The organism is Bradyrhizobium sp. 138, assembly GCF_023074075.1.
Lineage (GTDB): Bacteria > Pseudomonadota > Alphaproteobacteria > Rhizobiales > Xanthobacteraceae > Bradyrhizobium.
Genome location: NZ_JADPKT010000070.1, coordinates 227,145 through 275,804 on the forward strand (window position 1 = coordinate 227,145; position 48,660 = coordinate 275,804).

Annotated in this window: 48 protein-coding genes (1 of these 48 cut by a window edge); 18 read left to right on the forward strand and 30 right to left on the reverse strand. The window is 62.8% G+C overall.

Translation table 11 applies throughout. The features are described from left to right. The 3 genes in view from IVA79_RS23245 to IVA79_RS23255 are tightly spaced (at most 9 nt apart) and all read right to left on the reverse strand, a layout consistent with a single transcriptional unit that may run on beyond the window. Positions 1-241 carry the beginning of an ABC transporter permease gene (locus tag IVA79_RS23245; protein WP_247557072.1) on the reverse strand. 704 nt of this gene lie to the left of the window's left edge, so the window shows 241 of its 945 coding nt (coding positions 1-241); its start codon is at positions 239-241; the stop codon falls past the left edge of the window. A 9-nt stretch (positions 242-250) separates the two neighbouring features. Then, positions 251-1,816, reverse strand: a complete 1,566-nt coding sequence (locus IVA79_RS23250) for an ABC transporter substrate-binding protein (RefSeq protein ID WP_247557074.1) — start codon at positions 1,814-1,816, stop codon at positions 251-253. Next, a complete protein-coding gene (locus IVA79_RS23255; protein WP_247557075.1) occupies positions 1,816-2,976 on the reverse strand; it encodes a C45 family peptidase in 1,161 nt (386 codons plus the stop codon). Before IVA79_RS23255 ends, IVA79_RS23250 begins: the two co-directional genes overlap by 1 nt. A 67-nt stretch (positions 2,977-3,043) precedes the next feature. Between IVA79_RS23255 and IVA79_RS23260 the strand changes: the two genes are divergently transcribed. Both IVA79_RS23260 and IVA79_RS23265 read left to right on the forward strand, forming a co-directional pair. Then, a complete protein-coding gene (locus IVA79_RS23260) occupies positions 3,044-3,991 on the forward strand; it encodes a GntR family transcriptional regulator (RefSeq protein WP_256465646.1) in 948 nt (315 codons plus the stop codon). Positions 3,992-4,008: 17 nt separating this feature from the next. Next, positions 4,009-5,352, forward strand: coding sequence for an aspartate aminotransferase family protein (locus tag IVA79_RS23265; protein ID WP_247557079.1), 1,344 nt, complete (start codon positions 4,009-4,011; stop codon positions 5,350-5,352). 110 nt (positions 5,353-5,462) lie between these two features. Here the strand turns inward: IVA79_RS23265 and IVA79_RS23270 are convergent, their stop codons facing one another. The 11 genes from IVA79_RS23270 to IVA79_RS23320 all read right to left on the reverse strand — a co-directional run bounded on the left by IVA79_RS23270 (position 5,463) and on the right by IVA79_RS23320 (position 14,295). Beyond that, on the reverse strand, positions 5,463-6,392 hold the full coding sequence (locus IVA79_RS23270; protein ID WP_247557081.1) for a dihydrodipicolinate synthase family protein: 930 nt from the start codon (positions 6,390-6,392) through the stop codon (positions 5,463-5,465). A 9-nt stretch (positions 6,393-6,401) separates the two neighbouring features. After that, positions 6,402-7,193 carry an amino acid ABC transporter ATP-binding protein gene (locus IVA79_RS23275; RefSeq protein WP_276577517.1) on the reverse strand — a complete coding sequence of 264 codons (792 nt, stop codon included), beginning with the start codon at positions 7,191-7,193 and terminating at the stop codon, positions 6,402-6,404. Continuing rightward, entirely contained in the window at positions 7,190-7,921 is a 732-nt protein-coding gene (locus tag IVA79_RS23280; protein WP_247557083.1) for an amino acid ABC transporter permease, read from the reverse strand. The genes IVA79_RS23275 and IVA79_RS23280 overlap by 4 nt, the downstream gene beginning before the upstream one ends. 19 nt (positions 7,922-7,940) lie before the next feature. Beyond that, on the reverse strand, positions 7,941-8,777 hold the full coding sequence (locus IVA79_RS23285) for an ABC transporter substrate-binding protein (RefSeq protein ID WP_247557085.1): 837 nt from the start codon (positions 8,775-8,777) through the stop codon (positions 7,941-7,943). 122 nt (positions 8,778-8,899) lie between these two features. Beyond that, positions 8,900-9,202, reverse strand: coding sequence for a DUF4286 family protein (locus IVA79_RS23290; protein ID WP_247557087.1), 303 nt, complete (start codon positions 9,200-9,202; stop codon positions 8,900-8,902). Positions 9,203-9,218: 16 nt separating this feature from the next. Next, on the reverse strand, positions 9,219-10,169 hold the full coding sequence (locus IVA79_RS23295) for a dihydrodipicolinate synthase family protein (RefSeq protein WP_247557089.1): 951 nt from the start codon (positions 10,167-10,169) through the stop codon (positions 9,219-9,221). Further along, positions 10,166-10,597: a MaoC/PaaZ C-terminal domain-containing protein gene (locus IVA79_RS23300; RefSeq protein ID WP_247557090.1), complete on the reverse strand. Its 432-nt coding sequence runs from the start codon at positions 10,595-10,597 to the stop codon at positions 10,166-10,168. The genes IVA79_RS23295 and IVA79_RS23300 overlap by 4 nt, the downstream gene beginning before the upstream one ends. Before the next feature lie 3 nt (positions 10,598-10,600). Next, on the reverse strand, positions 10,601-11,008 hold the full coding sequence (locus tag IVA79_RS23305; protein ID WP_247557092.1) for a MaoC/PaaZ C-terminal domain-containing protein: 408 nt from the start codon (positions 11,006-11,008) through the stop codon (positions 10,601-10,603). An 11-nt stretch (positions 11,009-11,019) separates the two neighbouring features. Then, the gene (locus IVA79_RS23310) at positions 11,020-12,183 is read right to left on the reverse strand and encodes an acyl-CoA dehydrogenase family protein (protein WP_247557095.1); all 1,164 of its coding nucleotides are present in this window, start codon (positions 12,181-12,183) and stop codon (positions 11,020-11,022) included. Continuing rightward, the gene (locus IVA79_RS23315; RefSeq protein ID WP_247557097.1) at positions 12,180-13,370 is read right to left on the reverse strand and encodes a CoA transferase; all 1,191 of its coding nucleotides are present in this window, start codon (positions 13,368-13,370) and stop codon (positions 12,180-12,182) included. The genes IVA79_RS23310 and IVA79_RS23315 overlap by 4 nt, the downstream gene beginning before the upstream one ends. Before the next feature lie 16 nt (positions 13,371-13,386). After that, complete coding sequence (locus IVA79_RS23320; protein ID WP_247557202.1) at positions 13,387-14,295, reverse strand: dihydrodipicolinate synthase family protein; 909 nt, start codon at positions 14,293-14,295, stop codon at positions 13,387-13,389. Between the two features lie 184 nt (positions 14,296-14,479). On the opposite strand from IVA79_RS23320, the gene IVA79_RS23325 reads away from it, so the two are divergent. From IVA79_RS23325 to IVA79_RS23350, 6 genes are all read left to right on the forward strand, one after another. Further along, entirely contained in the window at positions 14,480-15,565 is a 1,086-nt protein-coding gene (locus tag IVA79_RS23325; protein ID WP_247557099.1) for a LacI family DNA-binding transcriptional regulator, read from the forward strand. Between the two features lie 3 nt (positions 15,566-15,568). Continuing rightward, positions 15,569-15,937 (forward strand): tautomerase family protein, encoded by a 369-nt coding sequence (locus IVA79_RS23330; RefSeq protein WP_247557100.1) that lies wholly within the window; start codon positions 15,569-15,571, stop codon positions 15,935-15,937. An 11-nt stretch (positions 15,938-15,948) separates the two neighbouring features. Further along, positions 15,949-17,091: an acyl-CoA dehydrogenase family protein gene (locus tag IVA79_RS23335; protein ID WP_247557103.1), complete on the forward strand. Its 1,143-nt coding sequence runs from the start codon at positions 15,949-15,951 to the stop codon at positions 17,089-17,091. Between the two features lie 4 nt (positions 17,092-17,095). Next, positions 17,096-18,679 carry a CoA-transferase gene (locus IVA79_RS23340; protein WP_247557106.1) on the forward strand — a complete coding sequence of 528 codons (1,584 nt, stop codon included), beginning with the start codon at positions 17,096-17,098 and terminating at the stop codon, positions 18,677-18,679. A 9-nt stretch (positions 18,680-18,688) separates the two neighbouring features. After that, the gene (locus tag IVA79_RS23345) at positions 18,689-19,171 is read left to right on the forward strand and encodes a MaoC family dehydratase (RefSeq protein WP_247557109.1); all 483 of its coding nucleotides are present in this window, start codon (positions 18,689-18,691) and stop codon (positions 19,169-19,171) included. 71 nt (positions 19,172-19,242) lie between these two features. Next, complete coding sequence (locus IVA79_RS23350) at positions 19,243-20,079, forward strand: ABC transporter substrate-binding protein (protein ID WP_247557111.1); 837 nt, start codon at positions 19,243-19,245, stop codon at positions 20,077-20,079. 55 nt (positions 20,080-20,134) lie between these two features. Here IVA79_RS23350 and IVA79_RS23355 read toward each other — a convergent pair whose 3' ends face one another. Next, positions 20,135-20,953, reverse strand: a complete 819-nt coding sequence (locus IVA79_RS23355) for an IclR family transcriptional regulator (RefSeq protein WP_247557114.1) — start codon at positions 20,951-20,953, stop codon at positions 20,135-20,137. A gap of 153 nt (positions 20,954-21,106) precedes the next feature. On the opposite strand from IVA79_RS23355, the gene IVA79_RS23360 reads away from it, so the two are divergent. The 10 genes from IVA79_RS23360 (at position 21,107) to IVA79_RS23405 (ending at position 31,346) form a co-directional block, all read left to right on the forward strand. After that, entirely contained in the window at positions 21,107-22,102 is a 996-nt protein-coding gene (locus IVA79_RS23360; protein WP_247557116.1) for an ABC transporter ATP-binding protein, read from the forward strand. Further along, entirely contained in the window at positions 22,095-22,790 is a 696-nt protein-coding gene (locus IVA79_RS23365) for an SDR family NAD(P)-dependent oxidoreductase (protein ID WP_247557118.1), read from the forward strand. Before IVA79_RS23360 ends, IVA79_RS23365 begins: the two co-directional genes overlap by 8 nt. After that, positions 22,787-23,074 carry a (2Fe-2S)-binding protein gene (locus tag IVA79_RS23370; protein WP_247557120.1) on the forward strand — a complete coding sequence of 96 codons (288 nt, stop codon included), beginning with the start codon at positions 22,787-22,789 and terminating at the stop codon, positions 23,072-23,074. The genes IVA79_RS23365 and IVA79_RS23370 overlap by 4 nt, the downstream gene beginning before the upstream one ends. Continuing rightward, entirely contained in the window at positions 23,071-24,441 is a 1,371-nt protein-coding gene (locus tag IVA79_RS23375; protein WP_247557122.1) for an FAD/NAD(P)-binding oxidoreductase, read from the forward strand. The genes IVA79_RS23370 and IVA79_RS23375 overlap by 4 nt, the downstream gene beginning before the upstream one ends. Beyond that, positions 24,438-25,598 (forward strand): FAD-binding oxidoreductase, encoded by a 1,161-nt coding sequence (locus IVA79_RS23380; RefSeq protein ID WP_247557124.1) that lies wholly within the window; start codon positions 24,438-24,440, stop codon positions 25,596-25,598. Before IVA79_RS23375 ends, IVA79_RS23380 begins: the two co-directional genes overlap by 4 nt. Next, a complete protein-coding gene (locus IVA79_RS23385) occupies positions 25,576-27,126 on the forward strand; it encodes an ABC transporter substrate-binding protein (RefSeq protein WP_247557125.1) in 1,551 nt (516 codons plus the stop codon). The genes IVA79_RS23380 and IVA79_RS23385 overlap by 23 nt, the downstream gene beginning before the upstream one ends. Before the next feature lie 31 nt (positions 27,127-27,157). Then, positions 27,158-28,096, forward strand: coding sequence for an ABC transporter permease (locus tag IVA79_RS23390; RefSeq protein ID WP_247557127.1), 939 nt, complete (start codon positions 27,158-27,160; stop codon positions 28,094-28,096). Beyond that, complete coding sequence (locus IVA79_RS23395) at positions 28,093-28,959, forward strand: ABC transporter permease (protein ID WP_247557130.1); 867 nt, start codon at positions 28,093-28,095, stop codon at positions 28,957-28,959. The genes IVA79_RS23390 and IVA79_RS23395 overlap by 4 nt, the downstream gene beginning before the upstream one ends. A 14-nt stretch (positions 28,960-28,973) precedes the next feature. After that, on the forward strand, positions 28,974-29,930 hold the full coding sequence (locus tag IVA79_RS23400) for an oligopeptide/dipeptide ABC transporter ATP-binding protein (protein WP_247557134.1): 957 nt from the start codon (positions 28,974-28,976) through the stop codon (positions 29,928-29,930). Positions 29,931-30,584: 654 nt separating this feature from the next. Next, entirely contained in the window at positions 30,585-31,346 is a 762-nt protein-coding gene (locus tag IVA79_RS23405; RefSeq protein WP_247557137.1) for a hypothetical protein, read from the forward strand. 34 nt (positions 31,347-31,380) lie between these two features. Here the strand turns inward: IVA79_RS23405 and IVA79_RS23410 are convergent, their stop codons facing one another. The 15 genes from IVA79_RS23410 to IVA79_RS23480 form a co-directional block, all read right to left on the reverse strand. Then, entirely contained in the window at positions 31,381-31,917 is a 537-nt protein-coding gene (locus tag IVA79_RS23410; protein WP_247557140.1) for a tetratricopeptide repeat protein, read from the reverse strand. 61 nt (positions 31,918-31,978) lie between these two features. Further along, entirely contained in the window at positions 31,979-32,359 is a 381-nt protein-coding gene (locus IVA79_RS23415) for a hypothetical protein (RefSeq protein WP_247557143.1), read from the reverse strand. Positions 32,360-32,371: 12 nt separating this feature from the next. Continuing rightward, positions 32,372-34,030, reverse strand: a complete 1,659-nt coding sequence (locus IVA79_RS23420) for a type II and III secretion system protein family protein (protein ID WP_247557147.1) — start codon at positions 34,028-34,030, stop codon at positions 32,372-32,374. Between the two features lie 455 nt (positions 34,031-34,485). Continuing rightward, positions 34,486-34,905 carry a TadE family protein gene (locus tag IVA79_RS23425; RefSeq protein WP_247557150.1) on the reverse strand — a complete coding sequence of 140 codons (420 nt, stop codon included), beginning with the start codon at positions 34,903-34,905 and terminating at the stop codon, positions 34,486-34,488. Next, on the reverse strand, positions 34,902-36,239 hold the full coding sequence (locus IVA79_RS23430; RefSeq protein ID WP_247557153.1) for a TadG family pilus assembly protein: 1,338 nt from the start codon (positions 36,237-36,239) through the stop codon (positions 34,902-34,904). The genes IVA79_RS23425 and IVA79_RS23430 overlap by 4 nt, the downstream gene beginning before the upstream one ends. 9 nt (positions 36,240-36,248) lie before the next feature. Further along, entirely contained in the window at positions 36,249-36,680 is a 432-nt protein-coding gene (locus IVA79_RS23435) for a hypothetical protein (RefSeq protein WP_247557157.1), read from the reverse strand. Between the two features lie 51 nt (positions 36,681-36,731). Next, positions 36,732-37,379, reverse strand: coding sequence for a methyltransferase (locus IVA79_RS23440; protein WP_247557160.1), 648 nt, complete (start codon positions 37,377-37,379; stop codon positions 36,732-36,734). Between the two features lie 2 nt (positions 37,380-37,381). Beyond that, positions 37,382-38,290 (reverse strand): type II secretion system F family protein, encoded by a 909-nt coding sequence (locus IVA79_RS23445; RefSeq protein WP_346658203.1) that lies wholly within the window; start codon positions 38,288-38,290, stop codon positions 37,382-37,384. Continuing rightward, positions 38,287-39,219 (reverse strand): type II secretion system F family protein, encoded by a 933-nt coding sequence (locus IVA79_RS23450; RefSeq protein ID WP_247557167.1) that lies wholly within the window; start codon positions 39,217-39,219, stop codon positions 38,287-38,289. The genes IVA79_RS23445 and IVA79_RS23450 overlap by 4 nt, the downstream gene beginning before the upstream one ends. Next, positions 39,216-40,640 carry a CpaF family protein gene (locus IVA79_RS23455; RefSeq protein WP_247557170.1) on the reverse strand — a complete coding sequence of 475 codons (1,425 nt, stop codon included), beginning with the start codon at positions 40,638-40,640 and terminating at the stop codon, positions 39,216-39,218. Before IVA79_RS23455 ends, IVA79_RS23450 begins: the two co-directional genes overlap by 4 nt. Beyond that, positions 40,637-41,842 carry a pilus assembly protein CpaE gene (locus IVA79_RS23460; RefSeq protein WP_247557173.1) on the reverse strand — a complete coding sequence of 402 codons (1,206 nt, stop codon included), beginning with the start codon at positions 41,840-41,842 and terminating at the stop codon, positions 40,637-40,639. Before IVA79_RS23460 ends, IVA79_RS23455 begins: the two co-directional genes overlap by 4 nt. Then, a complete protein-coding gene (gene cpaB, locus IVA79_RS23465) occupies positions 41,842-42,807 on the reverse strand; it encodes a Flp pilus assembly protein CpaB (RefSeq protein WP_247557175.1) in 966 nt (321 codons plus the stop codon). The genes IVA79_RS23460 and cpaB overlap by 1 nt, the downstream gene beginning before the upstream one ends. A 1-nt stretch (position 42,808) precedes the next feature. Continuing rightward, positions 42,809-43,315: a prepilin peptidase gene (locus IVA79_RS23470; protein WP_247557177.1), complete on the reverse strand. Its 507-nt coding sequence runs from the start codon at positions 43,313-43,315 to the stop codon at positions 42,809-42,811. A gap of 98 nt (positions 43,316-43,413) precedes the next feature. Further along, on the reverse strand, positions 43,414-43,629 hold the full coding sequence (locus tag IVA79_RS23475; RefSeq protein WP_247557178.1) for a hypothetical protein: 216 nt from the start codon (positions 43,627-43,629) through the stop codon (positions 43,414-43,416). Between the two features lie 833 nt (positions 43,630-44,462). Continuing rightward, on the reverse strand, positions 44,463-48,660 hold a 4,198-nt coding region (locus IVA79_RS23480; protein WP_249816129.1), incomplete at its 5' end, for a VCBS domain-containing protein.

The window sequence follows — 48,660 nt, forward strand, 5'->3', positions numbered from 1 at the left end:
TGGAGTGGCCGAAATCCCCGGCCGCGAGCCTGGCGATCCAGTGCATGAACTGGACCGGGATCGGCTGGTCGAGCCCTAGCTGGGCGCGGAGCTGCGCCGCCTGCGCGGGATCGGCGGCATCGCCGAGCATCACCTGAACGGGATCGCCCGGAATGAGCCGGACCAGCGCAAAGACAGCGAGGGCGACCAACAGCAGCGTCGGGATCGTCATGGCCAGCCGTCTTGCGAGGTAACTCAACATCCCGACGCCCTACTCGACCGTGACGCCCCAGAAGCGCGGTTGCGGATAGAGCCAGCCAGCGTAGCCCTTGATGCCCTTGCGCAGCGCCGTCAGCTCGGCGCCGTTGAACAGCACGATCATCGGCACATCAGTGATGAAGCGCCTGTGCATCTCGTCGAACAGCACCTGCCGCTTCACCGCGTCATCAATCATCATCGACTGGCGCAGCATGTCCTGCGCCTCTGGATTGTCCCAAACCTTGCGCGGCTGCGCCGCCTTCGGTCCGGTCAGCATCTCGAAGCTTAAGGAGGGATCGAGCCGCGCCGAATAGGTAAAGGCCATCGACTGGTAGTCGCCGCGATTGTAGCGGTCCAGCTGCGCCGCCCAGTCCATCACCTCGAGCTCGATATTGATGCCGACGGTCTGCGCCATCGCCTGCACCAGCACGGAGGAATCGAACACGAAGCTGTAGCGCTTGTTGGTGATCATCTTGATCGGCTGTCCGCGATAGCCGGCTTCCAGCAGCAGCTTCTTCGCCTCCGCAATGTTCTGCGTGTAGCCGTGCGACTGCGCCTCGCTGTAGAAGGGGCTGCCGAGCGGCAAAGCGGAATTGTTCGCCCGCGCCGTGCCCAACATCACGGCGTCGACGATCTGGACGGTATCGATGGAGAGCGCGATGGCGCGGCGGATCCGCACGTCCTTCAGCAGCGGGTCTTTGGTCTGGAACAGGATGCCGGTGAGGCCGAGCGCGGGCGTGATGCTGAGCTGCACGTCGGAGCGAGTCTTCAGCTCTTCGAGATCGGGGATCGACAGGCTCATGATGACGTCGAGCGAGCCGCTAAGCAGTCCCGCCTTCGCCGCAGAACTGTCCGGGATCACGTTGAAACGCACACGATCGACCTTCACGTCCTTGGCGCCGGTATAGCCGGTGCGCGGTTCGCCGCGCGAGACATAGCCGTCGAAGCGGACGACATCGACATATTGTCCCCGCTTCCACTCGGCGAGCTTGAACGGACCGGTGCCAACAGGGGCGATCCACTTGCCGTCCGCCCCGACGGAATCGCGGTGGATGATTGCGGTCTGGCCGCAATCGGGCCGTGCCAGGGTCGGGAGAAACAAGGCGGTCGGCTGATCGAGAGTGATGGCAACAGTCTGTGGATCCGGTGCCTCGATCTTCTCGATCCGTGCGATGCCAGTGGAGCTGAATTCAGACAGGCAGCGCCACTGCGTTGCCGGGTCGAGCCAGCGCTTGAGTGACCAGACCACGTCGTCCGCGGTCATGGCCGCACCGTTGTGGAATTTGACGCCCTGGCGCAGGCGGAACGTGTAGGTCTTGCCTTCGTTCGAAACGGTCCAGCTGTCGGCCAGCATCGGGCCGATCGCCGTGTCGTCACGGAAAGCGACAAGGCCCTCGACCACATGCGCGATCACGCCGTCGGTGTTGGCGTCGCGATTGGTGCCGGGATCGGTCGAGCGGATGTCGGCGTTCAGCCGCGTCCGCAACAATGTCTCGGCGCCGGCTCTTCCCAGCATGGCCAACAGGGCGAACGCGGCCAGACCGACCGCCCATGCCGGCGATGGCCGACGCCGCCGCATCACGCTGCCCCCGCCGCGGCCGACCGCTCGTACGCCGCGCGCCCGATTTCGTCGATCTCGAGCCGGTACTCGGCGAACTCGCGGTTGAGCGCCGGCAGCGGCGCCGCCTGCATCAATCCGCTCGCCGGCTCCATCAGGATCATCGCCACGGTGGCGCTGAGATTGTTGCTGAGGTTGCGACGCGGCGGACGGCAGACGGACCAGGGATAAGCGAACTCGTCGAACAGGGCGCTCTTGACGGTGTCGAAGGTGATGCTGCCGATGTGCGGCTGGAGCAGATCGCGGACGCGAATGTCGCGGTAGAGGCTGTCAGGCGTGTTGAAGATGCCCGTGTCCTTCAGCTTGCTGAGCGCGACGGGGCTGAGGAAGTTGTTGGCGTGGACCAAAAGGCCATTCTGCGGATGCACCTGGAAGGTCTCGTCGGGGGCGCATTCGAAGTCGATCGCGACGCCCTCGCGGTGGCTGACGATCATGTTGTTGGCCGCGGACTTCTGGGTGCAGTAGACGGTGCGCATGGCGAGCGCGAGATGCTCGTTCTCCAGCACCTTGCGGCGGATCAGAGCGAGCGGCACACCGACCCGGCGATAGTCGCGGTCGCTTTCGAGATAGTTTGCCGTGATCGCGATGCCGACGGCATTGAAGCCGCAGCGGCCGAGCGCGCCGGCCTCGGTGAAGGTCATGAGGTCAGGACCGTCGTCGCGCAGCACCTTCAGCACCACCGCCGTCTCGGCGCATTCGCGCTTCCAGTCCCAGTTCTGGGCGTGGATCAGGCGGCCGCTGGCGGCCGCCTGCGGCATCACGACGACGCCGGTGCAGCCATCGGGATCCTCCGGCGTCTTCAGGCGCGCGCGGATCGCCGGGTTTGCAAGCTTGATGATCTCGGTACGGGCGTTGAGCAGGACGACGTCCTCGAACGGAACGTCGGCGCCCTCGGCGATGCCGCGCATCTCCTCGATATAGCTCGGATCAAAATCCTCGATGACCGGCAGATATTCCCGCACCAGTTCGGCAACTCCCTTGGAGTCGAGCGAGAGCTCCTTCAGCTGCGCGAAGTAATGCGTCGTCCCCTTCTTGATGCGGCCTGCCGCCTTCTGCCCGTACTGACGGCCACGCTCGCGCGGAGGACCGGAGACTTCGATCAGCGGAAAGGGTTCGACCATGGGACGCCAAATTCCTTCTTGAAGTTCCTTTTGCTTTCCCACGAAGCTTAATGTATTTTGTGATGACATGAAACAAAAATTTTCGACCGCGAAATCCGCCGTGGAAAGAGCGTCGCCAAGCCGGCTGCAGCGGGAACTATCGGCCGGGATCATGGACCTGATCCGGAGCGAAGGGCTCGCGCCCGGCACGCGCCTTGCCGAAGTCGCGCTTGCCGAGCGCCTGCAGGTCTCGCGCACGCCTGTGCGCGCTGCGCTGAAGCTGCTGGCGCGGCGCAAGCTCGTGCATGCCGGCGCCAGCCGCGGCTATTTCGTCGCTGAGGCCGCCCCCGCCGCGCACAAGGCACCGCCAAAGCCAAGCCCCAACGATACCGACCGGCTGTTCCTCGCCATCGCGCGCGACCGCCGCGCCGGCCGGCTGCCGGAGGACGTTTCCGAGCGCGACCTCATGCAGCGCTATGACGCGACACGGCCGATCGTGCAGCGCGTACTCAGCAAGCTTGCGGAGGTCGCCGCGGTCCAGCGCAAGCCGGGCCATGGCTGGCGCTTCCAGCCGACGCTCGCCGATACGCAGGCGCGCGACGAGAGCTATCGCTATCGTCTCCTGATCGAGCCGGCCGGCCTGCTCGAGCCGGGCTTCAAACTCGATCCGGCCTGGGCTGCCGAGATGCGCCGCCGACACCAGGAGATGCTGGCGATGCCGTGGAGCGACACCGCCAGCATCGCGCTCTACGAGATGAACGCGGCCTTCCACGAAGGCCTCGCCGCCGCATCGGGCAACCGCTATCTGCTGGTCGCGGTTCAGCAGCAGAACCGGCTGCGGCGCTTCGGCAATTACGACTGGACCTTCGGCCATCAGCGCGTGATCGTGAACTGCCGCGAGCATCTCGCCATCCTCGACCAGCTCGAAGCGGGCCAGAACGAGGCCGCGGCCGCGCTATTGCGCCGGCATCTCGAAGGCGCAGCAAGGCTCAAGCGCACCCCGGCCAATTCCAACACGCCATCCAAAGCCTCCTGACGTTTGCAAGAGTTGCCATGACCATGAAGGCCTTTTCCTCCAACAGCCCCCTCACCCGCGAGGCCATGGAGCCGTTCTGGCTGCCGATGACGCCGAACCGCCAGTTCAAGTCGAAGCCGCGCATCTTCGTCGGCGCCGAGGGCATGCACTACATCACCGACGACAACAGGCGCATTCTCGACGGCATGGCGGGGCTGTGGTGCGTGAACGCAGGACATGCGCAAAGGCGCATCGTCGAGGCGATCCAGGCGCAAGCGGCGAAGCTCGACTTCGTCTCCTCGTTCCAGATGAGCCATCCGGCCGCATTCGAGCTCGCTCGCCGCATCACCGAGATCGCGCCAGAGGGCCTCGACCACGTCTTCTTCACCAATTCAGGCTCGGAGTCGGTCGACACCGCGCTGAAGATCGCACGTGGCTATCATCGCGCCCGTGGCGACGGCAGCCGCATCCGCTTCATCTCGCGCGCAAAGGCCTATCACGGCATGGGGTGGGGCGGCCTGTCGGTCAGCGGCATCGTCCGCCACCGCCGGGATTTTGGCCCGCTGCTCCCGGAGGTCGATCACCTCCCGCATACGCATAATCCGGAGCATGCGGCGTTCTCGCGCGGCCAGCCGCAATGGGGCGCGCATCTTGCCGACGAGCTATCGAAGCTGCTGCAAGTCCACGATCCCTCGACCATCGCCGCCGTCATCGTCGAGCCCGTCACCGGCTCCGGCGGCGTGCTGCCGCCGCCGGTCGGCTATCTCGAGCGGCTGCGGCAGATCTGCGATCAGCACGGCATTCTCCTGATCTTCGACGAGGTGATCACGGGCTTCGGCCGCCTGGGCGCGGCGTTCGGCGCCAACGCCTTCGGCGTGACGCCCGATATCATCACCTGCGCCAAGGGCATGACCAACGCCGCCGTGCCGATGGGGGGCGTCGTCGTCAGTGGCAAGGTCTATGATGCGTTGATGCAGGGGCCGGACAACGCGATCGAGCTGTTCCACGGCTATACCTATTCGGCGCATCCGCTCGCCTGCGCCGCCGGCCTTGCCGCGCTCGACGTGTATCAAGACCTCCGCCTGTTCGAGCGGGCGCGCCACCTCGCGCCGGTGTGGGAGAACCATGCGCATGGCTTGCGCGACCTCCCCCACGTCGTCGACATTCGCAACATCGGGCTGCTCGCTGCAATCGACTTGAAGCCACGCGAGGGCGCGCCGGGCGCGCGCGGCGCCGAGTGCGCCAACCGCTGCTACGAGGACGGCATCCTGATCCGCAGCAGCGGCGATACACTGCTGATCTCGCCGCCCCTGATCATTACCGAGGAACAGATCGCCGAAATCTTTGCTGCCATCGGCCGTGCATTGAACAGCATCAGCTGACGGCCGACCTCCTGCATGATGGCGCTCCAGTCACCGCCCGATAGCCTCCCGATCGTGGGCCGGCGAGGTTGAGTGGCTCCTCCACGACCGGCCAGTCCGTTCTTCGCGCCTTAGAGCGCGCCGGCGATCCGCAGTGCCTGGCCGAGCGCCTGCCGCTCGCCTTGTGTCGCCGGCGGCTGCGGTGGCCGTGCCACGTCGCATGACAGACGCCCGAGCAGTTTCAGGCAGGCCTTGAGCCGCACCGTCGCACGCCCGCCCGGCGCATCGCGGTAGATCGCGACCGCAAGCGGATACAGTTTCTCGTGCACCGTGCGCGCCCGCTCCCAATCGCCCCCCTCCGCCGCCATCCAGAGGCTGACCACGAGCTGCGGCACGACGCAGGCGAGGCTGACCTGGCTGCCGGCCGAGCCGACGAGGTAGCTCGTCAGCAGGTGCTCGTCGCCGGAGCCGAGCACGACGAAGTCCGGCCGTAGCTTGCGAATCAGCTTCAGATTCTGCTCGTAAGTCGCGACCTCCCAGCTCCCCTCCTTAATCGCGACGAAGCGAGGGTCGGCGATGAGCCGCTCCAGCAGCGGCGGCGCATAGGCCATGGCACCCGCACCGACAGGTGCGGCGTAGAGCATCAGCGGCACGCTTGTGGCATCGCGGATGCGGCGGTGATGCTCGATCACGCAATCATCGGCGTGGCCGAGCGCCCAGCTGTTGGGTGGAAACACCAGCAGCCCCTCCGCGCCAGCCTGCTCCAGCGCCGCCGCCTCGCGCGCCGCCTCCAGGCTCGATTCATGATTGACCCCGGAGACGATCAGGCAGTCCTTCGGCGCGTGCTGACGCGCCAGCTCCACCACGCGCCGCTTCTCGGCCAGCGACAGCACGAAGTTCTCGCCGGCGTGGCCGTTGACGAGGAGCCCATTGATTCCAGGTGTAGATGCCACCGAGGTGAGATGACTTGCGAGCTGCGCCTCATCGACCTCGAAATCGGGCGTCATCGGCACGATGGTGGCGGCGTGAATGCCCCGCAGGCGGTCGCTGAATGCACGCATCTTGGTCGATCAGTGAATGATCTGGTCGAGGAACGTTCGCGCCCGCTCCGACTTCGGATGCTTGAAGAACTCCTCCGGCGCAGCCTGCTCGACCACCTTGCCCTCGTTCATGAACACGATGCGGTCCGCGACCTCGCGGGCAAAACCCATCTCATGGGTCACGCACAGCATGGTCATGCCCTCTTCCGCAAGCTTCTTCATGGTCTCCAGCACCTCCTTGACCATCTCGGGGTCGAGCGCGGAGGTCGGCTCGTCGAACAGCATGATCTTGGGACGCATGCACAATGCGCGTGCGATGGCGACGCGCTGCTGCTGACCGCCGGAGAGCTGCCCGGGGAATTTCTCCGCCTGGTCCGGAATCCGGACCTTGGTCAGGAAATGCATGGCGAGATCCTTGGCTTCGGATTCACTCATGCCGTTCGCGGTCATCGGCGCCAGGGTGCAGTTCTCCAGCACCGTCATATGCGGGAACAGATTGAAGCTCTGGAACACCATGCCGGTGTCCCGCCTGACCGCATCAATGTTCTTTCGCTGATGATCGAGCTCGACGCCGTTGACGTAGATCAGCCCTTCATCGTGCTTCTCGATGTGGTTTATGCAGCGAATGAGCGTCGATTTGCCCGAGCCGGAGGGACCGCAGACCACGATCTTCTCGCCCTTGGCGACCTTGAGATCGACCTCGTTCAACGCGGTGAAGTCGCCATAGTGCTTGTAGACCGCCTCCATGCGGACCGCAGGCACCTCACGGAGCTGCGGCTGCACTGTCGCACCTTCGGTCCCAGCCATCGATGTCTCGCTCATGCCCGGGCCTCCACGCTCGCCTGCGCGACCGGCGCGCTCGCTGCGACCCGCCTGGTTTTCACGGCACTCGATCGACCGAAATGTTTCTCCAGCCGGCGCTGAACCGCATCCCAGACCGACGTGAGGATCAGGTAATACGCTGTTGCAGCCGCATAGACTTCGAGGATCTGGAAATGCTCCTGCATCAGCATATCGCTGCGACGCATCAGCTCCTCGACCGAGATCACGGAGGCCAGCGAGGTCGCCTTCAGGAGGGAGTTGATGGAGTTGCCGAGCGGCGGGATCATCAGCCGGAACGCCTGCGGCAGGGTCACGCGGCGGAACGTGACCCAGGGCGACAGACTAAGCGCCCAGGCGGCCTCGCGCTGCCCCGCCGATACCGCCATGAAGCCGCTGCGCACGATCTCGGCGAGATAGGCAGCCTCGTTGAGGATGAGGCCGACCAGCGCGCAGGTGATCACGCTGAACTTGATGCCCAGCTGCGGCAAGCCGCTGTAGATCACCACCAGCTGGATCAACAGCGGCGTGCCGCGAAAGAACCAAATGTAGAAGCGCGCGGCACCCGCGAGCACCGGATTGGACGACATGCGCAACAACGCGATGCCCATGCCGAGGACCAATCCGCCGACGACCGCCGCCACCGTCAAGCCGATGGTGACGAGCACTCCCTTCATCAGGAAGTAGTTGAAGAAGTAGCTGACGGCGGCCGTCGGACTGAAATGGCTCATCGGCTCGTCTCCGTAGGTATCAGGCCGGACCGGGGCCGGCGATCGCGAGCGGCTGGTCGGCCGGCATGGCGGTCAAGCCGAACTTGTCGAACAGTGCTTGGTAGCTGCCGTCGGCGCGCATCGCGTTGAGCGCCTTGACGACGGCATCGACCACCGTCTTGTTGCGGAAGCCCAGCGTGGTGCGCGCGGTGCCGAGGCCGCTCAGAACTTCCTTGACGCGGCCGCGGCCGGTGAGATCGCGCGCCACGCTATCGACGAGCAAAGCGTTGTCGACCTGCCCCGCCAGCAGCGCGCTGACGACGTTGGTCGCGGTGGGGAACGTCCGCATCTCGACGGCTGCGCCGCCTTTCGCCACGCTGGCATCGCTAAGCTTCTTGAGCCAGTTCATCTGGTAGCTGCTGACCTCGACGGCGGATGATTTTCCGATCAGATCATTTTCGGTAGCAATTTTTGTGCCGCTGTCGGGTGCGACCACGACCGAGATCGCCTGAATGGCATAAGGTACCATGTACATCAGCTTCGAGCGTTCCTCGGTCCAGAACATGCCAGTATTGACGCCGTCGATGCGCGCTGCGCCCAACGCAGGAATCATGGCCGGAAAATCCATCCGGACGAGTTCGACGGGAAGACACAACCGCTTGCCGAGCTCGGCGGCGAGCTCGACGTTGAGGCCTTGCAGCTGACCATCCTTGTCGACGAATTGCTGCGGCGGATTAGTCGGGTTGATGGAAAGCTGTAATTTCCCGGGCGCGATCAGATTGTCGTCGGTGATCGCGGGCGTACAGGCGGCGTGCACCGCATTGGATGCGAGAACGAGTGCTGCGGCCGCACTCAGGCGAAACAATGTCGAGACCATGGTTACCTCCAGTAAGACGCCAATGAACCGATGCAGTCCCTCTCTCGGGATTCCCCTCAACGTTTCTTGGATGCGACCTGCCTGATCTCGCGACACGGCAGGCGGCATCGTCTTCGACCTGCTCAAGCCGGTCCCGACATCGGCCTGAGCTGAATGCGCATGAAATTCTTGATCAGGGATTCGAACGGACCAAACCCCTTCACCTTCAGGAACTCCGGCGTCTCGAACGCCCATCGCCCCGCGACCTCGTACATCGCGGCATATTTCGGCCCGTCGCCCACCGAGACGAAGCGCTTTGCCGAGAGCCAGCCGGGACAGGCGAGCAGATCAGGAAAATGCTTCTGCTCGTACCAGGCGTTGAACGCAGCCTCGTGCTCGGGATCGATGTCGACCCGCACGATATGCATGAAGGCTTCGTCCGGCATCGGCTCGTCCCTCATGCTAAATGCTGATGTCGCCGGCCGCGCGCGCCGCGCCGACAGTGGCTGCTATGACATCGCAGAGCGCGGGCAGAACCGGGAGCAGCGGCGGCCGCGGATCGGCGTTGCGGATCAGGCCGAGCGACCTGAGCCCGACCTTCATGCGCGTGTGCATGTCCATGATCGGCGCAGGCCCGTAGATGGCGCGGACGATCGGATAGAGCCGCTCGTTGACGGCACGCATCGCCTTGAGATCGTCGGCGAGAGAAGCCTGCCACAGCGCGACGAACAGATCCGGCGCGAGGCTGACGAGGCCGGAGAGAATACCGTCGCCGCCGACGGCAAGCTGAGGCAGGAACCAGTTGAAGTTCGACGGCAGGACCGCGACGGAAGGATCGGCCTGCTTCACCGCTCGCCGGTTCTCGTCATAGGCCAGCATGGTGTCGCTGCCCTCCTTGATGGCGATGACGCTGTCGAGCGTGGCGATTTTGGCCAAAGTCTCCGGCGAGTAGCCGAAGCCCGACGCGAGCGGGTACTGGAAGATCGACACCGGAATTCCGATCGAGGAGCTGACTGCCTGCACGAAAGCCACCGGCGCGCGCGAGGTCGCCGAGGCGCCGCCGCCGAGCGGCGCGGGCGGGAACAAGACGGCGCAATCGGCGCCGGCAGCTTCCGCGAGCCGGGCCTGATGGATCGCTTCCGCCGTCGAATGCGCGATGATGCCTGAAAGCAGCGGCTTGGCGCCGATCTGCCGGCGCGTCCGCTCGATCACGGCCTGACGCTCGTCTTCCGAGAGCGAACCGCCCTCGCCCGCGTGGCCATTGACGAACACCGCCGCCACTTCGTCTGGGCACGCGCAATAGTCCAGCACGCGGGAATAGCCGTCCCAATCGATCGAGCTGTCGTCCCTGAAGGGCAGCACGGTCGCGACCGTGACGCCGCGCAAATCTGGCTTCCTCTTCGTCTTACTCATGACGGTTTCCGTCGCGGGAATCTCAAGCTCGCGCGCGCCTTCAGCACCTCGAGGCCGCCCTCGTTGCGCGCGCTCGCCTCCCAGATGATCGTGCGGGTCTCGTCGTGCTGCTCGGCGATCCAGACGTCGAAGGTGAGCGTGTCGCCGTAGAACACGGGACCTGTGAACCAGAACCGGTCCTCCACCGACACGCCGATGGTGCCGACCAGCTCAGAGGTGAGAATGCTGGTGCAGAGGCCGGCAACCATGATCCCCGGCGCCAGCCTGCGGCCAAAGCGCGTCGCCCCTGCGTAGACCTCGTCGACATGAACAGGGCCGAAATCGCCGGTCGCGGCGATGTAGAGCGCGCCATCGGCCTCGGTGATGGTCTTGCTCAGGCTGACCCTGTCATTCACCTTGAGATCGTCGAAGGATTTCGGCTCGTACATGGCTCAGCCCTCTGAGAAGGGAACCAGCGTTGCAGTGCCGTCAACCACGGTCGTGCCAGACGGTAACAGTGTGCAGGTGACCCGACAGACTGCGTCATCGCCAGCGACCGAGACGATCTCGGCCCGGGCTTCGACGGACTCGCCAACGATCACGGGCACAGCGAAATTCAGCGCGATGCTGCCGATCCGCCGCGTCGGTCCGCCGAGTTGGCTGAGGCACGTCGTGGCAAGACCGCCGACGGCGAGCTCGAAGGCGACCATGTTGGAGGCGCCCGCCTTCTTGGCACGGACGGCATCGACATAGAGACCGCCGAGATTGCCGCTGATGCCGGTGAACATCGCCTGCTCGGCGACCGTCATGGTCTTACGAAAGGCGAAGGCGGCGCCGGGCTCGAGAGGTGCGTGAGACATGGGTCGCTTCCCTACAGCTGCAAGCCGTTCTTGATGGTGCTGCGCGCGACCAGCATGCGGTGAATCTCGGAAGTGCCGTCATAGATGCGGGTGACCCGAGCGTCGCGGTACATACGCTCGAGCGGCAGGTCCTTGCTGAAACCCATGCCGCCGAACACCTGGATGGCGCGGTCGACCACGCGGCCCTGCATTTCCGACGCCGCGACCTTGATCATCGAGACCTTGTCGCGCGCATCCCTGCCCTGATCGATGTCCCAGGCTGCGTTCATCACCATCATCTTCACGCCGAAAATCTCGATGGCGGAATCGGCGATCAGCTTCTGCACCATCTGGAAATCGCCGATCAGCTGGCCGAATTGGCGCCGTTCGCCGGCGTGCCTGCGCATCATCTCGAGCGCGCGCTGCGCCATGCCGACGGCGCGCGCGCCGATATGGGCAAGCCGGATCTGGAGCACGCTCTGCATGATCAACTTGAAGCCGCCACCGATCTCGCCGAGCACGGCCGCCTTCGGGATGCGGCAGTCCTCGAAGCTCAGCTCGGCATGGCCATAGCCGCGATGACCCATCATCGGCTGGGTCCGCGCCACCTTGAAGCCGGGCGTGCCGCGGTCGACCAGGAACAAGGTGATGCCGCCGCGGGCGCGCTTGTCCTTGTCGGTCAGCGCCATCAGGATCACATAGTCGGCGATGTCGCCGTCACTGATGAAATGCTTGGTGCCGTTGAGCACCCACTGGTCGCCGTCAAGGTGTGCCGTCGTGCTGATCGACGCCGCGTCGGAGCCGGCGCCCGGCTCGGTGATCGCCATGGCGCAGATCTTGTCGCCCTTCACCGTGGGTAGCAGATAGCGTTCGACCTGATCGCGCTTGCAGGCCATCAGCATCGGATAGACCTGGCCGAACACGCGGCGGATCAGCGCATCCGAGGTCTTGCCGAACTCTTCCTCGACCAGACAATGCTCGACGCAAGTTAGTCCGCCGCCGCCGACGTCCGCCGGCATGTTCATGGCGTAGAGGCCGAGCTTCTGCGCCTTGGCCTTGGTAATGGCCAGCGCCTCCGGCGGTACCGCGGCCGTCTGCTCCACGACGTCCTCGAGCGGCTGCACCTCCGTTTCCACGAAACGGCGGACCGTATCGACCAGCAGGCGCGTCTCTTGCGGCACGGAAAAATCGATCATCGCGCCACCCCGACAGCCTTCCCGGCGACCATCGCGTCGATCTCCGCGGCGCCGTAGCCGATTTCGCCGAGCACTTCGCGGGTCTGCGCACCGAGCCGCTGCGGCACCAGCCGCACCTCGGGCGTCCGGCCGTCATAGCGCGCGGGATGCGCGACCATCCGGATCTCCGCGCCTCCCGCACTCTGGGCGCTCATGAACACGCCGAGATGATTGAGCTGGGGATCGGACTCAAGGTCGCGATAGTCTTGTACCGGCGCATGCCAGATCCGCGCGGCTTCAAGTGAGGGCAACCAATCGACGGTCGACTTCTCTTTCAGCCTGACAGCAACGATCCGCGTGATCTCCTCGCGCTTCGAAAAACTGTCGGGGTCGCCGAACTGCTTGAGCGCTTCGCTCTCGAGCGCGACCGCGAGCGCCTTGGGCGAGGCCATCGAGATCGCCATATGGCCGTCGGCCGTCGCATGAATGCCGTAAGGCCCCGGGCTGAACCAGGCCGCGATGCCGGCGGGAGCGCGTGACGTCGGCGACGGCGCGCCGTTCAGCCAGGCGGTCAGCGGCTCGACCTGGAGATCGAGCGCGGCCTGATAGAGGTTGACCTCGACGAGCTGCCCCTTCCCGGTCTTGGTCCGGGCAAACAGCGCCGCAAGGATGCTCATGGCATAGAGCGAGGCGGCGTGCTGATCGACGATGACAGCGCCGACCGCCGTCGGCTCGCCATCGGCGTGGCCGGTCCGCATCGCAAGACCCGACATCGCCTGGAGCAGAAGATCCTGGCCGGGCCGATCTTTGTAGGGCCCTTCCGATCCGAAGCCGGTCGCGACCGCATAGATCAGGCCGGGGTTGATCGCCTTGAGCGTGTCGTAGCCGAGACCGAGCTTGGCCATCGTGCCGGGACGGAAATTCTCCATCACGACATCGGCGGTCGCCACCAGCTTCTTCACCGCGGCAATGCCGTCGGGATGCTTGAGATCGACCGCGAGGCTGCGCTTGTTGCGCCCGGTCGCCAGATGATTGACGCTGTCGCCTGCGACGAAATGATTGGCGACAGCCCAGTTGCGCTGAAACGCCCCTTCGATCGGCTCGACTGCGACGACGTCGGCGCCGAGATCGGCAAGGGTCTGCGCGGCAAGCGGGCCCGCGAGGTAGTGATTGAAGCTGAGAATCTTGACGCCGTCGAGCAGGTTCATCCGTTCATACCTCAGTTCAGGCAGCCGCAACTGGCGCACCGCGCCACGCGAGATCGAACGTCTTGACCAGGGCACGTGCGGCCGCATCCTGCGCGACCGGCAGCGGCAGGCGCGGCGGGCGCGGGTTACCGGCTGCAAAACCCATATGACCGAGCAGCGCCTTGCTGCCGGCAACATAGGCCTGGCCGCCGACGAATTCGATCACCGGCAGGTATTTGAGATAAAGCTCACGCGCTTCCTTGATCGCGCCGTGATCGACGACAAGGCTGAAGATGCGCGCCATCTCGGACGGCACCACATTGGAGGCCACGGCCACCCAGCCCTGCGCCCCCTCGACGAAGGATTCGAAGCCGAGGATGCCGCCGAACACCGTCATCCTGTCGCCGCAGAGGCGGATGATGTCGCGCACGCGCGTCACCTCCAGCGTCGACTCCTTGATATAGAGACAGTTGTCGATTTCGGCGATGCGCGCCACGAGTTGCGGCTTGAGATCGACATTGGCGGTTGCCGGATTGTTGTAGACCATGATCGGCAGCGCGATTGCGTCGGCCACCATCTTGTAATGATGGACGAGCTCGTCGTCGGTCGGCGTCGAATAGAACGGCGGGATGATCATCACGCCGTCGGCGCCCAGATTTTCAGCACGGCGACTGAGGCGCACCACCTCGCGCGTGTCCTCCGCACCGGTGCCGATCAGCACGGGCACGCGCCCCGCGGCCTGGCGAATGACGACTTCGGCAACGAGCGCCTTCTCGTCATCGTCCATGGACAGGAACTCGCCGGTCGAGCCGAGCGGGATCAGCCCGTGAATACCTTCCGCGATCTGCCAGTCGACGAAGGCGCGCAAGGCCGCAACATCAACCTCGCCCGCCGCCGTGAACGGGGTGATCATGACGGTGTAGGTGCCGCGAAACGTCTTCATCAGGGAACTGCCGGGCACGCGGGTGGATTCAGACGATGGATGCCGTCTGCGGAATATCCGCATGCCTTATGCAATCGTTTGCATAAATGGCTCTGCATTGGGCAACACCATCCATTTTTTGAGCTTGATCAGCGCAGAATAAGCTCATAGCGTTTCTGCAATCGTTTGCAGTTTATCGGCAGGTTGGATGAGCGTCACGCTCAAAGATGTGGCACAGGCGGCCCGCGTTTCAGTCAGCACCGCGTCCCGGGCGCTGACGGGAACCGGCCTGACCAGCGAGCGTACGCAGCAGCGCCTGGTGCGCATCGCGCGCGAGCTCGGCTATCGGCCGAACCCGATCGCGCGGGGCCTCAAGACCGGGCAGTCGCGGCTCGTGGCCCTTCTCGTCCACAATCTCACCAACGCCTCGTTCCAGGTGATGGCCGAAGTGGTGCAGGCGCGCCTGAAGACGCTGGGTTATCAGATGCTTCTGTGCATCGGCGGCGACGATCCTCAGCAGGAGAGCGACACCCTCACCACGCTGGTCGACCACCGCATCGACGGGCTGATCGTGGTGCCGACCGGCAAGAACGGCGCTCAGCTCGAGACGCTCTCGAAGGACGTGCCCATCGTCTGCCTGGTGCGGCGCGATGACGCGACCGATCTCGAGACCGTGCTCGCCGACGACCCGCAAGGCGCTTATCTGGGCACGCGTCATTTGATCGAGCTCGGACACAAGCGCATCGGGCTGATCGTGGGCCGCCAGGACACCACGTCGGGCCGCGAACGGTTGTCCGGCTATGTCCGCGCCCTGCGCGAGGCCGGCATCACCAGGGACGACACATTGATTCATGCGGGTCATTTCGTGCCGGAGACCGGCGCGACCTGTGCCCGCAAGCTGCTCGATCTCCCCCGTCCTCCCAGCGCGATTTTCGTCGCCAATCACGAAGCAACGCTCGGCGTGCTGCGCGTCACGGCGGAACGGAACATCGTCATTCCCGACGATCTCTCGCTGCTCTGTTATGAAGACATGCCGTGGTTCGAATGGCATCGCCCGGCCATCAGCATCGTCGACAACGGCGCACGGGATCTTGCCAATCTTGCCGTCGACCGGCTGCTGCATCGCATGGACGCGAAGGGCAACGGCAATGATGGCGTCCGCGAATATCGCGTCGGCGCCAAGCTGATCAAGCGCGACTCCTGCCGCCAGATCGACGCCCCGCCTCCAGCGAGATCCGGCAAGTCCAAATCGTCCTCATCCAAATCATCTGCGGCCAAATCCGCGAAGGTCTGATCGATGCCCTATGTCGAAGTGCTCGCCCCGCAAGTCCCAAAGCAGCGCAAGGCCGCGCTGGCGCGCGCGGTGACCGACGGCCTGATGTCGGCCTTCGGCGTCACCGCAGATGCCGTTACGCTCTTTTTCCTTCCCATTGCGGCTGATGATTACGCCCATGCCGGCGCGATGGGAACTCAGGAGCTCGGCCAGCGCATCCTGCTCAAGGTCCACGCCTTCCGCCGCAGCGAGGCCGAGCGCCGCGCGGCCGCCATTGCACTGACCCGCGGCGTCTGCAGCGCCTATGGCGTGCCCGGCGACGACGTCGCGGTCTATTTCCTCGATCGCGACCGGAGCGAAGTCTCACACGATTCCAAGCTCGCCAGCGACTGACGGAGCACGCCATGGACCGCTTTTACACCCAGGACCAGAAGGCGCTCCGCGACACCGCCCGCCGCTTCGCGGAAGCGCAGATCCTGCCGCGTGCGGCCGCGATCGACCGCGAGGACCGCTTCGACCGCACACTTTATAAGGGCATGGCCGATCTCGGCCTGTTCGGCATCTGCCTGCGCGAAGGCGCGGGCGGCGCCGGGCTCGATGCGGTCGCGGCCTGCATCGCGATGGAGGAGCTGGCGCGCTGCTCCGGCGCGGTCGCCAATGCTTTTGCTATTCCCGTCGAGGCGGCGCTGTTCTTCGACCATCACGGCACCGACGCGCACAAGGAGCTGATCCCCGGGATTCTCAGCGGCGACATCATTCCCGCCACCGCTGTCTCGGAGCCCGACCACGGCTCCGACGTCGCGGGCATTCGCACCAATGCGGTGCGTGACGGCAATGGCTGGCGGCTCAACGGGACCAAGGCCTGGGTCACGCTCGGCGGCGTCGCCGACCGGATCATGGTGTTCGCTCGCACCGGCAGCGAGGCGGGCCACCGTTCCATCTCCTGCCTGCTGGTCGACGGCGCCCTCCCCGGCATCGCGCGCGGCAAGAACGAGGAGCTGCTCGGCATGCACGGCCTCGACGACTGCCAGATCATCTTCTCCGACGTGTGCCTGCCCTCGGACAGCGTGATGGGGCCGGAGAACCAGGCCTTCAAGATGGCGATGAGCAATTTCAACTTCAGCCGGCTGATGATGGCCTCGATGGCACTCGGCATGACGCAGGCCGCGTTCGAGGACGCGACGACCTACGCAAAGGACCGCAAGCAGTTCGGCCAGGCCATCATCGGCTTCCAGGCGGTGCAGTTCATGCTCGCGGACATGTCGACCGACATCGCCGCCGCGCGCCTTTTGATCCACCATGCCGCGCGCCTGCACGATTCCGGCGAGCCGATCGCCAAGGAAGCGGCTCAGGCAAAGCTGTTCACCACCGACATGGCGATGAAGCACGTCTCCAACGCGCTGCAGATCCACGGCGGCAACGGCTATTCGCGCGAGTACCGGATCGAGCGCATCTTCCGCGACGTCCGCCTCGCCCAGATCTACGAAGGCACCAACCAGATCCAGCGGCTGATCATCGCCCGCCAGGTCGAGAAGGAGGCCGCGTGAGGGCATGCTGAGCATCATCACTGCGGCAGAGGCCGCCGGCCTGATCCGCGATGCCAACACACTGATCGTCGGCGGCAATGGCGGCACGGGTGCAGCCGAAGCCATTCTCGACGCGCTGGAACGGCGCTTTCTCGGCGGCCAGGGCCCGCACAATCTGACGCTGATCAACATCACCGGCGTCGGCGCCGTGACCGAGAAGGGCCTCTGCCATCTCGCCCATGAGGGCCTGATCGCGCGGGTGATCGGCGGCAATTTTGGCCTGCAAGTGCCGTTCATGCGCCTCGTCCGCGACGAGCTGATCGACGCCTACAATTTCCCGCAAGGGGTGATGAGCCAGCTCTGCCGCGCCATGGCGGCGAAGCATCCCGGCGTGCTGACCCATGTCGGGCTCAACACCTACATGGACCCGCGCCAGGATGGCGGGCGCATGAACAAGCGCACCGCCGCGCCGCTGGTCGACCTGCTCGAGCTGCACGGCCAGTCGTGGCTGCTCTACCGCGTTCCCGCCCCGCCCGACGTCGCGATCATCCGCGGCACCTCGGCCGACGAGGACGGCTATATCAGCATGGAGCACGAGGGCACGACGCGCGAGGATCTCTCGATCGCGCAGGCTGTGCACAATGCCGGCGGCACCGTGATCTGCCAGGTCAAACGCATCGTGAAACGCGGCTCGATCCATCCGCAGATGGTGAAGATTCCGGGATTCCTGATCGACCACGTCGTGCTCGAGCCCGAGCAGATGCAGACCTACGGCACAGTCTACGACCCGGCGCGCTGCGGCGAGACGCGCGTGCCAGTCGCGATGATCACGCCCGATCCGCTCACCGAGCGGAGGGTGATCGCCCGCCGCGCCGCCTTCGAGCTGCGCCCGCGCGATGTCGTCAATCTCGGCGTCGGCATCTCCGCGATGATTCCCAATGTCGCGGCCGAGGAAGGCATCTCCGACCTGATCACGCTGACGGTGGAATCCGGCGTAGTCGGCGGGGTGCCCGGCCATGCCCGCGAGTTCGGCACCGCCATCAATCCGCGCGTCATTCTCGATCAGGCCTATCAGTTCGACTTCTACGACGGCGGCGGCCTCTCCTGCGCCTTCCTCTCCTTCGCGGAGGTGGACGAAGCCGGCAACGTCAACGTCACTCGCTTCGGCGAGCGCCGCGACGGCTCCGGCGGCTTCATCGACATCACCCAGAATGCCAAGCGGCTGATCTTCAGCGGCACGATGACCGGCGGCAAATTCGACATCGGCGTCGAGAACGGCCGCCTCGCGATCCGGCGCGACGGCGCCTTCCGCAAATTCGTGCCGCAGGTTGGCCAGATCAGCTTCAGCGCCTCGCTTGCCGCGCAGCGCGGCCAGCAGGTCAGCTACGTCACCGAACGCGCCGTGTTCGAGCTGGAGAACGGCGGCGTGACCCTGACAGAGATTGCGCCGGGCGTGCGGCTGAACGAGGACATCCTCGCCCACTTGGGTTTTAAGCCGCGCATCAGCCCGCAGTTGAAGGACATGGACCCGCGCATCTTCCGCTCCGGGCCAATGGGGATTGCGCAGAGTTTCAAGACGTTGCCGGCGCGGCCACGGAAGGTTGCCTGAGGGATCAGCATGAAAGCCAGCGGCCCGATCAATCTCTGTTACGAAGATATCGCGCTCGGCACGGAGTTCGAGACAGCCGTGCACACCGTGACGGAATCCGACATCGCCGCCTTCGCCGACATCACGCGCGACCATCATCCGCTACATCTCGATGATGCTTATGCGCGCTCCCGCGGCTTTCCTGCCGTGATCGGCCACGGTCTGTTCGGCCTGTCGCTGATGGAAGGGCTGAAGTCGGAATTGAAGCTGTACGAAGAGACCTCTGTCGCCTCACTCGGCTGGGACGAGGTGAAGTTCAGGGCGCCCATCGTCGCCGGCGATACTTTGCGCGTGCGCTTCCGCTTCGTCGAGAAGCGGCCGACCAAAGACCCCCGGCGCGGCATCGTCATCGAGACGCTCGACCTCCTCAACCAGCGCGACGAGATGGTGACTGCGGCCCGCCACATCTCGCTGATCCTGACCCGGCAAGCCAACGCGACGGCGGCCGATTGACGCGACAATGAAGAAGAATTCGGACCGGAGAACGGATCCTCTGCCACCCACGATTTGATCGGAGTATTCAGATGCGATTTCCCAAGACCTTCTCCGCCCTCGTTCTCCTGGCTGGCCTGACGCAGGCCGCCGGTGCCCAGACCTGCACACCGAAAGTGCCGGCCTCGAGCCTGATCGAATCGCCCAAATGGCAGATGTCGATCAACCCGACGCTGCCGCCGCAGCAATTCGTCGACGACAAGGGCGAGCTGCAGGGCCTCAATGTCGAGCTCGCCCGCGAGATCGCCAAGCGCGTCTGCGTCGAGGCGGTGTTCCTGCGCATGGACTTCCCGCCGATGATCCCGGCGCTGCGCTCCGGCCGCTTCGACGCCATCAACACCGGCCTGTTCTGGACCGAGGAGCGCTCGAAGATGCTCTACCTCGTGCCCTACGCACAGCAGGCGATCAGCATCTACACCGACCCCTCCTCCAGCCTGAAGCTCGAGAAATTCGAGGATCTCGCTGGCCGAGTGGTGGGCGTGGAATCGGCGACCTACACCGAGCGCAAGGCGCGTGAGTTCAGCACGGCAATGGAAGCCAAGGGCCTGAAGCCGGTCGAGCTGCGCACCTTCGCCACGGTGACCGCGACTTCGGCGGCGCTGCGCGCCGGCCAGCTCGAGGCCGCGCTCAACATCAACGAGACCGCAAACTCGCTCGAGCAGAAGGGCATCGCCAAGATCTGGGTTCGCGACATCGCCGGCACCGACATCACCTTCGCCTTCCGCGACAAGCAACTCGCCCAGGCCGTCGCGGATGCTCTCACCGCGATCCGCGCCGACGGGACTTATGACAAGCTGTTCGACAAGTTCGGCATGACTAAGCTGAAGGCGACGACGTTCGCCATTCGCGGCGACGGGCCGACGAATTGACAAGCTTGCGCTGCCTCATATGTGGCAGCGCGCATACGACGGACCCACTGCATTCTCAGAACGAGCCCGCATGTTGCGCCGGCCTGCGCAAGGCAACGTCAAACGGATTGATCTTGGTCGCCAGCGCCTCGGCCTCGCGCCTCAGCACCTGGACCACGGTCGGCAAACGCTCCGCGTTCAGCCGTTCGACGGTGGTGCCGATGCTGATCGCGGCGAGCGGCCGCCCTTCGCGGTCAAGGATCGCAACGGCGACACCAGCCATGCCGGGCAGGAGTCCCGTCCCGCGCGCAGCGTAGCCGCTCTCCCGCACCTGCTCGATTCCCTTGCGGAAGAACACTTCGTCGAACGGACCGAAATTGAGCAGACGCGGCAGGTTGAAGCGGATCACCTCCTCACGTTCCGCTTCCGGCAGGTGAGCAAGGATGGCCATGCTACCTTGCCCAACTCCGAGGATCACCTTGCCGCCGATATCGCCGGTAAAAGAGCGGATCGGCACTGGTCCCTCACAGCGATCGAGACAAACCGCATCATATCCGCTGCGCACCAGCAGGAAGACCGTGTCGCCTAACGAGGCGGATAGCCGCAACAGCGTGGGCCGGCAAACCTCGCGCAGATTGCCGGGGTTTCCGGCTCGCGCGGCAAGCGAAAAGAACTCGATGCCGAGTCGATAGTGCTTGTTGCGTGCATCCTGCTCCACCAGGCCCTCATCGACCAGCATGCGCAGCAATCTGTGCGCGGAAGCCGGCGTCACGCCGGCCGTCTCGGCCGCATTCGTCAGCCGCATCCCCCCGCCGCCGCTCGCGGCCAGCGCGCGCAGCAAGGCGACTGCGCGCGGCAGACTTCCAGACGGCCCGCCACCGGAAACATCATCCATCAGATGAAATACTCCCCCGAAGGACGGCACCATCATTACACATAGCGGAAAGACGGGACCTCATGTTTGCACATAGTGGAATATGGCATTGACACGACGCATAGCAAAGACCTGAATAGCAGGTGACGTCCCTCGCTCCGGCAGTCCAGCTCCATGCGCGAACCGGCCTTGCGTGTCGAAGATCTTCGAGTCGAGTTTCGCATTCGTGCGGAGTGGTACGCTGCGGTCGACGGCGTCTCCTTCACAATCGACCGCAACGAGACGCTGGCTCTGGTCGGCGAATCCGGCTGCGGAAAGTCGGTCACCGCCCTCTCCATAATGGGTCTCGTTCCGGAACCGCAAGGTCGCGTATCGGCAGGCCGCATCCTCCTCGACAATACCGATCTGCGAACGATCGATGAGACGAAGTTCGAGGCGCTGCGCGGCGACCGCATGGCGATGATCTTTCAGGAACCGATGACGAGCCTCAATCCGGTGATCAGCATCGGCGCACAGGTTGCCGAGGCGCTGCGCGTCCATCGCGGGATGTCGCGCGCGGATGCGGAAACGAAGGCGCTCGCCGTTCTCGAGGAAGTGAAGATTCCGTCCGCCAGGCACCGCTTCCATGAGTATCCGCATCAATTCTCGGGCGGCATGCGCCAGCGCGTGATGATCGCGATGGCGCTCGCCTGCGAGCCGACGCTGCTGCTGGCCGACGAGCCGACGACCGCTCTCGATGTGACCATCCAGGCGCAGGTTCTCGGGCTGCTCGCTGATCTGAAGGACCGCCACGGCATGGCCATGCTGTTCATCACGCATAATCTCGGCGTCGTCGCCCAGATCGCCGACCGCGTCGCGGTGATGTATGCGGGCCAGATCGTCGAAGAGGCGCCCGTGCAGGAGATATTCACAAAGCCCGCCCACCCCTATACGCGCGCGCTCTTCTCGGCGATCCCGCGCATGGATCGCGCGGAGCAGATGCTCGCTGCCATTCCAGGCCGCGTGCCACCCCTCGATTCCATGCCGAAGGGATGCCGCTTCGCCCCGCGCTGCCCGTTGCGCCGCGAAGGATGCGAGGCGCCGCAGGTTCTGGCAGCCGCCGCCCCACGGCATCTCGCCCGCTGTCACATCGCAACCAACACATTCGCCAAGGAGCTTGCCCGTGCTTGATGCATCCGGCCGGGTCGTGATGGTCTCAGGTGCCTCGCGCGGCATTGGCCGCGCCGTGGTGGAGCGCCTGGTCGCCGGCGGTTACCGCGTCTCTGCCGGTGTGCGCGATTCCCGTGGGTTGGTGGGATCCGACGGACTGATGCTGCATCGTTACGATGCGGAGTCCCTGCCTTCGGCGGAAGCATGGGTTGCGGCGACGATCGACCGCTTCGGCCGGCTCGACGGCCTCATCAACGCTGCCGCGATCAATCCGGAAGCCAATCTCACCGACCCGGACGAGACCGCGCTCGACGCCATGATGCTGATCAACGTCAAGGCGCCGATGCGGCTCATTCGGCTTGCGCTGCCGCACCTTGCCAAGAGCGGTGAAGGACGCGTGATCAACGTCGCCTCGATGTCCGGAAAACGCGTTCGCAATCCCAACGCCGGCTATGCAATGAGCAAGTTTGCGCTGATCGCACTCACCCATGCCGTGCGGCAATATGGCTGGGAGCACGGCATCCGCGCGACCGCGATTTGCCCGAGTTTCGTCGCCACCGACATGACCGCGCATGTCACCAAATGGCCGCGCGAGAAGATGAGCGATCCGCGCGACATCGCTGAACTGATCGCGACGGTCCTGCGACTGCCCAACACCGCGACCATCGCCGAACTGCTGGTCAATTGCCGGCTGGAGGACATGCTATGAGACTGCAACGCCTGGCGGAGACGGACCGGCCCGCCGTGTCATTCATGCTCGACGGTGCGCCGGTGGCCGCGCTCGAGGGCGACAGCCTGCTCACGGCTATCCTCGCCCAAGCCGGCGGCTATCTCCGGGCGAGCGAGTTCGGCGACGGGCTGCGGGCTGGATTCTGCCTGATGGGGGCATGCCAGGATTGCTGGGTGAGCGTCGAAGGCAACGGCCGCGTCCGCGCCTGCACCACCCCGATCGAAGAGGGCATGCGCGTGTCTCGCGGGATGGTGCGGCCATGAGCATCGTCATCGTCGGCGCCGGTCCGGCAGGCACCCGCGCGGCCCAGGTTCTCGTCGGCGCAGGCCTGCGTCCGATCGTGATCGACGAAGCGCCGGAGAACGGCGGACGCATCTATCAACGGCAGCCAAGCGGATTCCACCGTACCGCGCCTACGCTTTACGGCTTCGAAGCCAGGAAGGCACGCGCCATCCACGACGACTTCGACCGCCTGCGCACGTCGATCGACTTCCGCCCGCGAACGCTCGCATGGAACTTGCGGCCGGGCGTCATGGACACAATCTGCGACGGCAAGGCGCGCGCTGTTCCGTTCGCGCAGACAATCCTTTGCACCGGCGCGATGGATCGGGTGATCCCGCTGCCGGGCTGGACACTGCCCGGGGTCTTCACGCTCGGCGGATCCCAGATTTCGTTGAAGGCGCAGGGCTGCGCCATCGGTGCGCGCGTCGCCTTTCTCGGGACGGGCCCCCTGCTCTACCTCGTGGCGTATCAATATGCCCGAGCCGGCGCTCAAGTTACCGCCGTGCTGGACACGACCCCCTTCGCGACGAAGGCGGCGCAGGCGCTGGGGCTGATGCGCGGCGGCGCAACTTTCGCCAAGGGCCTCTATTACATCGGCTGGCTGCGCGCGTGCGGCATCCCCATCTTCGAGGGCGTGACGCCGCTCGCGATCGGAGGTGACGGCCAGGTCGAAAAGCTGAGCTGGCGCGATGCGCGCGGCAGCACGCACGAGGCGGCCGTCGATGCCGTCGCGCTCGGCTTTGGGCTGAAGCCAGAGGCGCAGCTCGCCGATCTCGCCGGCGTGCCCTTCGACTTCGATCCCGTGCAGAACAATTGGGTGCCGCGCAAGGAACAGAGCGGTCAGACATCCATCGACGGCGTATTCCTTGCCGGCGACGGTAGCGGCATTCGAGGGGCCGATCTCGCCGAGGCAGCCGGCGCCCGCGCCGCCTGGGCCGTGCTGGCCGCGCGCGGCCTGGCGGTTGACGCCGACGCCGTGGCGCGCCTCGATGCACGGCTTGCAGCCGGCGCCACCTTCCGCGCCGCATTGGAGCGCGCATTTCCATTTCCGGCCAGGCTCGCGGCCGACATGGCGGACGATACGATCCTTTGTCGCTGCGAGGCGATCACGGCGGGCGAATTGCGCGCCGCCGCGAATGAGGCGCTTGCGACGCTTCCGCCACCGGAGGTCAATCGCGCCAAAGCGCTTACCCGTGTCGGCATGGGACGTTGCCAGGGCCGCGTCTGCGGCGCAGCCGCGGCCGAGATATTGGCCACGACACTGTCCTGCCCGGTCGAGCAGGTCGGCCGCCTGCGCGGGCAGCCGCCGGTGAAGCCGATTCCCATCCTTCCCGCGGAGGCCGCATGAGCGCGATAGCGACCGACGTGTTGATCGTGGGCGGCGGCGGCGCAGGCTGCTCCACGGCCCTGCATCTCGCCAAGCGCAGCGCACGATGCATCCTGCTCGAGCGCGGCCAGATCGGCGGACAAGCGAGCGGCGTCAATTACGGAGGCGTGCGCCAGCAGGGCCGGCATCCGGCGGAATTGCCGCTCGCCCGACGCTCCCGCGACATCTGGACCAGACTGCCAGAGCTCATCGGCACCGACTGCGAATTCGAGGTGACCGGGCACCTGAAGCTGGCGCGCAACCAAGCCGAGGAGGCCGACCTCCTCGCCTATCTCGACCTCGCCAAGGCCAACGGCCTTCCGCTGATCATGATCGGCGGTAACGCCATCCATCAGCAATATCCCTGGCTCGGCCCTGACGTCGTGGCCGGCTCGTTCGCGCCCGATGATGGCGCCGCCAACCCGCGTCTGTTGAGCCCCGCTCTGGCGCGCGCCGCGCGCGATGCGGGCGCCGATATCCGCCAGTTCACGCCGGTCGACAAGCTCGCCCATGACGGCACTCAGTTCATCTTGACATCGGGCGAGCAGGAATTTCGCGCCCGAGTTCTCGTTAACACCGCCGGCTATTGGGGCGGCGCCGTCGCCAAGGCATTCGGCGAGCAGGTTCCAGTGTCGCCACTCAACCCCAACATGCTCGTGACCGAACCGTTGCCCTACTTCATCACGCCGAATCTGGGCGTCGTCGGCGGCGACGTCTACCTGCGTCAAATCAGGCGCGGCAATGTGATCTTCGGCGGGGGCCGCGGGGAGTCCGATCCGGATATTTCGCGTTCGCGGCCGTTGCCGGAACCAAGCTACGCAGTCATGGCGAAGGCGCTCCAGCTCGTGCCACAGCTCGCGGGCGTGCAGGTCATCCGCAGCTGGACCGGCATCGACGGCGAAACGCCGGACGATATTCCGGTCATCGGACCGAGCCGCACGACGCCCGGCCTGTTTCATGCATTCGGATTCTCCGGCCATGGCTTCCAGCTTGGCCCGGCCATCGGTGCCATCATGAGCGAGCTCGTCCTCGACGGCCGCACGGATGTCCCGCTCGAGCCATTCCGTATCGATCGTTTTGCAACGGATCAATCATCCAACCAGCAGGCACAGAGACATGACGCTTCGCATCACGCTTAGTACCGCACTCGCCGCTGCCACCCTCATTGCGACACCTGCTGCCGCAGCACCAAAGACCGATCTGAGGGTCGGCATGGCCGCCCAGGATGTCGGCCAGCTCGATCCTCATCGCGCTGTCAGCACGATCGACCGCACCGTGGTGGCCTGGATCTATAACGGCCTCGTGCGCTTCAAGCCGGGGACCATGGATCCGGCGCAGATCGAACCGGACCTCGCCGAGAAGTGGGAATCGAGCCCCGACAAGCTCGACTGGACCTTCCATCTCCGCAAGGGCGTCAAGTTCCACGGCGACTTCGGCGAGCTGACCGCCGATGACGTCGTCTTCAGCCTGAAGAGAGCCAGCGACGCCAAGACGTCGGCCTTCTCCGCCGACTTCGCCGCATTCAAGACGATCGAGGCAACGGATCCCGCTACGGTCCACATCGTGCTGGCCCGGCAGGTGCCGAGCCTGCTCGGATTGCTCACCAACTACTCCGGCGGCTACATCGTCAGCCGCAAGGCGGTCGAGAAACATGGCGCGGACTTCACCCGCAATCCGGTCGGAACGGGTCCCTTCGCCTTCGTGTCCGACACCCCGAACCAGTCGCTCGAGCTTGCCGCCTTCGGCGGCTATTTCCGCGGCAAGCCGAAGCTCGAGCATGTGAGCTATCGCTACATTCCCTCTGATTCCTCGCGCGACCTCGCCTTCCAGAATGGCGAGATCGATCTGGTTTATGGCAAGCAGGACCAGGCGTGGATCAACCGCATCCGCGCCTTGCCGAACTCGGTCGTCGACGTGTTCGAGCCCGGCGAGCTCGCCAATCTCAATCTCAACATCATGGCGAAGCCGCTCGACGACCTCCGCGTGCGGCAGGCGATCGCCTATGCCGTCAACCGGCCCGAGCTCGTGAAATGGCAGGGCGCCGACACCGCACGTCCCGGCCAGAGCGTGATTCCGGCGGGCTATCTCGGATCGGTGAAGGACGTCGGTCTCGTCAATACGGACATCGCCAAGGCCAAGGCACTGCTCAAGGAGGCCGGCTATCCCGACGGCGTGACGATCAAGATCATCCATACGCAGCTCCCGCAGATGCTGGGCAGCATGCAGGTCGTGCAGGCGCAGCTACGAAAGGCCGGCATCAATCTCGACATTCAGGTCGTCGATCACGCCACCTTCCATCAGCAGATCCGCAAGGATCTGAGCCCGATCGTCTACTACGCTGCGGCGCGCTTTCCCGTGGCGGACATCTACCTGACCCAGTTCTTCCACTCGGCAAGCATTGTCGGAAAGCCGACGGCCGTCACCAATTTCAGCCATTGCGACGTGGCCGACAAGGAGATCGACGCCGCCAAGACCGAGACCGACATCGAGAAGCAGGTCAGCCTCTGGGCCGATGCCCAGAAGAAGATCGTCGCGGCCGTCTGCGCCGTTCCTCTCGCCGAAGCCCTGCAGATCTGGGCGCATCGCACCGACCTCGACTACGGCTACGAGCTGAAGGCGTCGCTGTCGCTCGGCCCGCTCCTCACCGAAGCCACGCAATTCAAATGAGGCGGACGCGACCAGACCACAGGATCACCCGGTGATTGGCTTCATCATCCGAAGATTGCTGGCGTCGATACCGACGCTGCTCGCCGTCTTGACGCTTGTCTTCCTGCTGGTGCGTGTGGTTCCCGGCGATCCGGCAATCGCCATCCTGGGCGATCGCGCCACGCCCGAAACGCTTGCTGCCCTGCGCGCCGAACTCGGCCTCGATCGCTGGATCGGCGCGCAATATTTCGAATTCCTTGGTCATGCCCTGCGCGGCGATCTCGGCACCAGCATGGTAACGCATCGCGCGGTCTGGACCGAAATTGCCGAGGCTCTGCCGCACACAATCGTGCTGACGCTGGCAGCCATGGCGATCGGCTGCCTGATCGGTATTCCCGCCGGCGTCTGGGCTGCCCTTCATCGCAACGGACCGATCGACGTTCTGACGCGCCTGTTGTCATTGCTCGGGCTGTCCTTTCCCGTCTTTGTTTCCGGTATCTTTCTCCTGATCGTCTTCGCGCTGCAGCTGCACCTGTTTCCGGTAATCGGCAATCCGCGCCCTGGCGACTGGATCGACGGCCTGCACAAGCTCGTCCTGCCCGCACTCACCCTCGGCATCGTGATGGCCGCCTATGTCGTCCGCGTGACGCGGAGCTCGATGCTGCAAGTCCTCGGCGAGGATTACATCCGCACCGCGCGCGCCAAAGGCGTGCCACGGCGCAGCATCATCTGGCGTCATGGCTTATCCAACGCCCTGATTCCCGTGGTCACCGTGGTCGGTCTCTATGTCGGCATCCTCATCGGCAATTCGGTGCTCACCGAAATCGTGTTCAACCGCCCGGGCCTCGGCAAGGTGATCGTCAGCGCGCTGACCCAGCGCGACTACACCATGTTGCAGGGCATGATGGTGATCTATTGTTTCCTGATCGTCGTCGTGAACCTGATCACCGACATCAGCTACGGCCTCATCGATCCGAGGGTTAAGCAATGACCGATGTGGCCCTTTCCGCACCACCTTCGCCACGGCGTGCAATGATCGGCCGGCTCGTGAGCAATCCCACGACGGTCGCCGGCGTCGTCCTCTGCTCGATCATCCTAGCCGGCGCGCTGCTGGCGCCATGGCTTTCCCCTCACGATCCACTCGAACAGAACATCGTCGATCGCCTGGCAGGACCCGGGTCCGAGTATCTGCTCGGCACCGACCAGTTCGGCCGTGATGTGCTGTCACGGCTGCTTTGGGGCGCGCGCGTATCCCTGCTGGTGTCCTTTCTTTCCATCGCCACTGCCGTGGTCGTTGGCGGCGCGATCGGCATGATCAGCGGCTATATCGGCGGCCGCTTCGATCTCGTCACCATGCAGGTGATGGATGTCCTGCTGTCGTTTCCGAGCTTGATCCTCGGCATGATCATGGTGGCGCTGCTCGGTTCGAGTGTCACCAATCTCGTCATTGCCATTGCGCTCACGGCGATCGCCCCGTTCGCCCGCATCGCTCGCGCGCCGGTCCTGGTGCTCAAGGAGCGCGCCTTCATCGAGGCCGGCCGCGCGCTGGGTTTCTCGCATCTGCGCATCCTGCTCGTGCATGTGTTGCCCAACATCGTCACCGACCTCCTCGTCATGGGCACGCTCTGGATGGCGACCGCAGTCCGCACCGAGGCTTCGCTTTCCTTCATCGGGCTCGGCGTCAAACCGCCGACGCCGACCTGGGGCGGCATGATGCGGGATGGATTCGAGAACATTCTGGATTCAGCATCGCTGTGCATCTGGCCGGGCCTGGCCATTCTTGTCCTAGTCTTGGGACTGAACCTCGTCGGTGATGGCCTTTGCGACGTGACCGATCCGAAAGCAACCCAATGACTGCGTCAGAAGCTTTGCTCGAGGTCCGCGACCTCGCCAAGCATTTCACGGTGACCAAGGGCTTCCCTCGCCCGGTCACGACCACAGTCCGCGCGGTGGATGGCGTGAGCTTCGAAGTCGCGCGCGGCGAGGCGTTCGGCCTGGTCGGCGAATCGGGCTGCGGCAAGTCGACCGCGGCGCGTGCCGTGTTGCGCCTGATTCCGCCTGATGCCGGTCGCGTGCGCTTCGCTGGCATCGACGTGACCGACGCCCACGGGTCGACGTTGCAGCGGCTGCGCCGCCGCATGCAGGTCGTATTCCAGGATCCCTATTCGTCGCTCAACCCGCGACGCACCATCGGCCAGGCTTTGACGGAACCGCTTCGCGTGCACGGTCTTGCCCGTGGTCGTGCCGCGCGCGACCGCGCAATCTCGTTGCTCGAGGAGGTTGGCCTGCCGCCCTCCGCCTACGACCGCCACCCCCATGAGTTTTCCGGCGGGCAGCGTCAGCGAGTCGGAATTGCCCGCGCGCTGTCCGTCGAACCCGAGCTCATCGTTGCCGATGAGCCCGTTTCCGCGCTCGATGTCTCCGTGCAGGCGCAGGTGCTGCTGCTGCTGAAGGATCTGCAGACCCGGCGCGGCCTGACATTCGTGTTCGTCAGTCACGATCTCGGCGTTATCAGGTGGTTCTGTTCGCGCGTTGCGGTGATGTATCTCGGACGCATTGTCGAGACCGGCTCGGTCTCAGGCGTGTTCGGCGCACCGCGCCATCCCTATACGCGCATGCTGCGTGATGCTTCGCCCATCCCGGACCCGGCCATCCGAGGCCAGCTGCCGCGCATCGTCGGCGAAATTCCCTCCGCCGCCAATCCGCCGACGGGGTGTCATTTTCATCCTCGTTGCCCGCGCGCATCGGATTTGTGCCGCACAGCTTATCCGGAATGGCGCGCTGATGGTGACGGTGGTGTCGCCTGTCACCATCCAGTGGATTGATTGTTCACAGTGATCGTTCGCGCGTTCACGATACAGGCCTTTCCATCTACTTCCGGACAAGACATGCGCGTGCTGAGTTCACCTGTGAAGCTGGTTTTTAGGGAGCGCCCCTGTTGGATATTGTAATAAACGGGATGGTGGCTGGCACCTCCATCGTCCCAGACGGACTGAATCACGACGGGAGCGTTCTGCGCCTTTCGACAGTGATCACATTGGAGAGAGAGTGTGCTCTTCGGCCGACCGTCAAAAACACCGTTTGAAAAACCGTTCTAGTTCGGCCCTCTCAAACGGTTTCTCTCGCTAAGATCTTGATTTATATGGTGGGCGCACCAGGGCTCGAACCTGGGACCCGCTGATTAAGAGATAGCGACGGGCGTAGAACAACCAATAACTTACCGGTCGCACCCTGGGCTTAACCGGCTGAATTTGGGCATTTGTCGCACGATCATAGTGCCCCATTGCACTGTATACGGTCCGCGTGGTCGGAACGTGCTTGACAACTGTTGGTACCCTGTCTCCGGAAGCTATCCTTAGAACGGCTCACGCCGCGGACTGGCGCCTTTTCCGTTCCGATTGATCGAATCCTCGGGTACCCTATTCTATCCGCGTCGGCAGAACTGCTGAAGTTGATGGAAGGCTCCATGGAGAACGCAGATGGGCCGGCTCGATAAGCAGATGGATCCCTTCCACCCTGCCGCTCATCTGACTACGGAGGATCGCGTCCCCGAGGACCTAGAGCTTGAGCAGGTCGACACGGCGTCGTTAGTTGATCCGGCCCGAGATGAAGCCGCCTCGTCGCCCGCGCATTTTGGGTCGGGCCGGGCGGCCGGCGGAACGGGCTCTACAGACTGGATGGACCGAGCACGCCGCATCTGGCGGAGCCATCTCCAGCGCGATCAACTCCCCCGGACGGCCGGAGGGTCGATGGGGAACGTTGAGCGGTGGTTGATCGCATTGCTGAGCGTCGGCTTTGTCGTGAGCTGCGTTTGCGCAATCATTGTCTTCATGGAAGTCAACTCGCGCAAATTGGAGATCGCAACACTGCAACGTGACATCATCGCGCTCAAGCTACGCGTAGCCAGGCTCGATCAGATCGCAAGCACCAATGAGATAAAGACAAGCAGTGAAACATCCAAGCCGCCGTCGGAGACCCGTCCTGACCAGGCTCCGCTCATCCTGTTACGTGAAGAGATTCAGCTTATCCGGGACTATATCAAGCCTGCACCAATTGGAGGCTCCGCGACTGAGACGATCAAGGTCGGCGATCCCGTCGCAGGAGAAACCGTGCCCTTTCCTTTTCCAATCACGGAGAAGGTGCGGAAACTGCTCGGCGCGCGATTTACCGTTCGCAATGGCATCATTGTCATCATGCGCAGCGGCAGCCGTCACGCTGATGCTGTGATCGGACCAAATTGACGAGAACTGGCCGTGATCGCAGTCTCCGGACTACTTATGGCTGGTTGTTTGGTGGTCTTTCAATGAACCGGCGGCTGCCATTGAGAAGCTCGAGGTTATTGGCGATGACCGGATTACCTGGGTCGAGCGAATAGGCCTTCTCGAACTTCCGTCGCGCCGCACTCAGATTGCCGCGCAGCATGTACGAATATCCCTGGTCATTCAGAATCTGAACGGTTTCGCCTCCCAGCCGGATCGCTTGGGCATAGGCCTGATCGGCCAGGTCGAAACGACGCTGCTTGTCGTAGCTCGCTGCGAGACCAATCCAGGCCGTGACGTCCTTGGGTGATTTCTCGACGGCGTCCTTGAAATAGCGCTGTGACAGTCCGTAACTGCCGCGATTGTAATGCTCCAGGCCCAGCCGCACAGGCTCGTCCGACGGGTAGTACTTGACGTCAGTCGGCTCCTGAACCGGGTCCCCACCCGGTGGCTCGACGGGAGCCACGATGGCGGCCTCCCTCAGCGTCTGGTCGCAGGCCGCAAGGCCTGGCGCCAGCAAGCAACAGGTCAGCAGTAGAATGGCACGTCGCATAATTTTGTCCCCCGCCCGGCCCAGCGGACGCACTGCACCGCACTCAAACGCATCGCTAAATTTACTTGGGCGGCCCGTTGATAGTCTGGTGGATATTCTCGTCGGTAGTAATATTCTGGTTGGTCGTCACGGGAGGCGGCTGCCCCATTAGTTTCCCCGCATCGCCAATATTGGGAAGCTGATCTTTCGGCTGATCGGAGCGATGATAGCGGTACACAGCCGCGCCAGTTCGTTGAGCGTCGTACGCGATCCGGCGATCGCCGACGTATCGCGGCCATGGATGGATTGTATGGGTGACCGAGTTGACCTGCTTGGCATCGCCGGCGGTCATCGTGATGCTGTTGGAACGCTGAAAGTAGCGGTCCACCTCGTCATGACCGGCGACGCCGTAACATCCCCCGAGCAGGATGGGCGCAAACAGAACCAGATACCTGATCGTCATCTCGCGCGTCCTCTAGTTTAGAGTTTTGACGACCGTCTGATCGGCACTAGCGGCCGGGACGACGACGGGGGCCCGGACTTCAGGCGCGATGATGTGGCCATACGGTCCCTTCACCTCGCCTCCGGAATTGACGTAGTCATGGTAACGCTTGCGGACTTCCATCTGACCATTGAGGAAGAAATCGACGTCGTTGGCCGGCAGGCGGGAGTCGAGCGGCGAGGCCAGTTGCTGACCGGGTGCAGCCGGCGCGACCAGGCGCGGCGTCACGATGATCACCAGATCGGTTTCTTCCTGCTGATACGATTTGCTGCTGAACAGGCTTCCAATCACCGGCACCGAGCCGATCCAAGGCAACTGCGAGACGTCCTGGCGATTACGGGTCTGGAGCAGGCCGGCGATGGCAAAGCTCTGGCCATCGCGCAACTCCACCGTGGTTCGCGCGTCGCGACGGGTCAGCGCAGGAACGGTCGTCCCCTGGATCGTCACCGCGTTGGCGAAGTCAAGTTCGCTGACCGACGGCTCGACCCGAAGATTGATCACACCGCGCGAGAGCACAGTGGGGACGAAGGCGAGCTCAACACCGAACTTCTTGTAGTCAATTGTGATGGTGGGAAAGCCGTTTGTCGTCTGAGTCGGTATCGGTACTGGAAACTCACCGCCGGCGAGAAAGCGGGCGGCATCGCCGGACAGCGTGGTCAGATTTGGCTCCGCCAGCCGGCGCGCCAATCCTTTGGTTTCCAGCGCCGAGATCAATAAGTCCACGGAGCCGCCGCTGCTGGTCCTGATCACGCTGGTCAACAAGCTTCCGAACGGGGCCGGCGCGATGCCTCCTGCTGTACCGGCGAGCGTTCCCAGAGTTCCGAGGATCGGAAGACTGCCCGTAGGAGAAGCGCCAACGGGCGTACCGCCAGCATTACCAGTGGGGTTTTGGACCGTATTAATACCACCGATCGGCCGGCGGCCCGTCGCGCTAGTTGCACCACCAAGCCCCGAATTCCCAACATTGGTCCCGTTGGCATTCGCCGCATACAGATTGACGCCCAGATTGCGTCCAGCCTCCCGGCTCACCTCGAGAAAGCGCACCTCGAGCATCACCTGCTGCGGCGCCGCGACACTCATGGCGTTTACGACGCTGCCTTCGGGGGCTGTGCCTTTGGCAATTGACATTGCCCGCTCGGCGGCGATGGCATCAATTGCCATCCCGCTCAGGACGACCTGGCCTTCGGACGCAGAAACGCGAATGCCGCGGGCTCCTGTGCTGGATTGGATGTTCTGCTGGAGATTGCCGGTGTCGATCGTGACCTCTACATCGAGGATCCCGATCTGCTTCATCGAATTGTCGAACAGGATGACGTTGGTGGTGCCGGTCCGCTTGCCCTGCACGTAGATGAGGTGATCGCTCAGCGACTTCACGTCGACGATGTCAGACGAGCCCGCCACGATCGTCGCAAAGGCCGTGTCGACCTTGAAGGTACGTGACTTGTTGACGACGAGCTTTACCCGCTGGACGTCGTTCATCTCGCTGACGATGACACCGCCGGAGGAGCCCCGCCGGTCTGCAGCCGCCGCGCGGTCAGTGAACCCGGAGGAGGCGAGTGCCGCGCCCAGACCCATCACGCCGAAGGCGAGAAGCCTTCCGACCTTGTTACCCGAAACGCGATCGCCACTCATCCGAGTCCCCCCACTGCGATTCACGGAGATTCCCGCGAATCTACGTGCTCGACGTCCTCAACATTTCCCCTCTGCGCACCACGTGCAGAGCTTACAATCTGTCCCACTACAATTCGTTACTTCTCGTTACTTCGTGTTTCCAAGATCATCCTCCCTCATGCAGGCAGCTTGCAAGACGAGATGCTTACCCCACAACCGCAAGCAGAAAGAAAACTCTTCAATGTTGCCAGCGCGCACCATTCCCGCTGGCTGTGGGGAACCGACCCGCAGCACGACTGCCGTTGGCGCGCGCTCGCATCGCGGCTTTGCCATCGCAGGACATTCGGTCGCACGCTCGGAGATTCGCTTGGGCGAGCGCAAATCACGCTGGTGCAATTCCGCACCCGCGCGTTTGGCTAAACTCGACCCACTTAGTTCCCGTGCGAAACATGTCAGGTGTGCTGCCATATTCGCCGCTAGAAGGGAATCTGGTTGGAGGCGCTCGGCGCATTGAGCGCTGTGCCCCATATGGGCATCAGCATCGTAAAGTTTGCCTGGGAAGCTGTAACACTCAAGCTGTTGCTGTTGGCCCCCACGGTCAGCGTTGGCGTGAGACCTCCAAAAAACAGGAAGGGGGCCGCGTTCTGCTTGGCGGTGGTGGACAGGGGATCCCCGGTGCAGCCGGCCGGCGACTGCGGCGGGCTTTGAAGCAGGGCAGGCGTGTAGCAGCTAATCATGACCGCACGGGCGCCAGCGCTCGCGAGCGTCCGCAAGGATTGCATCGTAATGGCATAGCGCCCAAGATCGAAGATGACGAACATCAATGTGAAAAGCGCCACGGACACCATAATAAATTCAAACGGCGCCATACCGCGATTGTCGAGCTTTCTCATCATTGCACCAAAGCGACAACTTGGGTGTAAACGATGGTGGCGGGAGCGCAGCCTTCCGTGCTGAGATAGCCGCCACCGCTCATGTCGATCGTTTTCGCGATCACTTGCGAACAGGTCGTATTCGCACTTGAAGTCGTACCGGCCCAGCTAACGTCGACCTTGGGGAAGTAGATAGCCCCGCCCAGGCTGACCTGACCGCCACCGTTTATGGTGACTTTGTTGCTGGTCTTGCTGGGAGCCTGATCATCAATCAGGACGCCATTCAGATCGGAAGAGAACGTGTTAGTGGTGGGTGCGGAGAGATCAGCCGTACCCCCGTTGATGGTAAGCTGCGAATCTCCGAGCAACACCAAGGTTACGCCTGTACCTTTGAGTTGTCCGCCGGTCATCTTTATATTTGCTTTGTAGAAGAAATATGTTCCCGGGTCCAAAACGTACTTGTCGCCGTTCTGCACGGTGAAATTCCCATACGCTCCAGTCCCGGCGCTATTTGGCGCGCAATGCTTCCAGCCATCCCCCTGAAGGGTGCATGGCATATTTGTATTGCCCGTCCTGCTGTTGAACGATGCGGTGTCCAGTTTGCTGAGCGGATTGCTAGCGTACGTCATAAAATAATTATACGGCACGCCAATATTGCTGCAGCTGCCTGAGGGGGTGCAGCCACTTACACCATAAACTGCCCATCCCGAGCCGGTGAACGTTGGAGTGCTGGCAAGTTGAACACTGGTATCCGACATCAGAGCGCAGCCAGTTCCGTTGTTGCTGAGGTTACCAGCAAGCTTGAGTGCCCCTGAGTCAGGTCCAAGCGCCAGGACGCAGGCTTTGGTCGGCTGCTGAACCAGTGCAATGGCTTGGGCGGGGATGTTGACGGTGGTCAAGCCCAGCACGGCCGCCAGGTACGCCGGTTGTTGCTGGCTGACTCTGGCGCGAACGGCGTTGCCCGTACCAGCAACGGGCGTTGTAAACGTGCCCGCATTGTAGTTGCCGATATCGATCTGCACGGCCCGCGAGATTCCGCTCGGAAGACTAGGCGAACACGTGGTGCCAGGATAAGGCGTGCTGTCGTTCGGGCTGGAGTTGCAAAACCCGTTTTGGGCCGCGAATTCCTTGGCTTCATAATCCACTGAGTGCGTGCTGCAGGCCGCACCCGCCATCGTGCACGCAAGCCGCAAGGCGCCCGAATAGGCCGCTGAGTCGGCGGCGTTTTGCGCGTGCTGGCGGGTGACGTACCACGATCCGGCCTCGGCCCCGAGTGCAACTGCTCCGATCAGTGGCACGAGAGCGATGACTGTTGCGAATGCGACGGAGCCTCGTTGGGAACGGAGCAGACTACGCATGGAAGCCCCCTACTGGAAGCGTTCTGAGTGTGGCAGCGTGTAGGTACAAGTGGTCGGACACAGCACCCCTCTCCACACAATTGGAGCCAAAGTGATGGTTGTCGAAAATGTAATGTACCTGGGAAAAGCTAGATTGCCTGGCGAACAGGTGGCTCCTGCGTCTCCGCACAAAACCTGAATGTTGCTGATCGCATGACCAGCGACTGTCGTCTGTAGCCCCGTCTTCCAGCTCACCGTGCCGTCAGGAGCGAGCGGACTAGCGTACTGCACATACTGCCCGAAGGAGCGCAACGCGCTCCACGCTGAGATGAACTGGAAGCCCGCAGCTGCCAAGTCGGCGAGCGGCATGAGCAGGAACACCACCAAAACTGGGTAGACGATCAATGTCTCAAACGCGACGGCGCCGCGTTGATCCAAGATGAACGACTTCCTGTGGCTCATGAGTTGACCTCGACCGATACTCACCCTTCCGATCGTCGACCGGAACAGCACTCACCAAACGTAGGGGATCACTCTCCAGCGCGATGCTTCGTAAGCTGAATATTCAGGGCAGTTGCGACGAAGCAGGTCCTCTTCGTAATAAATTCGGCAAATCTGGACGCCAATATGCAAGACGAGCAAGACCGCTGTCAGCGGCGTCGGGCTTCTCAGCACCACCCCCAACACCGCGATTTCTTCCGCAAGGTAGAGCGGGTGCTTGATCCACCGATATGGACCCGTTTGCACCACGTTGCGCGCCTGCGGCACCAGACTGAACGACCTGCCAAGATGTCGGATGGTGACCAGCATCATGATCATGCCGATCAACACGCACGCGGTGGACGCCAGGTTTGGCAACGCCTTGTCGGTTTCGCCGAAGAAGGCGATCGTCCACGGCATATAGGTGCCCACGAACGCCGCTATCCTTGGGAGACGGCCGGTCGCTTTCGCCTTCGCCGGGGGCCGCGTGATGACCAACAGCGCCAGGAGCACGTAGAAAACAGCGAGGCAAATACTCGACAGGAGCGACGGCCAGGGATCATGAGCCGATGATCCGATCTTGATGGCCACGCCAAGCGCCAGCAAGATGAACCACATGCCGCCGAACAGTTGCATTGTCCGATCGTAGGAGGACGTTTTCGAAAGGGCAATCGTGCTCATGGCTACTTACCGAAGCTGGCGAACGAACGCACGAGATGCAGAATGGGACTTCCTCCCAAAATGACGAACATGGCTGGAAGCAGGAACAACACCATCGGAATGGTCAACTTGGCGCCCAACTTGTGTGCTCGTTCTTCGAGCTTGGTAATGCGTTCGCGCCGGAGGTCGACAGCGACACTCCGCAGAGCCTGGCCCACGGGCGTTCCGTATTGCAGGCTTTGGGCGATCATGATTCCGAATCGGCGAAGCCCATCCGATGTAGATCCCAGTTTCTCGAATGCGTCGCTGCGGCTTGGCAGGATCCTGAGATCATCAAGAAGGCCGCTCATGACCCGGGCTATAGCGGGATTGGTCTCATGCATTTCTTGCGCTACACGTGCCAGCCCGCTTTCCAGGCCCATTCCCGCTTCGCTGCACACAACCAGCAAATCGATCATGTCCGGCGTACCCAATCGAATGGCGGCGTCAAACCGCCGCTTCAGCACCGCCAGTATCAATCGCGGCGCTAAAATCCCGATCGTCAGGCCAATAAGTGTGAAGACCAGCACATCCAGCAACGCCTTCCCGAAAAGCTGAGCGACACACCCGGCGATGATCGGGCATAGGGCCATGCTGACGGCTTTGACACCGATCCAGGTCGGCAAGGCTCGATGATGATTGAAACCTGACGATTGAAGGATGGTTCGCAGCTGATCCAGATTCTCCTCGGCATAGAAGCGACGATACCGCATGCCGAGTGACGAAAACCAACTTGTCACGTCCTGGAAGGGTGCAGACCGGCCAGCAACGCCCATCACGGCGTTCGACACCCGGGCGTCCAATGTACGAACGTGTATTTCGCGGATAATCAACATGCAGGACGCAGTCCCGGCCACGACTGCGAGGGCCACCAGACTGAGACCAGACGTCATAGCTCCGTTTCCCTTCTGACCATCCAACTTATCACCAGGGCTCCGACAAGCACCGAAAGGACTGCGTAAGCCAGCAGCTTGTTTCCGACCGGATCGGTGAACAACAGATCAACCGTTTGCGGATTGGCTGCGTATAGGACCCCACCTGCAACCAAGGGGGAGATTGTCAGCGCTCGTGAGGAGAAGATCACCTCTCCTGCCAGCGCCTTGGCGCGAGCAGCCAGCGCAACACGTTGCCTGACAGTGTCTCCCAGGTTCTGCAAGGTCTCGGCCAGGCTGCCACCGGACTTCAACTGAACGGCAAGTGTCACCGCAAAGATCGCATACTCCGCCACCTGCGTTCGCCGATAGACAGCCTGGACAGCTTCCTCCGGAGGTCTTCCCAGATTCACTTCGCTGCATACGATGGCAAATTGCCCAGCCGTTGGCTGCGGCATATCGCGCGCTAGGGCACGAAATGCCTCGTGCACAGGCAGACCCGATCGCACGGTGCTTGTCACCAGCTGGATCGCATCAGGCAGCTGTCGAAAGAGCTGAAGAGCGAAGCGACGTTGCTGCCATCCGAACAGGCCTCGTATCACAATGAGGGCCGTGATCGCGGCGACAATGGACGCGTAGACAATGGAATATCCCAGCTGGCTGTTCGCATAAAGGATCGCTGCTGCTCCGAATGCACCGGCAAGCAGCACATAGGCCGGATGCAACGTGTAAGGTATATCGGGATTGTAGCTGGACAGCCGATTGAGAAACTGATCCTGAGACCCGCTCTCCAAGCGGCGAATGGATGGCAGGTTAGCCGGATGCGACGTTGGCAGAGCAACCGCCAACCGGCGATTGATGCGTCTTTCCCGAGCGTCGAGCCACAACGAGATGGCCGCTGCGCAGATCGCGAGCGCCAGAACAGTGACGATCACGGACTCCAGCATCATATTTGCCTCATGGCCTCGGCCCAAGCACCATCCAGGCCGAAATAGACAAGACGGCACTTGAACTTCGGAGTTGCAAGGTTGGACTTATAGCTGCCCGATATCCGCCCGTGCACATCCTCCTCTTGATACTCGAAGGCTGCGATGTCATTGGTGGTGATCACCTCCCCTTCAAGGCCGATCACCTCGCTGATCTGGACGATGCGGCGCTGTCCGTCCCGCATGCGTTCGACCTGCACAATGAGATCCAGCGCAGCGACGATCTGACTTCGAATGGCGCGCGACGGCAGATTGACCTGTCCCATCTGCACCATGTTTTCGATGCGAGTCAGGGCATCCCGGGTGCTATTCGCGTGCACCGTGGAGATCGAACCATCATGTCCGGTGTTCATCGCCTGCAGCATGTCGAATGCTTCGGCACTGCGCACCTCGCCAACGACGATCCGGTCGGGACGCATACGCAGGGCATTCACCAGCAGATCGCGTTGTGTCACCTGCCCTGTGCCCTCGAGGCTGGGAGGCCGAGTCTCCAGGCTGATCACGTGCGGCTGCTGAAGCTGCAACTCTGCCGCGTCCTCGATCGTGACAATACGTTCGGTGTGATCGATGAACTGGCTCATCGCGTTCAGGAGCGTCGTCTTGCCGGATCCGGTACCGCCGGAGACCAGAACATTGAGGCGCGAGCGGGCGGCGATCTCCAGCAATTGTCCGATGGCCGCGGTCATTGAGCCGTTTTCAACCAATCCGGCGATGTCCAAACGGCGGCTTGGAAATTTTCTGATGGAAATGCACGGACTATGGATCGCCAGCGGAGGGAGAATGATGTTGACGCGGCTGCCATCCAGCAGGCGGCAGTCCACCATCGGACTGGATTCGTCGACGCGCCGACCGACCTGCGCGGCAATCTTCTGGGCGACGGAAGCGATGTGACCATTGTCGCGGAATCGCACCGCAATTCGTTCCAGCTTGCCGTTTCGCTCCACGTAGACATTACTCGGACCGTTCACCATGATATCGTTGATCGATTGGTCCAGCAGCAGCGGACGGAGCGGCCCGAAGCCCGTCATGTCGTCGGCAATTTCGTCGGCGAGCTGCAGCTGCTCACGGCCCGACAGCTCGAGCCGTTCCTGGTTGGCAATTTGATGGATGATCTCCTCAATCTGCCGCCGAAGGACTTCCCGCGATACGGTTGCGGCCACCGATGGCTCGATCTGCTCAATCACCCGTTCACGCAGCGAAGGCGGGATTATGGGTTGTTGGATCGACGGTTCGTCGCGCCTTGGCGCAGGCGACGGCACACTCGGCGCGGATGCAGCCGCGCTGGGCGGCGGCAAAGGCAAGCCCATCGCAGATGCAGGGAGGCTTGTCGCCAATGAAGATACGTGAGCTGGTGCGTCGTCTTCACGCCTACCAAACTTTTTCATCGCAGATGTGCTGTTAGCACCCTCCTCCACCAGCCACTCCGCTCGGCAGCGACACCGCTGATTTCCCGTACGATCGGTGCCAGGTGACGCCGCAATTTTCTGACGTGCTTCAGAGCTGGAATTCCCAGATTGAGCGCCTCGGTCATGCCCTTGCCGAGATCGGGGACGACGATGTCGGGCTCTGCACCCAACGCCTTGACAACCGCCGCCCTTGGAAGGCCCCCGGGACGACCGGCCCGGTTGAGCAAGGTAAAGACCCGGTCTTTGCCCGCGATGTTGATCACGGCGGCGCGTAACGCATGGGCATTGCGAAGTCCGGTCACCTCGGATTCGAGCAGCACCATCACATGACGGGAAAGCGTAATCACGGGATAGATCGACGGCGGAAACGGGACCGGTACATCGACGACGATGTAGTTGAACCGTTGACGCAGCAGACCCAGCACGTGTCGTATGCCAGCTTCCGTAATTTCGAGCTGCGCATCGAGGTCCTCGTCGGCCGAGACCAGGCAAACCCTTTCGTTGACCTCGATTGCCGCGCGCTCGAGGAAGAGTGTGTCCGCCCGCATTGGATTTTCCAGAGCGATACGCAGCCCCGGCCCGGGACGAACACCCAACATCACGGCGGCCTCGCCGCCCTGCAGATGGAGATCAAGCAGCGCCACCTTGGCCTTGGTTGTCTCGGCAAGTTGCAGCGCCAGATTAATTGCGATGCTCGTGGCGCCGGCGCCGCCCTGCGCCCCGCAGATCGAGACCACGTGCCCGCCACGATCGATCTGGTTGGCTGCCCCGTCGCCGAGCAGCTTGGGGCGCAGCTTGTCCAGCACCATATCGCGCGTGAGCGGCCGCGGCAGATACTCGGTCAAGCCGAGCTCCAGGAGCTCACGGTAGAAGGTGATCTCCCTGTTGTCGCCGATCACGGCTACGCGGACATCGGGTGGACAGACGCCGGCCAGCCTTTCCAGTTCGGTAAAGGGATCGTCGATGCCGCTGATGTCTGCCACCAGCGCGAACAGGTCGGTGTCGTTTTCAAGCATCCGTATCGCATTGCGGATCGTGCCGCGCCTGATCGAGAGGTTGGAGCCTTCGAGCCCCTTGCGCAAAGCCGCAGCGCTGAGCTCATCATTGACGAAACAGACGATGCGATTGCGCGTGACGATCGACGTCGTTTCTTCAGGTGGAGTGGCTATGGCAATGTTCATCAACGTTTCTCCGACAACGCGTCAACGTAACCCATGGCCGTTGCAGTCGGGCGTACAGCTTCCGATGCCCCCTCGCAGCTGACGAGAGCATCTTCGTCTTGTCTCCTGACCGTGTATTGCTTAACCTCGCGGCCCGAATGAACGACCACTGCCGTCCTCTGGCGCGCAATTGCATACTGGCGAGCAAGTTCTGGCGACACATCGCAGCTGGACATCGCGCCAGTGTCCGCCTTGTCCCACTGATCGATTGCTGCGCGCACCGCCAGGGAGAGCGTTCCGAGCTGCTTTGCGACGGCGACTTTCTTGACCTGCTCTTGCGTAAGCTCCAGTGACACGGTTTGCGATTGCTTACCTGCCATTCCACTGATGGGTCGCGCGCCCTGCACGATCTCCTGATCAATGGCGATGACTCGAACATTGCGCAGAACGGTTTCGCTCAGGGCCCGACGCGCGGTATCGACTTTCTCGAAGACCTGGGTCAGCACGACGTCCACGTGATCGCCTGGCCTGATGAGGCCCGCTACGCCCGACTCTTCGTCAACTTTGATGCTGATGGCACGGCTGTCTGGTGCCAGGACACTGGCCAGAAAACCCCGATCCCGCGGACGCAGGATGTCCTGCAACGTGACCGGACTGCCCGCTTCGACAAACTTGCGAATGAGTGAACCGGGAAGTCCGGCCTTGGACTCGGGTGTTTCAAGGATCGCTCCCTGGGGAACGCGCTCCGGCGGCACCGACCGCACGGCGAAATCTTCTTCGCGGGCCAATGTCCCCCTCGGCAATGGACGCGCCGCGACAAAGTATCCAGCGGTCACCGGCGTCGCCGGTGCCGGGCTCGTCTCTGTGACTTGTACTGGGGCCGGAGGCGGCGCCTTCGGCAGGTTCATGCTATAGGCAATCAGTCCGAACGCTGTGGTTGCAAGCAAAAGCACCACGATGATCGACAGACGCAGCGCGGAGGACATTTCACGATCCTTTGCTCAAAATGGTCCAGATGCCACCACAGGCGATCGCAACGCCGTAAGGCAGCGGGGCGTGTCGCAAATGGCGCCAACGCTCGATCGCGTAGATCCGCCGTGCGAACGACGATCCGGCGGGTGCCAATCTGGGATACGGCAGGTGGCGCATCATCAGATGCACCAAGGCAAGAACGCCGCCGGCCAGCACGGTGACCGTCAGCAACTGCATCACGCCGCTCGGCGGGAGACCAACCGCCACGGCGACCAGCAGCTTGACATCGCCGCCACCAATTCCTCCGCGCGCATACAGGATAAAAAGCAGCAGGAAGAGGATCGTGGCTGCGATCAGCGACACAGCGACTTGTATCGAGCTCGGCAATTGACCGGCGATGCCCAGGAGCGCCAGCGCGAGACAAAATTCGTTTGGAATCGAGCGCGTCGCGACGTCAATCGTTGCGACATAGAGCAACAACAGGATTTCCAGGATCGAGACTGTGGGAGCAATCCAACTCATGAAATGCACGTTTCAAAAAGTGGAAGGCAAACTAGCGGGAGCAGTCCTGCAGGAGGGGGGCAGCTTGGATGCCCCCCTCTGGCGCCAAAATGGCGGTATCAACCAGCGATCGCGGTAGCGAAAGCGGTGGTGATCGCGGTGATCCCAGTGGTTAGCGCCGCCCCGATCTGCCCACCAGCTCCACCACCGAACACAGCGCCCACTGCGCCAACGATACAAACCGCGACGATGATGTACTCGAATGACACCACGCCATCCTGGTCCGTTCGCAGACGCCTCAACGCTTCCCTGGTCTCGATGTAATATTGCAACATTGGAAGAATCCCTTCTTTCAAGATGAATTTGCAGACACCTCGGCAACTTCCAGCGGCTGCGGATTTATGTCCGGCCCCGCCTGCGATAAACTATCCATTAAATGTTTATTATCGTCAATATTTAATATATAATGCATTTTGAATTAACCCTACCCGGAGCGAGCCGCCAGGAAAATCAAAGGTGGAGCTCACAATCAGTGAAAACGTCGTGATACAAAGACGTTAGCTGACCGCCACAATCGAATCCCAGGCAGAGTTCCGGCTGAGTCGGCGGGAATTCACCGGAATAGTACGGGTGAACCAGCGGTATAAATTTATCTTTCCGGAATATATTAGCTATGTGAATGACGATAAACTGTGGCGTTGCATTAAACCCGCCAATCCACTCACATATAATCGAGCGGATGCTGCGACTAAGCCGGCGCGCATGGAGCAGATTTCGACGTGCGGAGGCGCGACGTGGTACATCTGTCCACGACGGGTGAGGTGATCCCTCCGAAGATCTGATCGCACTGTCGCTGCAGCCGCACGATTCCGTAGTTGTGCACTGGCGTGACGCAATCATCATTCGGGTTCGCGCATCGATATCTGCGCCATTTGCAAACAGAGGCTCGAAGAACTGGAACGGGCTCACTCGAGCGGGATTCGATCAAGCCCAACGGGATGCCAGCTATTCAGAAGCGGCGGGATGCATCAGCGCAGTCATCAAGGCGTTGAGGTCAACGGGGAATACAGCCAATTGCACCATCGGTCCGGTGTTGGGCGCCCGAATCTCCATGCCGACCAAGTACCGACTTCGCAATCAGCGCCTTGAGCCATCTCCTCGCAGCGCCTCAGACTAGGTACTCGTGGTAGCTGATAAGCGTTCCCGTGTTCTTGTCTGCCTCGGTCTGGAAGCTCGCGGGATCGTACTGGCCCAGCAAGCTGATATTGGCGGTATGAACTCCGTCAGTCACCGAAAGGATTCCTCCAGTGCCGGCCTGATTTGCGACATAACTAGCGGACGTGCCGTCCCCGAATGCGACGTCGAGGAGATCCAGGTGGTCGTTTCCGTCAAACCCGGACACGACACCGCTGAAGTCGAAGGAGTCATGGAGCACGATTGTCCCGGTCGCTGCGGCGTCGAGCGCGACATGCGCAGAAGAAGCTGCTCCAAACTCGATCGTAGCCACGCCATCCATCAGTGCCGTGCCGCTGCCGCTTACACTGCCATTGAGAGTGATGCTGGCTCCATGCGCCCACAGCAGCCCTGAATTATCCACGTTGCTGTCGATGACCAGACCGCCGCTGCCGCTGGCCGCAATCGTCCCGGAATTGACGACGGTGTTGTCGCCGGTGTCAATCTCGAGCGCGTTGGTGCCCGTCGCGATGATTGTACCTTGGTTGACAAGGGTCAATGTCCCCTCGCCAAGCTGGCCGGCCCCGGAAATGGTGTTATCGACGTTGGTCAGCGTGACATCGGAAACAGCTCCACTGACAGTGTTCTCGCTATTGTCGGACAACAGCACCTGACCGCCGCCTTCAAGCAAAATGCCGTGCTCGACAAGTTGGAGGTCGGTCTCCGCGCCGGTCGAATTCAACGAGATTGTGCCGGTATTGTGGATGTTACCGGACAACGGCAGCAATGCGCCGTTGCCGATTGTCAATATGCCGGCATTGTCGAGCATGGGCTTGAAGTCGAACACGAAGTCGTCCGCTGCGAGCGAGCCGGCATCGACGCCATCCAAGGTGATCGTTTGACCGTCGGCCAGCGCAAGGACGGCATTACCGTCATTGTCGGTAGACAGATGCGTCTGGACGTCGGCGAAGGTCTTGAAGCCGGCGTAGCCAATCAGATCAATCTGATCATGCGCAATCTCGAAATTATAGATGACGTCATGGCCGATCGGCTGTGAGAATACAAGCAGATCGCTGCCACTTGACGCCGTGAGATAGTCGTCGCCGGAAATGGCAATGATGGCGGAGCCCGCTGCAAAAGCTTCAACATTGTCGGCGAATGTCTCGATTACGGCCGAGCCATCCGGCTGCATCCGAGTCACGGTCACGTCGAGGTGCAAAGCTCCGGCGAAACTGACTGGCGATGTCACCGTTAGCGAGCTGACGTCGGTGGTCTCGATCGTCCACTTGCCATCGGGGAGCAGCGTCCCACCATTTAGTATCCAGCCGGCGGGCATGCTGCCAACGGTGACGGTGGCGGATTGACCCTCATTGGCGGGCAAGTCGGTCAGACCCAGATTGATGGGCTGTCCCGATACGCCCGCAGGAGCAAGCGCCGTTCCAAAAGCAAAGTCCGCCGCGCTAAAAGTACCAGTTATGCTAGCCAGAGTGGTCAGGTTTTCCAAATCTGCAACGAGTATCGCGCCGCCTGCCAGGCTCGGATTGGAATCATAGTAGACCTGCGCGTGGCCCACAGTCGAATTGTGGAATACGAACAGGGCCCCTGTCGTGATATTGGAGTAGGCGTTGATCGTTGATTGAACTGTCGCCGTCGTCACGGATGCGTCTGTTTTTACGCCAACTTCCGTGTTGGCGAGATTTATTGCAGCGTTGTTGCCCGTTCTGACGTTTTCAACGGTTGTATCGACATCACCAATGACGAATCGTCCGGCGGTCACCGTAAATTCCAGCTTATCCCCTGAGGTGCTGAAGTCGGTGATGTGGTCACCCGCGTCGGTGACAGCGAGATAGGCGAATGTATCGTTCCCGCCACCACCAGTGAGCGCGTCTGCGCCACCACCGCCCACGATCCTGTCCGCGCCAGTGCCTGCGCCACCGTTGATCGTGTCGTTGCCTGAACCGCCCTTGAGGGTATCATCACCACCGTTTCCTGAGCTGCCCATGATGACAAACGATCCAGACGTGACTGCGCTAGCATCTACGACCAGGTCGCCGTTACCAGTGATGCCCGATCCGTCGATCGTGAGCGTTCCTCCATTTTGGAATGTCGAAAGGAATGTCAGGGCGTCGGTGTGATTTCCGCTGTTGACGTCACTCAGACTTATTGTTTCGAAGTTTGTCAGGCCAATGCTTCCTGCACCATCGCCGAAAGTGAATGGCCCCAGACCACCACCACTGACGGCGAGAGTGTCCGTACCGCTTCCCCCAGTCAGCATGTCACCGTTGTTTAGCGTTAGGGGAGATTGCGTGCCGGTCACAGTATTGGTGCCCGATGCATAGAAGACCGTATCGGTGCCGGTCGTGAGAGCGAAGGGACTGGGGCTCGTGACGGAAATGGTCACCGTATCGACATCGGTCAATGCCCCACCCGCTCCGGTGTGGCCATTGTCGCTTGTCGTCATGGTCAGAGTGCTAGTTCCGGCAAAATTCGATGTCGGAACGTAGTTGACCGTCGAGGCCAGCGTAGAATTGATGGCGCTGACTGGTCCGGTCAGCGTCACCGTCGATGTTCCGCTGCCGCTGATCCCTGCGGTACCTCCTGAAACGGTCAGGGTGCCGTTGGTTACGGACAACGTGATCGTTTCGGTGGCGCCGGCCGAGTCGGCATCGAAGATGCTAAGTCCAATGATCGCCTTTGTCGTGTTGACGTTTGTCGTCTGTGCTCCCGGAACTGTATTCACCGGCGCGTCGTTGACCGGGAGGACCGTGACGGTCGAGTTCACAATATTGCTGGCGTGGCTGACCGTCTGGCCGTCGTCAACCTGGTAGCTGATGGTGCGGGTCGCGCCCGACGGATTGTCACTCGAGTTCGAATACGTCACGGAGCGCAGGGCCGCCTGGTAGTTCGCCACACTCGACGAACCCGTCAGGGTCAGCACCCCAGTGCTGGCGTTATAGCTGCCGGTGATGCCATTCTGATTGGTAAAACCGAGCACATCCTGGCCGGAGGCGAAGTTGCCTGTGATCGAGACCGTCGCCCCGGTCAGATTCGTGCTGTCAACATCCGACACGATCAGCGCCGTATCGATCGCGGTCGCCGCCTGACCCTCGGTATAGGACAGTGAACCGCCATTGGCATTCAGCACTGGCGCATCGTTGCTGCCGGTGATGGTCACTGTGACGATGCCGGAGGCAGTGCCGTCCTGGCTGGTCACGGTGAACTGGTCCTGCACCTGCTGACCGGCGGTGAGCTCATCGTGAGCACCGTTGCCGGTGTAGCTCCAGGCCCCGTTGGCATCGATCGTGAAGTCGCCATAGCTGCCGTGGACGCTGCCCTGCGCCACGACATGGGCTTCGCCGCTGTCGGGATCCACGATCGTCAATAGGCCGCTGGTGTTGAGGGCGGCGGCAGTGTTGCCCTCCGTGACGGACTTCGAGTCCGACGAGACTGTCGCCGCATCGTTGCTGCCGGTGATGGTCACCGTGACGATGCCGGTGGCGGTGCCGTCCTGGCTGGTCACCGTGAACTGGTCCTGCACCTGCTGGCCGGCGGTGAGCTCATTGTGGACGCCGTTGCCGGTGTAGCTCCAGGCCCCATTGGCATCGATGCTGAAGTCGCCATAGCTGCCGTGGACATTGCTCTGCGCCACGACATGGGCTTCGCCCGTATCCGGGTCGGTGATGGTGAGCTGGCCGCTGGTGCTGAGCGCGGCGGCGGCATCGCCTTCGGTGACGGACTTCGAGTCCGAGCTCACGGTCGCCGCATCATTGCTGCCGGTGATGGTGACCGTCACGATGCCGGTGGCGGTGCCGTCCTGGCTGGCGACTGTGAACTGGTCCTGCACCTGCTGGCCGGCGGTGAGCTCGTCGTGGGCACCATTGCCGGTGTAGCTCCAGGCCCCATTGGCATCGATCGTGAAGTCGCCATAGGTCCCGTGGACATTGCTCTGGGCGACGACATGGGCTTCGCCGCTGTCGGGATCCACAATCGTCAATAGGCCGCTGGTGTTGAGCGCGGCGGCAGCATTGCCCTCGGTGACGGACTTCGCCTCCGACGAGACTGTCGCCGCATCATTGCTGCCGGTGATCGTGACAGTCACGATGCCGGTGGCGGTGCCGTCCTGGCTGGCGACTGTGAACTGGTCCTGCACCTGCTGGCCGGCGGTGAGCTCGTCGTGGGCACCGTTGCCGGTG

Excerpts from the sequence above, each read along its gene's own strand:
- IVA79_RS23250 (WP_247557074.1), bottom strand. The coding sequence starts at position 1,816 with ATGCGGCGGCGTCGGCCATCGCCGGCATGGGCGGTCGGTCTGGCCGCG.
- IVA79_RS23255 (WP_247557075.1), bottom strand. The coding sequence starts at position 2,976 with ATGGTCGAACCCTTTCCGCTGATCGAAGTCTCCGGTCCTCCGCGCGAG.
- IVA79_RS23260 (WP_256465646.1), top strand. The coding sequence starts at position 3,044 with ATGAAACAAAAATTTTCGACCGCGAAATCCGCCGTGGAAAGAGCGTCG.
- IVA79_RS23265 (WP_247557079.1), top strand. The coding sequence starts at position 4,009 with ATGACCATGAAGGCCTTTTCCTCCAACAGCCCCCTCACCCGCGAGGCC.
- IVA79_RS23270 (WP_247557081.1), bottom strand. The coding sequence starts at position 6,392 with ATGCGTGCATTCAGCGACCGCCTGCGGGGCATTCACGCCGCCACCATC.
- IVA79_RS23275 (WP_276577517.1), bottom strand. The coding sequence starts at position 7,193 with ATGAGCGAGACATCGATGGCTGGGACCGAAGGTGCGACAGTGCAGCCG.
- IVA79_RS23280 (WP_247557083.1), bottom strand. The coding sequence starts at position 7,921 with ATGAGCCATTTCAGTCCGACGGCCGCCGTCAGCTACTTCTTCAACTAC.
- IVA79_RS23285 (WP_247557085.1), bottom strand. The coding sequence starts at position 8,777 with ATGGTCTCGACATTGTTTCGCCTGAGTGCGGCCGCAGCACTCGTTCTC.
- IVA79_RS23290 (WP_247557087.1), bottom strand. The coding sequence starts at position 9,202 with ATGCCGGACGAAGCCTTCATGCATATCGTGCGGGTCGACATCGATCCC.
- IVA79_RS23295 (WP_247557089.1), bottom strand. The coding sequence starts at position 10,169 with ATGAGTAAGACGAAGAGGAAGCCAGATTTGCGCGGCGTCACGGTCGCG.
- IVA79_RS23300 (WP_247557090.1), bottom strand. The coding sequence starts at position 10,597 with ATGTACGAGCCGAAATCCTTCGACGATCTCAAGGTGAATGACAGGGTC.
- IVA79_RS23305 (WP_247557092.1), bottom strand. The coding sequence starts at position 11,008 with ATGTCTCACGCACCTCTCGAGCCCGGCGCCGCCTTCGCCTTTCGTAAG.
- IVA79_RS23310 (WP_247557095.1), bottom strand. The coding sequence starts at position 12,183 with ATGATCGATTTTTCCGTGCCGCAAGAGACGCGCCTGCTGGTCGATACG.
- IVA79_RS23315 (WP_247557097.1), bottom strand. The coding sequence starts at position 13,370 with ATGAACCTGCTCGACGGCGTCAAGATTCTCAGCTTCAATCACTACCTC.
- IVA79_RS23325 (WP_247557099.1), top strand. The coding sequence starts at position 14,480 with ATGAGCGTCACGCTCAAAGATGTGGCACAGGCGGCCCGCGTTTCAGTC.
- IVA79_RS23330 (WP_247557100.1), top strand. The coding sequence starts at position 15,569 with ATGCCCTATGTCGAAGTGCTCGCCCCGCAAGTCCCAAAGCAGCGCAAG.
- IVA79_RS23335 (WP_247557103.1), top strand. The coding sequence starts at position 15,949 with ATGGACCGCTTTTACACCCAGGACCAGAAGGCGCTCCGCGACACCGCC.
- IVA79_RS23340 (WP_247557106.1), top strand. The coding sequence starts at position 17,096 with ATGCTGAGCATCATCACTGCGGCAGAGGCCGCCGGCCTGATCCGCGAT.
- IVA79_RS23345 (WP_247557109.1), top strand. The coding sequence starts at position 18,689 with ATGAAAGCCAGCGGCCCGATCAATCTCTGTTACGAAGATATCGCGCTC.
- IVA79_RS23350 (WP_247557111.1), top strand. The coding sequence starts at position 19,243 with ATGCGATTTCCCAAGACCTTCTCCGCCCTCGTTCTCCTGGCTGGCCTG.
- IVA79_RS23355 (WP_247557114.1), bottom strand. The coding sequence starts at position 20,953 with ATGGATGATGTTTCCGGTGGCGGGCCGTCTGGAAGTCTGCCGCGCGCA.
- IVA79_RS23360 (WP_247557116.1), top strand. The coding sequence starts at position 21,107 with ATGCGCGAACCGGCCTTGCGTGTCGAAGATCTTCGAGTCGAGTTTCGC.
- IVA79_RS23370 (WP_247557120.1), top strand. The coding sequence starts at position 22,787 with ATGAGACTGCAACGCCTGGCGGAGACGGACCGGCCCGCCGTGTCATTC.
- IVA79_RS23375 (WP_247557122.1), top strand. The coding sequence starts at position 23,071 with ATGAGCATCGTCATCGTCGGCGCCGGTCCGGCAGGCACCCGCGCGGCC.
- IVA79_RS23380 (WP_247557124.1), top strand. The coding sequence starts at position 24,438 with ATGAGCGCGATAGCGACCGACGTGTTGATCGTGGGCGGCGGCGGCGCA.
- IVA79_RS23385 (WP_247557125.1), top strand. The coding sequence starts at position 25,576 with ATGACGCTTCGCATCACGCTTAGTACCGCACTCGCCGCTGCCACCCTC.
- IVA79_RS23395 (WP_247557130.1), top strand. The coding sequence starts at position 28,093 with ATGACCGATGTGGCCCTTTCCGCACCACCTTCGCCACGGCGTGCAATG.
- IVA79_RS23405 (WP_247557137.1), top strand. The coding sequence starts at position 30,585 with ATGGGCCGGCTCGATAAGCAGATGGATCCCTTCCACCCTGCCGCTCAT.
- IVA79_RS23410 (WP_247557140.1), bottom strand. The coding sequence starts at position 31,917 with ATGCGACGTGCCATTCTACTGCTGACCTGTTGCTTGCTGGCGCCAGGC.
- IVA79_RS23415 (WP_247557143.1), bottom strand. The coding sequence starts at position 32,359 with ATGACGATCAGGTATCTGGTTCTGTTTGCGCCCATCCTGCTCGGGGGA.
- IVA79_RS23420 (WP_247557147.1), bottom strand. The coding sequence starts at position 34,030 with ATGAGTGGCGATCGCGTTTCGGGTAACAAGGTCGGAAGGCTTCTCGCC.
- IVA79_RS23425 (WP_247557150.1), bottom strand. The coding sequence starts at position 34,905 with ATGATGAGAAAGCTCGACAATCGCGGTATGGCGCCGTTTGAATTTATT.
- IVA79_RS23430 (WP_247557153.1), bottom strand. The coding sequence starts at position 36,239 with ATGCGTAGTCTGCTCCGTTCCCAACGAGGCTCCGTCGCATTCGCAACA.
- IVA79_RS23435 (WP_247557157.1), bottom strand. The coding sequence starts at position 36,680 with ATGAGCCACAGGAAGTCGTTCATCTTGGATCAACGCGGCGCCGTCGCG.
- IVA79_RS23440 (WP_247557160.1), bottom strand. The coding sequence starts at position 37,379 with ATGAGCACGATTGCCCTTTCGAAAACGTCCTCCTACGATCGGACAATG.
- IVA79_RS23445 (WP_346658203.1), bottom strand. The coding sequence starts at position 38,290 with ATGACGTCTGGTCTCAGTCTGGTGGCCCTCGCAGTCGTGGCCGGGACT.
- IVA79_RS23450 (WP_247557167.1), bottom strand. The coding sequence starts at position 39,219 with ATGATGCTGGAGTCCGTGATCGTCACTGTTCTGGCGCTCGCGATCTGC.
- IVA79_RS23455 (WP_247557170.1), bottom strand. The coding sequence starts at position 40,640 with ATGAAAAAGTTTGGTAGGCGTGAAGACGACGCACCAGCTCACGTATCT.
- IVA79_RS23460 (WP_247557173.1), bottom strand. The coding sequence starts at position 41,842 with ATGAACATTGCCATAGCCACTCCACCTGAAGAAACGACGTCGATCGTC.
- cpaB (WP_247557175.1), bottom strand. The coding sequence starts at position 42,807 with ATGTCCTCCGCGCTGCGTCTGTCGATCATCGTGGTGCTTTTGCTTGCA.
- IVA79_RS23470 (WP_247557177.1), bottom strand. The coding sequence starts at position 43,315 with ATGAGTTGGATTGCTCCCACAGTCTCGATCCTGGAAATCCTGTTGTTG.
- IVA79_RS23475 (WP_247557178.1), bottom strand. The coding sequence starts at position 43,629 with ATGTTGCAATATTACATCGAGACCAGGGAAGCGTTGAGGCGTCTGCGA.